Raw genomic sequence first — 55,467 nt, forward strand, 5'->3', positions numbered from 1 at the left:
AGATCGTTGCGCCGTCGAGCTTGGGCAGGCCCGCCTCGAAATAGTCCGGGTTCTTTTCCAGCACGATCGAATCGTTCTCGCGCCAGCTCACGAACCGGAACGGGCCGGTGCCGACCGGATTACGCCCGAAATCCTTGCCGTATTTGTCGACCGCGGCCGGCGACACCATGGTGCCGGCGCGCCCGGTGCTGCCGGTGAACGCCACCGGCAGGAAGGCGTAAGGCTTTTTGAAGACCAGCCGGATCTCGTAGGGGCCGACCACCTCGATCCGGTCCAGCTCCTTGTACTTCCAGGCATGGGGCGAGGCCGGCTCGCCATAGGCTACCCGCTCGACGTTCCACTTCACCACTTCCGCGTCGAACGGGGTGCCGTCGTGGAACACCACGCCCTCGCGCAGCTTGAAGACGTGGATCTTGTCGTCGACGATCTCCCAGCTTTCCGCCAGGTCCGGCACGAAGCTGACCCGCTCGCCGTCATAGTCGATCTTGAGCAGGCCGTTATAGATGTTGTTGTGGACCCGGACCGCACCCAGGAAGGCGGTGAAGTGCGGGTCGAGCGTGTCGACATGGTCGACCCAGGCGAGCTTGATGTGCCCGCCTTCCTGTGCCTGCGCCGGCGCCGGCTTGATCAGGCCGCCCGCGACGGCCATGGCGGCGCCGGCGCCGATCCCCTTGAGGAGGTCGCGACGCCTGAAATCCCGCAGCAGCCTGTTCGCGAGAACCGCCTTGCAATCCACCATGTCGCCACCTTCCGCTGGGTGCCTTGGGAGGGCCGGATCCGAAAACAGCGCAGCGCCGCTTGAGGGCATGAGAAGCATTGGGAAAGTGCGGCGGCTGCCCGGTCCGGCGGGTCGGCCCTGGTGCAGCAAGCCCCGTGCCAGCCGTGAAGCGCGCCGCTGGCGCGCCAGGAAGGCCGCCCAGGCTCCGCCCTGGCCATGGGGGAGGCAGTCGGCGGGCAGGATGCCCATGCACGCTGCATCGGCCGCGACCGTTCGCATCAAGATCAGACAATAACCCGTATCGGAGTTGGGCCACGCTCCGGCGACAAGCCATGAGGCGAGCAAGCCGAAAAGGGAGGCGTTGCCGATATCGAGCCGGCCAACGGCGCCCGCGATGAAGCTCCTGGCCCTGTTGCCTTCCTGCCCGCCAGTCCCTCCCGCCCCAGCTCCGGAACCGATCCATGCCCCTGACCCGCCGCCAGGCCGGCGCGCTCGCGCTGGCGACGATCCCGCTGGGTGGCCGCAGCACCGCCGCCACCGACCGCCAGCCCGAGGCTCTTGCCATGACCGCCGACCTGATCCTCGTGAACGGCCGCTTCACCACCCTGGACCCGGAACATCCGGCACCCGAAGCGGTGGCGATCGCCGAAGGCAGGTTCCAGGCGGTGGGCAGCACCGCCGAGATCCGGGCGCTGGCCGGCCAGGACACCCAGGTCGTCGACCTGGGCGCGCGCCGGGTGATCCCCGGCCTGATCGACAGCCACATGCACATCATCCGCGGCGGGCTGAACTACAACATGGAGCTGCGCTGGGACGGCGTCCGCTCCCTGGCCGACGCCATGGACATGCTCCGGCAGCAGGCCGCGGTGACCCCGCCGCCGCAATGGGTGCGGGTGGTGGGCGGCTTCACCGAGCACCAGTTCGCGGAAAAGCGCCTGCCGACCCTGGAAGAGATCAACGCCGCCGCGCCCGAGACGCCGGTGTTCATCCTGCACCTCTACGACCGCGCGCTCCTGAACCAGGCGGCGCTGCGCGCGGCCGGCTACACCCGCGACACGCAGGATCCGCCAGGCGGCGAGATCCAGCGGGACGCGTCGGGCGAGCCCACCGGCCTGCTGCTGGCCAGCCCCAACGCCACCATCCTCTACGCCACGCTCGCCAAGGGCCCGAAGCTCCCGCCGGAATACCAGCTCAACTCCACCCGCCACTTCATGCGCGAGATGAACCGGCTGGGCGTCACCGGGGTGATCGACGCCGGCGGCGGCTACCAGAACTATCCCGACGACTATGCGGTGATCGAGAAGCTGCACGCGGACGGCCAGCTCACCCTGCGGATCGCCTACAACCTGTTCACCCAGAAGCCCAAGGAGGAGCTGGCCGACTTCCAGAGCTGGTCGACGCAGGTGACGCCCGGCCAGGGCGACGATCTCTACCGTCACAACGGGGCCGGCGAGATGCTGGTCTACAGCGCCGCCGACTTCGAGGACTTCCGGGTCGAGCGCCCGGACCTGCCGGCCTCGATGGAGGCCGAGCTGGAGCCGGTCGTCCGCCTCCTGGCCGAGAACCGCTGGCCCTGGCGGCTGCACGCCACCTATGACCAGACCATCGAGCGGGCGCTCGACGTGTTCGAGAAGGTCGACCGCGACATCCCGCTGCAGGGGTTGAACTGGTTCTTCGACCACGCCGAGACGATCTCGGATCGCAACATCGACCGGATCGCGGCCCTGGGCGGCGGCATCGCCGTGCAGCACCGGATGGCCTTCCAGGGCGAGTATTTCGTGGAGCGCTACGGCGCCGAGGCGGCCAAGGCGACGCCGCCGGTCGCGAAGATGCTGGCCGCCGGCCTGAAGGTCGGCGCCGGCACCGATGCCACCCGGGTCGCCAGCTACAATCCCTGGGTGTCGCTGTCCTGGCTGACCACCGGCAAGACCGTGGGCGGCCTGGCGCTCTATCCCGAGGAGAACCTGCTGGACCGCGAGGCGGCCCTGGCCCTTTGGACCCATGGCAACACCTGGTTCTCCGGCGAGGTCGGCAAGAAGGGCCAGATCGCCCCCGGCCAGCTGGCCGACCTGGCGGTCCTGGACCGCGACTATCTGGCGGTGCCGGACAGCGAGATCGCCGAGATCGAGAGCGTCCTGACCATGCTGGGCGGCGCGATCGTCCACGGCAGCGGCGACTTCACCGGCATGGCGCCGCCCCTGCCCCCGGCCATGCCGGACTGGTCGCCGGTGCGCCGCTTCGGCGGCTACCAGCGCGCCGACGGCCAGCAGGCCACGACCAGGTTCGCCTGCGCCTGCGACAGCGCCTGCGGCGTGCACGGCCACGAGCATGCCAGGGCCTGGCGGGCCTCCGTGCCGACGGGCGACGAGGCCGGCTTCTGGGGCGCGCTCGGCTGCTCCTGCTGGGCGTTCTGAGCGATGGCAACCGTCGCTCCACCGGCACGGTCCCGGGCCCTGGCGGTCCGCCCTGCAATCCACTGGCTGGCCCTGCTGGCGCTGTGCGGCGCCTACCTGCAGGGCGCGCTCGTCAAGCTGGTCGACTTCCCGGGCGCCATGGCCGAGATGGCGCATTTCGGACTGGCGCCCGCCGGCCCGATCGCCGTGCTGGTGATCCTTCTGGAACTGGGCGCCTCGGCGATGATCCTTTCGGGCGTCCTGCGCTGGCTGGGGGCGCTGGCCCTGGCCGTGTTCACCCTGCTGGCGACCTTCCTGGCGTTCCGCTTCTGGGAGTTCGTGCCGCCCGAGCGGATGATGGTGGCCAACGGCTTCTTCGAGCATCTGGGCCTGGTCGGCGGCTTCGTGCTGGTCGCCTGGCACGACCTGCGCGAGCCGCCCGGCCATGGGGACCGCCTGTGATGACCCGCAACGGCGGCAGCGCTCCGGCCACGTCCGGCTTCGCGCCTTTGCGCCACGCCACCTTTGCGGTGCTGTGGATGGCGACCGTGCTGGGCAACACCGGCAGCTTCATGCGCGACGTCGCCAGCTCCTGGCTGGTCACCGACCTGTCCGGCTCGCCGGCGGCGGTGGCGCTGGTCCAGGCGGCCGGCACCCTGCCGGTGTTCCTGCTGGCCATCCCGGCCGGGGTCCTGTCCGACATCCTCGACCGCCGCCGGTTCCTGATCGCGCTCCAGCTGGTCCTGGCCTCGGTCAGCGCCACGCTGATGGTGTTGTCGCACAATGACCTGCTGAGCGTCGGCTCGCTGGTCGGCCTGACCTTCCTGGGCGGCATCGGCGCTGCCCTGGTGGGGCCGACCTGGCAGTCGATCGTCCCGGAACTGGTGCCGAAATCCGAGCTGAAGAGCGCCGTGGCGCTGAACTCGCTGGGCATCAACATCGCCCGCTCGATCGGCCCGGCGGCGGGCGGCCTGCTGCTGGCAGCCTTCGGCGCAGCGCTCACCTATGGCGCCGACGTGCTGAGCTACCTGGTCGTGATCGGCGCCCTGCTCTGGTGGAAGCGGCCGCCCCATGCCGACGACGCTCTGTCCGAGCAGTTCCTGGGCGCGTTCCGGGCCGGCCTGCGCTATGCCCGCGCCAGCCGGCCGCTGCATGTCGTGCTCTGGCGCGCGGCGATGTTCTTCGCCTTTTCCAGCGCGGTCTGGGCCCTCCTGCCGCTGGTCGCCCGCAACGTGCTGGGGGGCGATGCCGGCTTCTACGGCATCCTGCTGGGTGCGGTGGGTGCCGGCGCCATCCTGGGTGCGCTGCTGCTGCCGCGCCTGCGCGCCCTGGCCGGCCAGGACGGGCTGCTGCTGGGCGCCGCCGGCGTGACCGCCCTGGTCATGGTCGCCCTGGCGCTGGGCCCGCCGCAATGGGCGGCGGTGGTGATCCTGCTGCTGCTGGGGGCTGCCTGGATCGTGGCGCTGACCACGCTGAACGGCGCTGCCCAGGCGATCCTGCCGAACTGGGTGCGCGGCCGGGGCCTGGCCGTCTACCTGACCGTGTTCAACGGCGCGATGACCGCCGGCAGCCTGGGCTGGGGGGCGGTCGCCGAGGTCCTGGGCGTGCAGCCGACCCTGGCGGTGGGCGCCGCCTGCCTGGTGGCGGCGGCCCTGGTCGCGCACCGCACCCCGATCCCCGCCGGCGACAGCGACCTCACCCCCTCCAGCCACTGGCCGGAGCCGATCCTGGCGGAACCGGTGCCGCACGACCGCGGCCCGGTGATGGTCCTGATCGAGTACCGGGTCGACCCGGCAAGCCGGCCGGCCTTCCTGCGCGCCATCCATCGCCTGGCCGAGGAGCGCCGCCGCGACGGCGCCTATGGCTGGGGGATCACCGAGGACACCGCCGATCCCGCCCGGCTGGTGGAATGGTTCATGGTGGAATCCTGGGCCGAGCACCTGCGCCAGCACCGGCGCGTTTCCCGCGCCGACGCCGACATCCAGCAGGAGATGCTGGCCCTGCACCAGGGCCCGGAGCCGCCGGTCGTCCGCCATTTCCTGGCGATCCGGCCGGTCCGCGGGTGAGCATCCCCCTTGCCCATGCCAGCCGCCATGCCTCCCTGGTTCTCGGCCTGGCGCTTCTGCTGGCGGGTTCGGCGGCCGCCCAGGAACGACCGGCCCAGAAGCCCATGCGCTACGACGAGAACTGGTCGCCGATGCTCGACCCGGCGCGCCGTTCCGCCCCGCTCGACGCGCTCAAGGCGATCCCGCTGAACGCGGACGGCTCGTGGTACCTGACCCTGGGGGGCGAGCTGCGCGAGCGCTACGAATCCTCGCGCCACCCGGTATTCGGCCTGCGCTCGCCGCCGAAGAACGACTACCTGCTGCACCGCGCCCTCCTGTTCGGCGACCTCCGGCTCGGGCCGCACGGGCGCGCCTTCGTCGAGCTGGTGAACGGGCTGGTGGGCGGCTGGGACGGTACCCCGCCCCCCACCCAGAAGGACCAGCTCGACCTGCTCCAGGGCTTTGGCGAACTGACCCTGCCGGCGGCGGGCGGCGAGGCGATGCTGCGCGCGGGCCGCCAGGAAATCAGCTTCGGCTCGTCACGGCTGGTCTCGGTCCGCGAAGGCCCCAATGTCCGCCGCGCCTTCGACGGCATCCGGACCGCCTGGACCGGCGAGCCGGGACGGGTCGATGTGTTCCTGGTGCGCCCGGTGTCGCCGGAAACCGGCAGCTTCAACGACGGCAGCGACCAGGACCAGGCGTTCTGGGGCAGCTACGCCACCGGCCCGGTGCCGGGCGTGCCGGACCTGAAGGCCGACCTCTATTATCTCGGCCTGGAGCGCGACGGTGCCCGCTATGCCCAGGGTACGGGCACCGAGCACCGCCACACCGTCGGCGCCCGGCTGTTCGGCGAGCGCGCCGGCTTCGACTGGAACGTCGAGGGCGCCTTCCAGTTCGGCTCGTTCGGCCAGGGCTCGATCCGCGCCTGGACCTTGTCGTCCAATGCCGGGTTCACCTTCACGGGCCTGCCCTTCTCACCGCGCCTGGGCCTCAACGCCGATGCGATCAGCGGCGACGGCGACCTTGGCGACGACCGGCTGGAAACCTTCAACCCGCTGTTCCCCAAGCTGCCCTATTTCTCCGAGGCCAACCTGGTGGCCCCGGCCAACCTGCTGGACATCCAGCCCAACCTGACCCTGGCGCTCACCCCGGCGGTCAGCATGAACCTGGGCTGGAACGCCTTGTGGAAGCAGGCCAAGGCCGATGCGTTCTATGCCCCGCCTTTGTCGCCGGTGGCCGGGACCGCCGGCGGCGACAGCCGCTTCATCGGCCAGCAGGCCAGCGTCTCGCTGGAATGGCAGGCGACCGAGCAGCTGGTGTTCGGCGGCAGCTATGTCCAGTTCACCCCGGGCAGCGCTACCAGGGAGGCCGGCGGCCGCTCGGGGAATTTCCTCACTGCCTGGATGCAGTTCCGGTTCTAGCCGCGCCGGCCGGCCCGCGGGCCGGTCGCACGAAGGGTCGCCGGACCGGGGTCAGAAGCTCACGCCGACATTCTCGCCGGCATGCTGCGGGCGCTCGCCGGTGGTCAGCGCCTTCACGTAGCCATAGGCGTGCAGCATGGTGCTGGACGGCGCGTCCCAGTACTCGGCGCGGTGCACGTTGATCTTGAGCAGGGCGATCCGCGGGTCGTCCGGCCCCTTGGGGAACCAGGTGCGCAGGATCTCCGACCAGAGCTGCTTGACCTTGTCGCGGTCGTGCAGGATCTCGGCCTGGCCGGTCACCGAGACGTAGTTCTGCTTGTGCTCGTCGGCATAGGTCACCGCCACGTCCGGGATCTTCTGCAGGTCCTCGACCATCTCCGCATCGTTGTCGGTGAAGAACCAGAGATGGCCGTCGAACTCCGCCTCCACCGTGCCCATCGGCCGGCTGTGCATGGCGCCGTTGGCATGGCGGGTGGTCAGCATCGCGATCTTGGTGTCCTTGATCAGGCTGACCAGCTTCTCCTTGGCGGCCTGGTCGTTGCGGATTTCCATGGGATCCTGCTCCAAAGCTGTCTGCCCGCATGAACGGTGCAGCCGGCGGGCCAGTTCCATCCGCCAGCCTACCATCCAGGCCGCGCCTCCCCTTGTGACCCTCATCACCGCCGCCAGGTGATCGGCAGCACTCGCCCTTGCGGCCGAAGCGGCGATCCTGCCTCGCGCCGGGATGGTTCTCCCGGCATCGAGTCGGGAGCAAGACCATGACCAACCGTACGAGCCTCGTGGCAGGCATCGCCGCCGTGCAACTGCCCAAGGGAGGCGTTCTGGCCGGGATCGCCCGGGGGATCGCTGGCTACTGGGCAGAGCGCAAGCTCCGTCGGGCAGTGATCGACCTGCACAACCAGGACGATTTCGTGCTGCTCGACATGGGGATCCGCCGCGTCGACATCGACGCCGTGGTCCGTCATGGCCGCAGCGCGGTCGAGGCCGTCGAGCGCTATCGCCACCACCGATGAATCGCGTTCCGGGCTTGCTCCGGCGCGCCCGGGCGCCGATCCTGTCCGTTCGCGGCGGGAGGACAAGACGATGTCGGGCGAGGTGGCGATCCTGGATGGCGGCATGGGCCGCGAGCTCCTGCGGATGGGCGCGCCGTTCCGGCAGCCGGAATGGTCCGCCCTGGCCCTGATCGAGGCGCCCGAGTTTGTCGGCCGCGCCCATCGGGCGTTCGTGGAGGCGGGGGCCGGCATCGTCACCACCAACAGCTATGCGCTGGTCCCCTTCCATATCGGCCAGGACCGTTTTGACGCGCAGGCCGAGGAACTGGCCGACCTGGCCGGGCGGATCGCCCGGCGCGAGGCCGACGCCGCCGGCCGCGAGGTGCGGGTGGCGGGCTCGCTGCCGCCGGTGTTCGGCTCCTACCGGCCGGACCTGTTCGACCCCAAGGGCGCGGTCGAACTGCTGCGCCCGCTGGTCCGGGGCCTTTCGCCCCATGTCGATTTCTGGCTGGCCGAGACCCTCGGCTCCGCCGCCGAGGCGGCCGCCGTCCGCCAGGCGCTGGGCGACGACCCGCGCCCGCTCTGGGTCTCCTACACCCTGGCCGACCAGCCGGCCGCCGGTCGCGCCACGCTGCGCTCGGGCGAGAGCGTCGCCAGCGCCGCGGCGGAGGCCCGGGCACTGGGGGCCCAGACCCTCCTGTTCAACTGCAGCCCGCCCGAGGTCATGGACCTGGCGATCGGGGAGGCGGCCGACACGCTGCGCGCCGTCCTGCCGCTCGGCGTGTACGCCAATGCCTTCGAGCCCAAGCCCGAGCGCGACGCCGCCAATGCCGCGCTCAGCCGGCTGCGCGAGGACACCGACCCGGACGGCTATTTGCGCCATGCCCGCCGCTGGGTGGCGGCGGGCGCCTCGGTGGTGGGCGGCTGCTGCGGGATCGGCCCGGAGCACATCGCCAGGCTGTCCCAGGCCTTCGCCCAAGCCCAGGGTCAGGCGTAGCGCGACAGCGCCAGGTCGGCGGTGTCGATGTCCGGGCGGCGCCCGGAGATCTGGTCGGCGACCACCCGGGCCGAGCCGCACGCCATGGTCCAGCCGAGCGTGCCGTGGCCGGTGTTCAGCCACAGATTGTCGTAGCGCGCCCGGCCGATCACCGGCGGCCCGTCCGGGGTCATCGGGCGCAGGCCGCACCAGAACTTGGCGTGGTGGTAGTCGCCGCCGTCCGGGAACATGTCGCCCACCGACTTCACCAGGGTCGCCTGGCGGGCGGGGCGGAGTTCCAGGTCGAAGCCGGCCACCTCGGCGGTGCCGCCCACCCGGATCCGCTCGCCCAGCCGGGTGATCGCCACCTTGTAGGTCTCGTCCATCACCGTGGATTCCGGCGCGCCGCCGGGATCGGCGATCGGCACGGTGATCGAGTAGCCCTTCACCGGGAACACCGGCAGGTCGACGCCGTGGCGGCGCAGGAGCAGGGGCGAGTAGCTGCCCAGCGCCACCAGGTAGGCATCGCCGGACACCCGCTCCGCCGGGGTGCGCACCCCCACTACCCGGCCGTTCTCGGCCTCGATGCCCTCGATCCTGGTGTTGTAGCGGAACTCCACGCCCTTCTCGGCCGCCATGGCGGCGAGCCTGGTGGTGAAGATGTGGCAGTCGCCGGTCTCGTCGCCGGGCAGGCGCAGCCCCCCCACATACCTGCCCTGGACGCGGGCCAGCGCCGGCTCGGCGCCGATGCAGCCCTTGGCGTCCAGCACCTCGAACGGCACGCCGCCCTGGCGCAGCACCTCGACGTCATCGCCGATATCGTCCAGCTGCGCTTGGGTGCGGAACAGCTGCAGCGTGCCCTGGGAACGCTCGTCATAGCTGATGCCGGTATCGACGCGCAGCTGGACCAGCACGTCGCGGCTGTACTCGGCCAGCCGCACCATCCGGCTCTTGTTCAGGACGTAGCGGCGCTCGGTGCAGTTGCGCAGCATCGCCGCGATCCAGCGCCACATCGCCAGGTCGAGCTTCGGGCGCACCACCAGCGGACCGTGCTTCATCATCAGCCACTTGATCGCCTTGAGCGGCACGTGCGGCCCGGCCCAGGGGGTCGAGTAGCCGGGCGAGACCTCGCCGGCATTGGCGAAGCTGGTCTCCAGGGCCGCCCCCTGCTGGCGGTCGAGCACCACGACCTCGTGGCCCGCCTGGGCCAGCCACCAGGCGCTGGTCACCCCGATCACGCCGCCGCCAAGGACAATCACCCGCACTGCCACTGCTCCTCGCACCCATCTGCACCGGCGCAATGTCGGGGTGGCCGGATGGCTCCGCAAGCGGGATCGCGTCGCAGGCGCGCCGTTCCCGCCCAGCCGGGCGCGGCGGCGCGCCACGGGCCATTTGACCCGTCCATGCCCTCGCCCCTAAGGGAATCGCGCCGACGACGGCTCTGCCGGATCGCCGCGACCTCTTCCAGGATGCCCCGCCCTTGACCCAGCGTCCGCTCCGCCTGCTCGTCGTCGAAGGCAACACGCCCGAGACCTGCGACCGCGTCCGCGATCTCACCGGCAAGACCATGTCGGACAACTATGCCGAGGTCCTGCTGCGCGCGGCACCCGAGGCCACCGTCGACATCTGCTACCCGGCCTTCCCCGGCGCCAACCTGCCCGATCCCGCCGGGCTGGAAAGCTATGACGGCGTGGCGATCACCGGCTCGGCGCTCAACATCTACGATCGCGGCCCGGCGATCGACCCGCAGATCGAGCTGGCCCGGGCGGTCTACCGCTCGCGCGTGCCGTTCTTCGGCTCGTGCTGGGGCCTGCAGGTGGCGACCGTCGCCGCCGGCGGCGAGGTGCGCAAGAACCCCAAGGGCCGCGAGCTCGGCATCGCCCGCAAGATCACGCTCACCGAGCTCGGCCAGAACCACAAGATGCATGCCGGCCGCCCGCCGGTGTTCGACGCGCCCTGCGTCCATATGGACGAGGTCGGGCTCAATCCGGAAGGGCTGCGGGTCACCGCCTTCAACCAGGTCTCCGACGTGCAGGCCGGCGAGATCGCCCATGACGGCGGGCTGTTCTGGGGCGTGCAGTACCATCCCGAGTTCAGCCTGCTGGACCTGGCCGCGATCATGGTCCGCTACGGGCGGGTGCTCTGGACCGAAGGCTTCTTTCCGGACGAGCAGGCGACAAAGGCGCACATCGCCGACCTGGAGGCGCTGCACGCCGACCCTGCGGGCCGCTGGGATCTTGCCTGGCGCTACGGCATCGGCCCGGAGATCATCGAGCCGATGCTGCGCCAGAACGAGATCAGCAACTGGATCGAGCATCACGTCCGGCCGACCCGCTCGGCCCGCGGCCGGGTCTGACGCTCAGTCCCTGCTGGCGCCGCGGCCGGCCAGTTCCAGCAGCGCCCGGGCGGCAGGTTCCGAGGAGGCCGGGTTCTGCCCGGTCACCAGCTGCCCGTCCACCTCCACATGGGGCTCGAAGTCGCCCTTCTTGCGGAACACGCCGCCACGCTCCTGCAGCCGGTCCTCGAGCAGGAAGGGCACGACCTTCTCCAGCCCGACCGCCGCCTCCTCGCCATTGGTGAAGCCGGTGACCTTGCGGCCCTGGACCAGCCAGGCGCCGTCGGACCGGCGCGCCTCGGTAAGCGCGGCCGGCCCGTGGCAGATTGCGGCCAGCGGCTTGGACGCGGCCACGAAGTTCTCGATCAGCTTGATCGAGGTGGCGTCGCCGGCCAGGTCCCACATCGGGCCGTGCCCGCCCGGGATGAACAGCGCATCGAACCGGTCCGCCTGCACCTCGGACAGCTTCTCGGTGCTGGCGAGCTGGGCGGAGGCGGTGTCGTCGGCCTCGAAGCGCCGGGTCGCCTCGGTCTGGCTGTCCGGCGCGCTGCTCTTGGGATCCAGCGGCGGCTGCCCGCCCTTGGGCGAGGCCAGGGTGATCTCGGCGCCGGCATCCTTGAACACGTAGTAGGGTGCGGCGAGCTCCTCCAGCCAGAACCCGGTCTTGTGGCCGGTGTCGCCCAGCTGGTCGTGGGAAGTCAGGATCATCAGCACCTTCATGGGGCGTCTCCTTGCCGGGGATGGGCGGAGGATCGGGCCCGTCGCGGCCGGCGACCTTCCAGCACGGCAGATAGATCGCCGCCGCCCAAAACACATGCCGTGCTCTTAAGGGCAGGCCATCGCTGCTCGACAGGAAGCGCCGCCTGCCGTGTAGTGCGATGGAAACGGCCGGCCGCCTTGGTGGGCACGCGCCGGTCCATCAGGGAGGCTTCGATCCATGGCCGCAGGCACGACGGAGACAGCGACGTCCGGACAGTCGCTCCCCGCCATCCCGTTCGACCACGCCCGGCTGGACGCGCTGATGGAGGAAGCCGGGCTGGACGCCCTGCTGGTCACCTCCAAGCACAACATCCAGTATCTCCTGGGCGGCTACCGGTTCTTCTTCTTCGACTACATGGATGCGATCGGCACCAGCCGCTACCTGCCGGTGCTGGTCTATGTCCGCGGCCGCCCGGACCAGGGCGCCTATGTCGGCAACCCGATGGAATCCTGGGAACAGGAGCTCGGCCGGTTCTGGATGTCCGAGGTGCTGCCGGTGAGCTGGGGCACCCTGGACGCGGTCGAGGCCGCCGCCCGCCATGTCGAGCACCTGGGCTCTAGCGTCCGCCGGATTGGGATCGAGCCGCCCTTCCTGCCGGCCGACGCCTATCTGGCCCTGGCCAGGGCGCTGCCGTCCCACGAGCTGGCGGATGCCCATTTCCCGCTGGAGCGGCTGCGCGCGCAGAAGACCCCGGCCGAGCTGGACCTCCTGCGCCAGGCGTCCGAGCGGGTGGTGGACGCGATGCAGGCGGTGTTCGCCAGCCATGGGCCCGGCAGCACCAAGCAGGAGCTGGCCAGCGCGCTGCGCCGCGAGGAGCAGGCCCGCGACCTGACCTTCGAATACTGCCTGATCGCCACCGGCCGGAGCTTCAACCGCGCCCCGGAATCCGGGCAGCGCTGGGAGAAGGGCCAGGTGCTCTCGCTGGATTCCGGCGGCAACTACCAGGGCTATATCGGCGACCTGTGCCGGATGGCGGTGGCGGGCGAGCCGGACCAGGAGCTGCAGGACCTGCTAAGCGAGATCGACGCCATCCAGCAGGCCGCCCGCCGCCCGATCCGCGCGGGCGCCCTCGGCCAGGAACTCTACACCGAGGCCGAGGCCCTGCTCGGCCGCTCGGCGCACCGCGCCTACACCGACTTCGTGGCGCACGGCATGGGCATCGTCTCCCACGAGGCGCCGCGCCTGATCGGCCGCCGGGCCGCCCCCTACCGGGCGGACGAACGCGACCGTCCCCTCGCCCCGGGCATGGTCCTGTCGATCGAGACCACCATGAAGCACCCGACCCGCGGCTTCATCAAGCTGGAGGACACGGTGGCGGTCACCCGGGACGGCTGGGAGGCGTTCGGCGACACGGCCCGCGGCTGGAACCGGGCCGGCGGCAGGTCCTGATCCTTTCGCCATAAAGCTCGCCTTCCTGGGCCTGTCTCAAGTATTCGAGCAAATCGCGGACTATCGCCCACAGCACCGCGATGATCTCGGCAGAACTGCGGGCGGGCGGATCTGGTCCGCATGGCCGGGACAACTTCCCGTGAGTACATGGTAGTGCCGATTCGGCCAGAGCGCTGTGATCTGCCCTATCGCCACCCGGCCCGGCCGCGATATCATGGCGGCCATCCCGAGCCCGGCCGGCGCCGAAGCGGTGCGCCGTCGTCCGGATGCGCGGTCCGACGGCACATGGGAGGGGCGATGGCGGAAGGGCGGCTGGAGCGGCGGCTCGCGGCCATCCTGGCGGTCGACGTGGCGGGCTACAGCCGGCTCATGGAGCAGGACGAGGCCGGCACCTTCGCCCGGATGAAGGAGCTGCGCCTCCATGTGGTCGAGCCGGTGCTGGCCCGGCACCGCGGGCGGTTCGTCGACCTGAAAGGCGACGGCGCGATCATCGAGTTCAGCAGCGCCGTCGAGGCGGTCGAGGCCGCCATCGAGATCCAGCGCCTGATGCAGGCGCGCGACCCCGACCTGCCGGACAGCCAGCGCATTCGGCTGCGGATCGGGATCAATCTCGGCGACGTGATCGTGGAGGGACGCACCATCCATGGCGAGGGCGTCAACGTCGCCGCCCGCATCGAGACCTTATGCGAGCCGGGCGGCGTCTGGCTGTCGCGCAACGTCCACAACGAGGTCCGCGGCAAGCTGGCGCTGACCGCCGAGCCGGCCGGGCTGCACCAGGTCAAGAACATCAAGGAGCCGGTCGAGGCCTGGCGGGTGGTGCTGGGCGTCGGCACCCCGGCCGTGCTCGCCCTGCCCGACAAGCCGTCCATCGCGGTGCTGCCGTTCGACAATCTGAGCGGCGATCCGGCGCAGGACTATTTCGCCGACGGCCTGGTGGAGGACATCACCACGGCGCTCAGCCGGGTGCGCTCGTTCTTCGTGATCGCGCGCAATTCCAGCTTCACCTACAAGAACCGCGCGGTGGACGTGCGCCAGGTCGCCCGCGAACTCGGCGTCCGCTACGTTCTGGAGGGCAGCATCCGCAAGGTCGGCGCGCGGGTGCGCATCGTCGGCCAGCTGGTCGACGCGCCCACCGGCCGCCATGTCTGGGCCGACCGCTTCGACGGCGACATGAGCGACATCTTCGACCTGCAGGACCAGATCACCGAGAGCGTGGTCGGCGCGGTCGAGCCCAGCATCCGGCTGGAGGAGATCCGCCAGGCCCGCTCCAAGCCCACCGAGTACATCACCGCCTACGACCTCTACCTGCGGGCATTGCCCGGCTTCTACAGCATGACCGCCGCAGGGTTCGCCGAGGTCCGCCGGCTGACCAACGAGGCGCTCAGCATCGACCCGGGCTTCACCCTGGCCAAGGCGCTGGGCGCCTATATCCGCAGCGTCTCGGTCAGCCAGTGCTGGCACGGGCCGGACGACGTCCGCGTCGCCGTGCGCATGGCGCGCGAGGTGTTGGCCGAGGCGCGCGACGACCCCACCAGCCTGCGCTTCGCCGCCCAGGTCCTGGCCTACAGCGCCAGGGACTACGACACGGCGCTGGCCGTCATCGAGCGTTCCCTCTACCTCAACGCCAATTCCGCGCAGAGCTACACGGGCGGCGGCTGGGTCAACGCCCATGCCAGCCGGCCGCTGGTCGCCATCGACCATTTCCAGCGCGCCATGCGCCTGAGCCCGATCGATCCGGAAAAGGGCATCGCCATGTCCGGGATCGGCATGAGCTACCTGATGCTGGAGCGCTTCGAGGACGCGCTGCTCTGGGGCGGCAACGCCCTGCGTGAGATGCCCAATTACGGCTCGACCTACCGGGTGCTGATCGGCGCGCTGGTCGGGCTCGGCCGGATGGACGAGGCGCGCGCCGCGGCCGAGCGCCTGATGCAGGAGTTCCCGACCTACTCGCTGGGCCTGCAACGGCAGATCAATCCCTGGCGCGACCCGGTCTTCGCGCAACGCTACCTGGACGCGCTGCGCGTCGCCGGCATCCCGGAATAGCCGGCACCCCTTCCCCACATCCTGGAAGCCGCGAACAGCCTGTCCTGCGGGGCAGCGCCGCTGACGGCCGGCGCGATGTCACACGAACATACCATGAATCACGTTACATATCTCAGGATCGATGTTATGCGCTTGCCGCCCGGCCGGACGAAGCCGTGGACCGGGATCTGGGAGGCAAGACATGCGCATGGCGAAGACGAGCCTGCTCGCAGGGGCGGCGTTGGCGGTGGGGCTGACCTCGTTCGCGGCGGCGGCCAAGGACTACCGGGTGGCGGTGATCCGCTGGGACCCGAACGACATCTATTTCAACGGCGTCCAGCTCGGTCAGGAGATGGAGCGCCAGCGCATCGAGCAGGAAACCGGCGACACCATCGAGTTCTCGGTGTTCGGCGCCAACGACGTCACCAAGCAGCGCAACGCCCTGGACGCTCAGATCGCCCGCGGCGTCGACGGGGTGCTGCTGGTGCCGTGGCGCGGCGAGGCGATGGTCAAGACCGTGGACCAGCTCCACGAGCAGGGCATCCCGGTGGTGGTCAGCAACGCCTTCGTGCCCAAGGCGAAGCAGACCTTTGTCGCGTTCGACAACGAGACCGCCGGGCGCAAGGGCGGCGAGGCGATCGTCGGCTGGCTGGACCAGAACCGCGAGGGCTGGCGCGAAAAGGACGGGGTGATCGTCGAGCTGCGCTGCATCATCACCGCGTCCTTCGACATCGCCCGGCACAATGGCTACCAGTCGGTGTTCGCGCCGCTGGTGGAACAGCACCCGAACCTGCAGGTCGAGGTGCGCGAGGCCGGCTGCGACGGCTCCAAGGCGCGCAAGGCGGTGGACGACCTGATCGCCCGCTACGGCAAGGAGCAGATCCTGGCGGTGGCGTCGATCGACGGCACCATGGGCATCGGCGGCGCCATCCCGGCCTTCGCCGCCCAGGGCATGCTGGCGAAGTCCGACGATCCCAAGCACATCCCGGTCGCCACCATCGACGGCACCAGGCCCGAGCTGGACGCGGTGCTGAAGGGCGACCTCACCCATGTCTCGGTGCAGCCGGCGACCGGCGAGGGCGTGGTCTCGATGCGCCTGCTCTACGAGATGATGTCGTCCGGCGAGCTCAAGGGGAAGTCGGCGGAGAACGGCACCTACGACGTCGGCGCCGAGGAGCTGTGGACTCCCGTCGAGATCATCCCGTCCGAGGAGTTCGACGGCGACTGGTACAAGACCCAGGCCTACTCGATTCCCGAGGACGTGCCGGCCGACGATCCGCGCAACTGGGCGATCCAGATGGAGCAGACCCCGGAGGGCAAGGCGCTCTCCGGCGGCAACTGAACCTCTCCCACCAGCCCCCCGGCCGGCCATCCCGCCGGCCGGGGCCCGTCCCTTGCCCCGCGAGGTGCCCCTTGCCTGCCGACGCCGCCCCGACCTCCTACCGCCTGGAAGGAATCACCAAGACCTTTCCGGGCGTCGTGGCGGCCTCCGACGTGAACATGCATGTGCGCCAGGGCGAGATCCACGGGATCATCGGGCGCAACGGTGCGGGCAAGTCGGTGCTGGTCAGCATGATCGCCGGCATCCTGCAGCCCTCCTCCGGCCGCATCACGGTCGGCGCCGAGACCGTGGACGGCGCCCAGTACGACCCGGTCCGCGCCCATTCCCTGGGCGTCTCGCTGATCCCGCAGGAGCCGCGCTTCGCCAAGCGGATGAGCGTCACCGAGAACCTGTTCATGGGCCGCCCGCTGATGGGGCCATTCGGCTTCCTGAAGCCCAAGGCCATGCGCGACACCGTGCGCCGGGTCGCCGACGAACTGTCCCTGGACGTCGATCCCGAGCAGCCGATCGGCAGCCTGCCGATCGAGACCCAGCAATTGCTGGCGTTCGGCAAGGCCCAGCTGGTCGACCGAGCCCGGGTGATCCTCCTGGACGAGATCACCGCGTCCTTGTCCCGGCAGCGCAAGACCATGCTGCTGGAGCGCCTGCGCGACCTGGTCGGCCGCGAGCCCTCGCGCTCCTACACCCTGATCTCCCACCACGTGAACGAGATCCTGGAGTTCTGCGACCGGGTCACCGTGATGCGCGACGGCCAGGCGGTGGCGACCCTGGATGTCCGGCGCACCTCCAGCCGCGAACTGGCCGACTGGATCGTGGGCGACATCCCCAAGGCCAAGGTGGTGCGCGCCGAAGGGCTGGCCGAAGGCGGGCTGGTCTATGCCGTGCGCAAGCTCGGCAGGCAGGGCGCCTACCAGGATGTCGACCTGGAGCTGCGCGCCGGCCGGGTCACCGGCCTGGCGGGCCTGGACGGCTCCGGCAAGGACGAGCTGGCCGAGACCCTGTTCGGCCTGGTTCATGCCGACCAGGGCGAGATCCAGGGCGAGCATGGTCCCGCCCGGCTCACCGACCCAGCCGCAGCGCTGGCCGACGGCGTCGCCTATCTGGCCAAGCACCGCGAGCAGCACGGCGTCATCCAGAACCGCTCGATCCAGGAGAACATCCTGATCTCCAGCTACCCGGTGGTCACCAACGCGTTTGGGTTCATCCGCGCCGGCCAGGCCCGCGCCCTCTCGGCCGACAAGGTCCGCAGCATGAAGGTCAAGGCCGCGGGGCCGGAGGTCGGCATGAGCACGCTGTCCGGCGGCAACAAGCAGAAGGTGCTGATCAGCCGCCTCAGCCTGACCAGCCCGCGCCTGTTCGTCCTGAACGAGCCGACCCGCGGCGTCGACCTCGCCACCAAGCCCGAGATCCTCAACGCCATCCGCAACGAACTGTCGAGGAACAGCGCGGTGGTGATGCTGTCGGAGAACGAGGACGAGCTGATCGACGTCTGCGACGAGATCCACGTCTTCTTCCGCGGCAGGGTCGTGGAGATCCTGCGCCGGGGCGAGCCCGGCTTCGACATCGGCCACCTTTATCGGGCCATCCAGGGAGTTTGATCATGCCGGGGAGTGTGACGAGGAAGGGCGGCTTCCTGCTCTACGTGTTCGAGCGCCACCTGATCTGGGTGCTGCTGGCGTTCCTGGCGCTGTTCGGCCTGACCATCCCGGGCTTCACCAACCCGCAGAACCTGCTGAACGTCCTGTGGGCCGCGGCCCCGCTCGGCTGCATGGTGCTGGGCCTGTTCCTGGTGCTGCTGATCAAGGAGGTCGACCTTTCCCTGGAATCGACCTTCGCCTTCGGCCCGACCGTGGCGATCGTGGCGATGCAGAGCTGGCTGCCAAGCGTGATCGGCCCGGTCACCGCCGCGATCCTCACCCCGCTGATCGGCATGGCGGTGGGCGCTGCCGCCGGCCTGTTCGCCGTGCAGCTTCGGGTCAACGCCTTTTTGGTGACGCTCGGCACCCTGCTGCTGATGCGCGGCGTGGTGATCTACCTGATCCCGGAAGGCGTCTACTACCTGCCCGACGAATACGTGTTCCTGGGCGAGCAGCGCCTCTGGGGCATCCCGATCGCGATCCTGGTCTGGATCCTGCTCTACCTCGTCGCCTACGCGATGATCGAGCGGCACCGGATCGGCAAGGAGATCTACGCGATCGGCAACAACGAGGAAGCCGCCTTCGTGGCCGGCGTGCGGGTCAGGCGCACCAAGGTCCTGTGCTTCGCGGCGGCCGGCTTTGCCGCGGCGCTGGGCGGGATGCTGGAGGTCGGCCGGCTGTCCTCGGTGGTGGCCGATCTGGGCCAGGGCTCGATCCTGATGGTGTTCGCCGGCACCATCCTGGGCGGCACTTCGCTCTCCGGCGGCGTCGGCCGGCTGTCCGGCGTGTTTGGTGCTGTCATCGTGATCGCGGTGATCGAGAACCTGATGAACCTGATCGGCATCGAGCCGTCGATCCGGCAGATGGTGTTCGGCCTGGTGCTCCTGGTTGCCATCTGGCTGGCCAGCCTGCAGGACCGCATCGCCCTGCGCAGCGCCCGCTGACCCGAACCGGAATCCCGCACCCATGACCAAGTACCTGCTCGGCATCGACAGCGGCCTGACCGTCACCAAGGCGGCGCTGTTCGACCAGGCCGGCCATCTGGCGGGCGTCGGCCGCGCCGAGATCACCCGCCACGAGCCGCACCCCCGCCATGTCGAGCGCGACATGGACGAGCACTGGCAGGCGACCTGCCGGGCGATCACGCTGGCGCTGGAGGATGCCGGCGCCAGCGGCGGCGACGTGGCCGCGATCGGCGTCTCCGGCCATGGCGACGGGCTCTACCCGCTGGACCGGGACGCCCGCCCGCTCGGGCGCGCCATCCTGTCCCTGGACGGCCGCGCCCATGCCATCGTGGCACGCTGGCAGGCCGAGGGCCGCTTCCCGAAGATGCTGGCCGCGATGGGCCAGGAGGTCGCCCCCTCCTCGCCGGCCGCCCTGCTGGCCTGGATCAAGCAACACGAGCCGCAGCGCTACGCGGCCCTGGCCCACCTGCTCTACTGCAAGGACTGGCTGCGCCTGAAGCTGACCGGGGTGATCGCCACCGACCGCACCGAGGCCAGCACCGCCTTTACCGAGGTCCGAAGCCAGGTCTGGGACCAGGACGTGGCCGCCCTGTTCGACCTGCCCGAGATCATGGACCGCCTGCCGCCCGTCCTGGAGCCCACCGCGATTGCCGGCAAGGTCACGCCGGAGGCCGCCGCCGCCACCGGCCTCAGCGCCGGCACCCCGGTCGCCACCGGCCTGCACGACGTCACCGCCACCGCGGTCGGCATGGGCGTGGTCGAGGCCGGGCGCCTGGCGGTGGTGGCCGGCACCTACTGCATCAACGAGGTGATCTCGCCTGAGCCCGCCACCGACCCCGCCTGGTTCTGCCGCAACGGGTTTGCGCCCGGCACCTGGATGAACATGTCGATCTCGCCGGCCTCCTCGGCCAACATCGACTGGTTCGTAAGCCAGTTCTGCCGGGACGCGACCCGCCAGGCCCGGGAGGAAGGCGTCTCGGTGTTCCAGGTCCTGGAGCCGGAACTGGCCCGGGCGTTCGACGAGGCCGACGCCCCGGTCTACCACCCGTTCCTGTACGGCTCCCCGCACGGTCCCATCGCCAGCGCTGCGTTCCTGGGCGTGCTCGGCCGCCACGGGCGCGGCGACCTGATGCGCGCCCTGATCGAGGGCGTGGTGTTCAACCACCGCACCCATGTGGACGCGCTGCGCCGCCGCTTCGCCCTGGATTCGGTGTCGCTGGCCGGCGGCGGCGCCCGCAGCCCCCGGATCGCCCAGCTGTTCGCCGACGCGCTGGCCCTGCCGGTGAGCGTGCCGGAGGCCGAGGAGGTCGGCGCGCTGGGAGCCGCCATGTGCGCCGGCGTGGCCGCCGGCTGGTACCCGGACCTGCCGGCCGCCGCTGGCGCCTGCTGCCGGGTGTCGCGCTCCTACCGGCCCGACGCCGATCGGAATGCGCGGCTGGAGCGTAGCTATCGGCACTATCTCCGCTCGGTCGAGGCGGTGAAGGACCTCTGGCACAGCGGGAGTGACGCTGCGTGAACGATCGTCGCCAGCATCTGGATCGTCTGCGGGCCAGGACAGACTGGCCGGTGGTGATCGTCGGCGCCGGGATCAACGGCATCGCGACCTTCCGCGACCTGTCCCTGCAGGGCGTCGACTGCCTGCTGATCGACACGGGCGACTTCTGCTCCGGCGCCAGCTCCGCACCCTCGCGGATGATCCATGGCGGCCTGAAATACCTGGAGACCGGCGAGTTCCGCCTGGTCGGCGAGGCCACCCACGAGCGCAACCGCCTGCTCAAGAACGCCCCGCATCTGGTCCGCCCGCTGGAGACGGTGGTCCCGCTGCACTCGCGTCTGGGCGGTCTCACCGATGCGGTCGGCCGCTTCTTCGGCAGGAAGGGCGGCGGCGAGGACCGGGGTGCCTGGATCGTCAAGCTGGGCTTCGCCCTCTACGACTTCCTGGGCCGCAAGGAGCGGACCATGCCGACCCACCGGATGATGGACCGCGCACAGGCGCTGGAATCGGTGCCGGGCCTGGACCCGTCGATCGTGGGGGCCGGCATCTACTACGACGCCTGGATCACCCAGCCCGAGCGCTTAGGGGTCGAGCTGGTCCTGGACGGCGAGGCCGCCAATCCCGCCTCGCTCGGCCTGAACCACGTCGCCCTGGACTCCCACGAGGCCGACCGGCTGGTCCTGGTCGACCGGATCGGGGGCGAGCGCTTCGAGGTCCGCCCGACCATCCTGGTCAACGCCGCGGGCGCCTGGATCGACGGCGCCAATCGCGCGGCCGGGATCAGCTCCCGCCATATCGGCGGCACCAAGGGCTCCCATTTGCTGCTCGACCATCCCGGGATGCACCGGGCGCTGGCCGGCCGGATGATCTATTTCGGCCGCAAGGACGGCCGGATCTGCCTGGCCTACCCGTTCCTGGACAAGGTGCTGACCGGCTCCACCGATTTGCGCACCACCAGCCCGGACAGCGTGGTCTGCGAGGATTCCGAGATCGACTACATGCTGGGCGCCCTGCGCGAGGTGTTCCCCAAGCTGCGCATCGAGCGCGACCAGATCGTCTACACCTATTGCGGCGTCCGCCCGCTGCCGGCCAGCGACGCCGCCAACCCCGGCGCGGTCAGCCGCGACCACTCGATGCCGGTCCACGAGCCGCGCGACGGCCGGCCCTTCCCGGTGCTGTGCCTGGTCGGCGGCAAGTGGACGACCTTCCGCGCGTTCGGCGCCGAGGTGGCCGACGCGGTGCTGGCCCGTCTCGGGCGGCCGCGCCGGACCGGCACCGAGAACCTGCCGATCGGCGGCGGCCGCCCGAACGGCAGAGCGGGCGACGATCCCCGCCTGGCGCAGCTGCACGCCCGCTACGGCAGCCGCGCCCACGACTTCCTGGCGACGCTGGAAGGCGTGAACGACCCGGACCGCCCGCTGGCCTACCTGCCGGAATTCGGCACCCGCGAGATCGCCTGGCTGTGCCTGGCCGAGCGCGCGCCGACCCTGGCCGACCTCGTGCTGCGCCGCACCACCATCGCGATCACCGGGCGGGCCTCCCTGCCCGCCATCGAGGAGATGGCCGGGATCGCCGCGCGCACGCTTGGCTGGGATGAGGCCCGCAGCACTCGGGAGATCCAGGACCTGCTGGACGAGCTGGCAAGCCGCCACCGCACCGAGGCCACCGCCACAGGGCAGCGCCTTTGCCCATGAGCGACCCGCACGGCCAGGGCGGCGAGCGCCGCCGCCAGAAGATCCTGGACCTCCTGATGGAGCGGGGCTCGGTCACGGTCGACGATCTGGCCGCGAGCTTTCGGATCAGCCGGATGACGGTGCATCGCGACCTGGACCAGCTGGCCCTGGACCAGCTGGTGCGCAAGGTGCGCGGCGGCGCCACCATCGAATCCTCGACCCTGATGGAAAGCGACTTTCGCTGGCGCACCAAGGTGGCATTGGACGAGAAGGCCGCGATCGCCAGGGCTGCCCTGGAGTTCGTCGAGCCCGGCCAGTCGGTGATCATCGACGCCGGCACCACGGTGGGGGGCTTGGCCGAGCTGTTGGTCGAGCGCCGCCCGCTCACCGTGATCACCAACAACCTGGCGGTGATCCAGGCCCTGGCGCTGGTCGACCGGATCACCCTGATCACGCTGGGCGGCCAGTACAGCCGCCGCTTCCACGGCTTCTTCGGCATGGCCACCGAGGAGATGCTGGCTGGCCTGCGCGCCGACGTGGCGTTTCTCGGCACCTCCTCGGTCTCGGGCACGCTGGCCTTCCACCAGGACCAGGACATCGTGAAGACCAAGCGCGGCATGATCGCGTCCGCCACCCGCTCCTATCTCCTGGTCGACCGCTCCAAGTTCGGCCGCACCGCCCTGCACGTGCTGACCGACCTCGCCAAGTTCGCCGCGATCGTCACCGGGCCGGGCGGCCTGCCCGAGACCACCACCCGGCCGCTGCAAGAAGCGGAGATCCGCCTGGTCGAGGCGCCGGGCTGAGGCGCCATCCGCCTGGTTGAAAATTCCCGACAGAACGGCCAGATTATGGTTCATCGTTCCGGCATGCCACGACATGGTCTCTTCTGGTGGGGAATGTGCTTCCCTGCCCGATCACTGCGCGCAGCCGGCAATCCTCTGGTCCATAATCTCGGCGATCCGGTGCTCGGGACCAGGACGACTTTGGTGGGAGGTAAGCCGTCATGATCCGCACCGGCCTGATCCTGGCCGCCTGTCTCGCCTGCGTCGCCTGCGAAGGCCGCGCCGATGGCCCGTCCATGCCCGGCCAGCCGGCCGCCTATGTCGGCGACGTGGTCGGCAACGGCCATTGCGTGCCGTTCGTGCAGGAGGTGGCGGGCGTGCCGCGCACCGCGGAATGGTCGCCCGGCGCTGTGGTGCGCGGCAACCACGACCTGCCCCCCGGCACCCCCATCGCCACCTTCGAGGCGGACGGCACCTACGCGTCGCGCACCGGCAGCCACGCCGCCATCTATATCGGCCAGGACCAGAACGGCCTGTGGGTCTACGACCAGTGGAAGGGCCAGCCGGTCCACAAGCGCCTGATCCGCTTCAAGGGCGGCCTCGGCGCGAAAAGCGGCAGCAAGAGCAACGACGGCACCCGCTACCGGGTGATCGAGTTCCGCGGCGCCTGATCCAGGCGCTCCGGCCAGATTGCCGTCCCCGGTTCTACCTGGGCCGCGAACGCTCTAGGAACGACGCAACGACGTCGGCAGGGAGCGGACCATGACGGAACCAGCGCAGGGTATCTTGGGGGCGGGCACCGCCAGCTACGACCTGTCAGGACGGGTCGCCGTGGTGACCGGCGGCTCCCGCGGGATCGGCGCCGCCATCGCGGCGGCCCTGCGCACCGCCGGCGCCGTCGTCACCGTCTGGGACCGCGACCCGCTGCCGGAGCAGGCGGACCACGCCATCGCGGTCGACGTCACCGACAGGGCCTCCCTGGACGCCGCGATGCAGGCGACGCTCGGCCGCCACGGTCGCCTGGACATCCTGGTCAACAATGCCGGCTTCGCCGGCCCGGCCATGCCGCTGGTCGACTACCCGCACGAGCAGTGGCGCCGGATCGTCGACGTCAACCTGATCGGCACCTACCTCGCCTGCCAGGTGGCGGTGCCGGCCCTGGTCGCGAACGGCTGGGGCCGGGTCGTGAACATCGCCTCGCTCGCCGGCAAGGAAGGCACGCCCAACGCCAGCGCCTACAGCGCCGCCAAGGCCGGGGTCCTGGCGCTCACCAAGTCGCTGGGCAAGGAACTGGCCGGCAGCGGCGTGCTGGTCAACGCCATCGCCCCGGCGGCGGTGCGCACCACGCTGCTGGAGCAGATGAGCCCGCAGCACGTCCAGATCATGATCGACAAGAGCCCGCTCAAGCGCCTGGGCGAGCCGGAGGAGGTGGCGGAGCTGGCCATGTGGCTGTGCTCGGCCAGCTGCAGCTTCAACACCGGCGCGGTGTTCGACCTGTCCGGCGGACGCGCCACCTACTGAGCCGGCCCATTGCCAGGGCGGCCCTTGCCTGGGATACTGAACTTTGTGGTTATGTATCCCAGGAAGGCTTCCCGATGAGCAGCACGCCCGCCGCCGACCGCCGCCTGATCGCCGGAACCCCGTCGGACCGGGAGATCCTGATCCGCCGGGTGTTCGCCGCACCGCCCGAGCGGGTCTATGATGCCCTGCTCACGCCCGAGCTCGTGCGGCGCTGGCTCCTGGGCCCGCCCGGCGGCTCGATGCCGGTCTGCGAGATCGACCCGCGCGAGGGCGGCAGCTACCGCTATGTCTGGCGCAACCAGGACGGCAGCGAGATGAGCGTGGCCGGCACCTTCCGCGAGCTGGACCGGCCCAGGCGGGTGGTCCACACCGAGCGGTTCGACCCGCCCTGGTATCCAGGCGATGCGCTGGTGACCACGGAGCTGACCGCAACGGACGGCGGCACCCTGATGACCGTCACCGTGCGCTACGACACGCAGGAAGCCCGCGACCAGGTCCTGGCCTCGCCCATGGAGCAGGGCCTGGGCGCCAGCTACGACCGGCTGGACGCCCTGCTGGCCTGACCGGGCCGGCTCTGCCGCTTACTGACCAGTAGGGCCTGCTACTGGAACGCCCAGCGCAGCGTGCGCGCCACGCCCAGCGTGCCGGCGCGCACGAAGGCGCGGCTGAACGAGCGGGCATGCATCCGGTGCATCGCCACCGCCCAGGCCGGCAGGAGGTCGACGCCCGCCTCCATGGTCAGCGCCTGGATCGGCTCGGCCATGGCGTTGTGCGCCGGCTGGGTCAGGATCAGGCGCGCCACCTCGCGGGTGCGCCGGTCGCAGCGCAATTGCGGCCGCATCGCCTGGATGATCGCCTCCGCTTCCGCCCGCGTGCGCGGCACCGGGCTGGCGCCCAGCGCCTCGCCGACCACCGCCATCTCGGCGAAGTAGCGGTCCTGGTCGGCGGTCGACATGCGCGGCTCGGCATAGCGGATCCAGCCGGCCAGAAAGCTGGTGGTCTCGGTGACATGCACCCAGGCCAGCAGGGCCGGGTCGTTGGCGAGATAGGGCGTGCCGTCCGGCAGGGTGCCGCGCACCTGGTCGTGGATGCGGCGCACCCGCTCGATCGCCGCCAGCGCCTCGCTGCGCTCGCCATAGGTGGTCTGGGCGATGAACCGGGCGGTGCGCCGCAGCCGGCCGTGCATGTCGGCGCGGAAGTTGGAATGGTCCCACACCCCGGCCAGCACCGCCGGATGCAGCATCTGCAGAAGCAGCCCGGCCACGCCGCCCACCATCATCGAGGCGACGTCGCCATGGACCCGCCAGGCCACCGAATCCTTGCCGAACAGCCCGTCGGGATGGCGCGGCACCGGCTTCTCGCCGCGGCCGCGGTCGTTGAACAGGGCCACCACCTGGGCGGCGATCGCCGCCTTCACCGGCCGCGCCAGGCTGGAGGACAGGCGCGGGGCCGGCTTGCGGGCGGCATCCTTGGAGGTCGGCGGCGGAACTCGTCTCATGATCATGACATAGCGCCAGGGCGCCTCGCCTCAAGATCTTGAAAAACGCCGCTCAAGCCCCCTGCCGCCCAGGATTTCAGCCGGCCTCGTCCACCACGGCGACCAGCTTGGACAGCATCGCGTCCCAGCCTTCCTGGCGCATCTCCGGCGTGTCGGAGCCATCCAGGAACGTCCCCTGCTCGGTGAAGATCAGCCTGGTCCCGCTGCCGCTTTGGAGCAGTTCGACGCTGGCCAGCGACACCGAGCCCAGCCCGCCGCCTTCGGCAAGGCCGTGCATCTCGTAGGAGAACAGGATGCGCCGCTCCGGCCGGATCTCGTGGTAGCGGGTGCGCGCCTCGAACATGGGCCCGCCCTTCGGCCCGAACCGGGCGACCTCCTCGCCGCCGACCCGGAAGTCGCGCGGCAGGTCCTCCATGGTCCAGTCCTCGCCCGGCGATTCCCACCGGGCGCGCGCCGCCGGATCGGCCCAGGCATGGAACACCCGAGCCGGCGAGGCCTTGAAGCGCCGCTCGATCACGAAGGTGGCATGCTGCACGGAACGCTCATCCATCATCCGCTCTCCTTGTCCGGCGATCCCTCGCCCAGATGCTCGGCCAGCCGGTCGAAACGGCGCTCCCAGAGCGCCCGTCGCTGCGCGAACCAGGCCTCGGCGGCCTGCAGGGCCGCCGGCTCGATCCGGCAGGTCCGCACCCGCCCGGCCTTCTCCGACCGCACCAGCCCGCTCGCCTCCAGCACCTGCAGGTGCTGGACCACCGCCGAGAGCGACATCGCCAGCGGCCGGGCCAGTTCCTTGACCGGCACCGGCCCCTGGCACAGACGCTCCACCATGGCCCGCCGGGTCGGATCGGCCAGGGCCTGGAACATGCGGTCGAGCGTGGGCTGTTGCTGAAGCATCTACTTAACTATTCTTCTCCGGATCGGGTGGCAAGCGTCCGGCGCGCGAAATCGTTTCGGCCGGGCCTGTGTCCTGGGGTAGTGTTTCCATGTTCCGGGACGGTGAAGCCCGGCGGTCGACCACAGGCAGGAAGGCCAGGGCGCCACCGGCACAGAACAGCAGCGTCCAGGCCAAGTGCCGGCTCGCCCTGTTCCTGGCGTTTCCGCGAAGCGTTGCTGACGAGGCCGATGGCGAACCGACAGACCTTGCTCGACATGGCGGCCGGCGCGGCGCTGGGGGTCTTTGTCGGCTGCCTGGCCGGCCTGTCCGCCTCTCCGGTGGTGGGCAGCGTGCTGACCGCGCTCCTGGCCCTGCTCGGCGCCTATTTCGGCTTGGCCGGCGGCAGGCGTCCGGCCGAGGCAGCACCGCAAGCCCACCCCCGCAGCATCCGGATGATCGCGTTCAGCATGGGCGCGGTGCTGGCGACCCTGGGGGGCCTCTATTTGCGCACCGGCGACCGGCTCTCCCCGTCCCTGAAGGAGCGCCAGGCGGCCTGGCGGGAGCTGGCGTTCAGCGAGCGCGAGGCCGCCCAGCTGGTCGCCCTGGAAACGGTCGGCCTGAACCTGTTCCAGGACGCGACCGTCGCCGCCGTGCCGAACCCCGCCCGCCAGAGCAGCCTGTTCGGCGACCGGCTGGAGGCCTGCACCTCTCTGCCGCCCAGGCGGTTTGCCGACGAGCAGGCCTGGGTCGCGGCGCTCAGCGCCAGTTCCGCCGCCTGGCGCCAGGTGGCCCAGGCGCTGGCCCCGCTCGATCCGGCAAGGCAGGCAGCCGCCATGCAGGCGGTCTGGCGGCTGCAATGTCCCGATACCTGAGCGCCTGCCTGGTCCTGGCGCTGCTGGCCCTGCCAGGCGCCGCCCGCGCGCAGGCCGACGCCCTGGAGAAGCTGTCCGCCGCGGTGCTGCAGATCCAGGCGCGCGACTGCGATGGCGGCCAGGACAAGGTGGCCAGCGGCTTTCTCTGGCAGTCTCCCGGCCAGGCGGTCAGTGCCCTTCATGCGGTAGCCGGCTGCGCCGCCCTCACCGCCTATTCCGAGCGCGCCCGGGAGATCCGCCCGGCCCGGGTGGCGAAGGTGCTGCGCGCGGCCGACCTGGTCCTGCTGAAGCTCGACCAGCCGTTCGACCTGGAGCCGGCGACACCCTCGGCGCGGCCGCCCGGGGTCGGCGACGCGCTCAAGGCCGTTGGCTACAGCTACGACGCGCCGACCCTGACCGACCGCGACCTGAAGATCGCGGCCGGTACCTCGCAGCTGCGCGACATGCTGCCGAGCCGGGTCGCCGACGAGATCCGCGCCGCCGGCGCCCCCGACCTGGACCTGGTGATCCTGCGCCTGAACGGCACGCTGGTGCCGGGCTTTTCCGGCGCGCCGATCGTCGACGCGCAGAACCTGGTGGTCGGCGTCGGCAGCGGCGGGATCGAGGGCGGGGCGGCGGCGATCAGCTGGGGCATCCCGATCGCCCAGGTCGCCGTCCTGGAGCGTTCCGACGAGCCCGTCGACGCCGGCTTCCAGCAGGCCGCCAGCCTGTTCGGCGCCGACCTGCCGACCGGCTCCGGGCGCAGCGTCCGCTGCGGCGAGCTGACCTTCCGGCTGATGCGGACCCGCCCGTTCGAGCGGCTGGCCGCCACCGCCGACGACCCGGTCGCCCTGCAGCAGGTGGCGGCCCACCTGCAGGTCCCGCCCGGCCAGCTGGCCGCCTGGAGCTTCGACATCTGGGTCCACGCGGACAGCGGTGCCGCCATCGCCCTGCCCGAGGGCGCCAGCCCGGAGGAGGAGGACGGGTACTGCAGCGTCGAGAACCTGGCCGGCCTGGTGGTCGGCTTTGCCGGCAGCGAGGTGGACGGCCCGCTCGATGCCCAGGCCAGTTCGGTCGCCTTCGAGACCGGGATCGCCGAGGCCTTCCCGCAGTTCTTCTGGCAGGTCGACCCGGCCTGGACCTATCCGTTCCCCCACGTCAACGGCAAGGACGGCATGGTGGTCCACCGCAAGAGCTTCTACGGGATCTCGCAGTTCACCGGCCAGCCCGCCGCCTACGCCACCGAGGCCCTGGCCAGCCGCGGCCAGGCCTTCATCGGCATCGCCGTGATCGCGCCGGAGGTCGACTACCAGCTGTTGGCCGCCTGCCAGTTCGACCCGGTCCAGCCCGCCTGCCAGGAGCTGCGCGCCCAGGCGCTGGCCAGGGCGCCGTTCGTGCTGGGCGCCCTGCTCACCACCTTCCCGCCCCAGTAGGGGCGGGGGATGGCGCTTCCCGTCAGCGCCTGGGCTTGAGCAGGACCTTGATGGAATCCAGCCCGTACGCCATCCCGATCGCCTCGTCCCAGGCTTCCAGCGGGTACTCGTGGGTGACGATCCCCTTCGACGTCACCAGCCCGCGCATGAGCAGGTCGATCGCGATCGGGTAGCAGTAGGGACCCAGGTGCGCGCCGCGGATGTCCAGTTCCTTGCGGTCGCCGATGATCGACCAGTCCGCCGTGGTGGGGGCGCCGAACACCGAGAACTCCACGAACCGGCCGAGCTTGCGGATCAGCTCCAGCCCCTGGGTCACCCCGGCCGGCGCGCCGGTCGCCTCGATATAGACGTCGCAGCCATAGCCGCCGGTCAGCCCCTTCACGATCGCCGCCGCGTCCTCGTTGGCGGGGTCGATCGCCACGTCCGCGCCGAACTTGAGCGCCAGCTCGCGCCGCTCGGCCACCATGTCGATCACCACCAGCTTCCTGGGCGTCTTCAGCTTCGCGACCTGGACCATCATCAGCCCGATCGGCCCCGCCCCGGCGATCACCACCACGTCGTCCAGCTGCACGTCGCCGCGCTGCACGGTGTGGATCGCGCAGGCGAGCGGCTCGATGATCCCGGCATCGTCCGCCGGCATCTCCGCCGGGATCTTGTGCAGCCGGGCGGTCTCGCCGATCCGCATGTACTCGGCCATCCCGCCATCGGCGACCTCGCGCTGGAAGCCGTAGATGTTGTGGACCTCGCACATCCAGTACTGGCCGGAGCGGCAGTAGCGGCACTTGTCGCAGGGCACGATCTGCTCGGCGATCACCATGTCGCCGACGCCCACCCCGAAATGCGCGTCCGCCCCCTCGCCCAGCTCGTCGACATAGCCGAAGAACTCGTGGCCGGGGATCACCGGCGGCTTCACGTAAGGCTGCTTGCCCTCCCAGAACATCGGCGCGCCCGACCAGCACTTGCAGTCGCTGGCGCAGATCCCGCAGGCCCCGATCCGGATCACGATCTCCCGTGGCCCCGGCACCGGCCGGGCCACCTGCTCGACCCGGTAGTCCTTGGGCGCATGACAGACGATCGCGGTCATGCGGGAGTTCGGGTTCTTCATGGCTCGGGCTTCCCTGCTGTTCGGCATCGCGCGGCCCCGCCAACGGCCGGGCCGGCCCCTGGTTAGGCCAGGACGTCCGCCCGGGCCAGCGCACACGGCGCCCTCCCGGATGCTCCAGCCGCGCCAGCGGCAGCCGGGGCCAAGGAAGGGCTGACGCGCGCCAAAGCGTCATGATAGGACCGGACAGGCTTTGGGGAATGCGGCGCGTCGTGGCTGGGCGATCGGGCAGAATGGGTTCGTGGGTCGCGCTGGTCGCGATCTACCTGCTCGTTGCCCAGGCCCTGCTCGGCGCCACCGCCTTTGGCGAGCGCGCGTCGGCCAGCGCCGCCGGCGTCCTGCCCAGCATCCTGTGCGGCTCCGGCCAGCAGCAGCACGGCCCCCTCCCCGCCGAGCAGGCGCCCGGCAAGGCGCATCTGCCGGACTGTTGCACCACCGCCTGCCCGATGCTGGGCCCGCTGCCGCCGCCGGTCACGACCGCCCTCGACCTTCCGCCGCGCTCCGCCAGCGGGCTGGTCGCCCCGTTCGCCGCCGACAGCCCGCCTGGCCGGTCGACCGCTTACAGCCCCGGCAACCCCCGGGCCCCTCCCCGCATGGCGTGATCCTTCTCCGTCTCCCGTAAGCAGCCGCTCTGGAGATCGGAGCCCCCTGCCCGGCTCCCGCCGCCGGAGATGCCTCGACCTGAGGCAGCCGGCCGGTCAGGCCGTGGCGTTCCACGACCCGGTTCCGGTGGAACGCGCGGTCGAGGCCGTCGGCGCCGGAGGAACCGGCCCAGCCGACCATGGAACGCCGCCCTGACCGGGTAGCCATCCGACACTTTTCTAGGGCCGCGCATCCCGGCGCCCTGCGCCCGGCCGGCCCTGCTGAATGGATCGACCCATGCTGAAGCATTTTCTTGCCGCCGCCGCCCTCGTCGCCGGCGCCGCGCCCGCCCTCGCCCACGTCACCCTGGAGACCCAGGAAGCGCAGGTGCCCTCCACCTACAAGGCGGTGTTCCGGGTGGGACATGGCTGCGAGGGCAAGCCGACGATCCGGCTGCGCGTGCAGGTGCCGGAGGGCGTGATCTCGGTGCGGCCGCAGCCCAAGCCCGGCTGGACCATCGAGCTGGTCAAAGGCCCCTACGAGCAGACCTACGACTATTACGGCACCCCCCTCGCCGAGGGCGTGAAGGAGGTGGTCTGGTCCGGCGGCAGCCTGCCCGACGAATATTACGACGAGTTCGTGATGCGCACCTACCTGACGCCCGGCCTGCCGGTGGGCTCGGTGCTCTACTTCCCGGTGGTCCAGGAATGCCCGGACGGTGCCGCCGAGCGCTGGATCGAGATCCCCGAATCCGGCAAGTCGCTGGACGACTACGAGACCCCGGCAGCCGCGCTGAAGCTCCTGCCCAAGGAGTGAACCTGGGCGGACGCGCTCGTTGCGGCGCGTCCGCATCCTCCCGTCCTTCAACTCCCCCCAAGCTGTGGCGACCGCCTCGTGACCAACCGACCGGCCCTGCTCTGGCCCGGCCTGCGAATGGCATGGCTGGTCCTGGCTATGTTGACGACGATGTCCGGTGCGGCGTTCGCCCATGCCGGCCTGGTGCGGAGCGAACCGGCTGACGGCGCTGTCCTGGAGCAGGCGCCGGCCGAGCTGGCGCTGACCTTCAGCGAGACGGTGGTCCCGCTGGCCCTGCGCCTGATCCGACCGGACGGCAGCGGGATCGAGCTGCCCGACCCCGCGATCGCCGGCAACCGGCTGCGCATCGCCCTGCCCGGCGGCCTCGGCGCCGGCAGCCACGTGCTGAGCTGGCGCGTGGTCTCGCAGGACGGCCATCCGGTCGCCGGCTCGGTGCTGTTCTCGATCGGCGCCGCCAGCGCGCCGCCCGCTGCCGCCGAGGCCGCCGACCGGCCGGTGCAGGCCGCCATCTGGCTCTCGCGCGTGCTGGTCTATCTCGGCCTGTTCTTTGGCGTGGGCGGCAGCTTCGCTTTGGCCTGGCTGGCGGCCGATCCGGCCGGGGGCCGCGGCTTCGTCGGCTGGCTTCTGGCGCTCGGCCTCTGCCTGGTCCCCTTGGCCGTGGGCCTGCAGGGGCTGGACGCGCTGGGCCTGCCGCTGGCCGGCCTGCTGGTCGCAACGCCCTGGCAGGCGGGCTTTGCGACCAGCTACGGCGCCAGCGCCCTCCTGGCCGCTGCGGCGCTGCTCCTGGCAGCCGGCGCGCTGCGGGCCGGACCCCGACCGGCCCGGCTCCTGTCGGTCATGGCCCTGGCCGGGCTTGGCCTGGCGCTGGCCTGCACCGGCCATGCCAGCGCCGCCGGGCCCGGCTGGCTGACCCGCTCCGTGGTGTTCCTGCACGGCGTCGGCATCGCCTTCTGGCTGGGGGCCCTGGTGCCGCTCGGGGCGGCGCTGCGCCAGGGCGGGAATGCCGGCGCCGTCCTGCTGCGGCGCTTCTCGCGCTTTGCTCCCGTGGCGGTCCTGCCGCTGGTGGCGGCCGGCCTCTTCCTGGCGGTGGTGCAGCTGGACAGCCCGGCCGACCTGCTCGCCACCGCCTACGGGCAGGTGCTCACCGTCAAGCTCGGGCTCCTTGTCCTGCTGTTCGGCCTTGCCTGCCTGAACCGCTGGCGGCTGACACCTGCCCTGCTGGGCCCCGGCAGATCCGAAACCCGGCCCATGCTGCGCTCGATCCGCGCCGAGCTGGTGCTGGCGGTCCTGGTCCTGGCCACGGTGGCGATCTGGCGCTTCACCCCGCCGCCCAGGATGCTAGCCAGCCTCGCCGCCGAGCCCGCGCAGGTGCATGTCCACGGCGAGAAGGCCATGGCCGAGCTGGTGGTCACGCCCGGGCGCGCCGGCACGGTCTCCGCCGCCATGACGATCATGACCGGCGATTTCGGGCCGCTCGACCCCAAGGGCGTGACGCTGGTGCTGGCCCAGCCCGAGGCCGGGATCGAGCCGTTCCGGCGGGAGGCCACCCGCTCGGCCGACGGCATCTGGCGGATCGACCGGTTCACCCTGCCGGTGCCCGGCCGCTGGTCCGCCCGGATCGACATCCTGGTGTCCGACTTCGAGCTGGTGAAGATCGAAGACACCATCGGGATCCGGCCATGACCGGCAGCCTGGCCAAGGCACGGCTTTCCTCACCTCGGACTGGAGCAGACATGCGCAGCCACGTCGTGGAGTTTTTGGACGGCTATCTGAACGCGCGCGGCAACGCAGGCTCGGAGCTGGTCCTGCAGGACGATTTCGCCTTGGTCCGCTACCGGGTGCCGATGGGCCGCCGGGCGGAGCTGTTCTACTGGGGCAGCGGTCGCCGGGCGCTGCCGCTGGAGCCCGGCATGTGGCTGACCGTGCTGGGGGAGAAGGCGGCAGCCAGCCTGCCGCCGCTGCCCGCCACCATGAGTCTCCTCGTCGAGGAAACGCTGATGGAAGCCGACCTGCCGCTCCAGGCCCGCACCGCCGGCGATGCCGGCGTCACCGAGATCCAGGGCCCGGATGCCGCGGCTTCATTCAACGAGGCCGGCCTGTTCGCCCTGATCCCGGCCGAGGAGGCCGACCGGAACCAGGCCCGCTTCTTCCAGGCCGACTGGCAGGGCGAGCCCGCGGCGGCCTCCCGCTACGGCCGCTCCGGAACGGATCTGGTCGTGGTCGACCAGGTGCTGACCCTGCCGGCCCACCGGCGGCGCGGCCTGGCCGAGACGCTGATGGCGGCCATGGCCGACCGGGCGGCCCGGAACGGGGCCAGCCGGATGATGCTGATCTCCTCGCAGCAGGGCCGCCGCCTCTACGAGCGGGTGGGCTTCCGGGTGCTGGCGCCGGTGCTGGTGTACCAGGACGACGGGACACCCGGAGGTGGCTGACGCGAGTGTGCCCGCCGCCCCGTTCGCGTCACCGCACCGCGAAGCCCATGGCGGACCTGGTGCCGCGATCCTTCAGGACCTCGCGGGCGGCGTTGTAGCCGTTGATGCCGGACACGCCGCCGCCCGGATGGGTCGAGGCGCCGCACAGATAGAGGCCGTGGATGGGGGTGCGGTAGTCGGCGTAGTGCGGGATCGGCCGCTTGAAGAACAGCTGGTCGGCGCTGAGCTCGCCCTGGAAGATGTGGCCCTGGGGCAGGTGCACGATGTTCTCGATGTCCTGGGCGACCAGGAACTGCCCGCCGATGATGTCGCTGGAAAAGCCCGGCGCGAACCGGTCCATCGTGTCCAGGACGTTCTTCTGGAACTTGTCCTTCTCCACCGCCCAGTCGCCGCCCTTCAGCTCGTAGGGCGCGTGCCCGCCGAACAGGTTCACGACATGCTTGCCCTTCGGCGCCAGCGTGTCGTCGACGATGGTGGGCACCACGGGCGTGATGAACGGCGCCGACGAGTACCAGCCATGCTTGGCGTCGTCATAGGCGCGCTCCAGGTAGTCGATGTCCGGCGCGATGTGCACGTAGGTCGGGTAGGTCCAGTCGCCCAGGGCCCCGTCCTTCAGCGCCCGGTCCATGCAGCTGTACTGCGGCGGCCGCTCCACCGCGAGGTTGGCCTTGAACGCGGTGGAGAAGCTCCGGTAGCCCTTGATCTCGCGCACCACCTCCTCGGGCAGGTGCTTCTCGCCCACCAGGTTCAGGTAGAGCAGCTTGGCATGGGCATTGGAGATCACCAGCGGCGCCTCGTACTCGCGCCCGTCGCTGGTCACCACGCCGCGGACCCGCCCGTCCACCACCCGGACCTCGCGCACCGCGCTGTCGGTGAGGATCTTCGCCCCGCTCTCGACCGCCGCAGACGCGATCGCGTCCGAGATGGCGCCCTGCCCGCCGCGGATGAAGCCCCAGCCTCCCGCCCCGGCATTCTCGCCCATCACGTGGTGCATGATGACGTAGGCGCTGCCCGGCGTCTTCGGCCCGGCAAACGTGCCGATCGAGGCGTAATAGGCCAGGATCGCCTTGATCCGGTCGTCCTCGAACCATTCCGACAGGAAGTCGTAGGCGCTCATGGTGAGCATGTCGTAGACGCGGAAGAACTTGTCCGCGTACTTCCGGTTGCGGCGCGCGAAGCCGAACATTTGCTTGACGGTCTTCCAGTCGCGCCTGGTCGGGTCGAACGGCGTCTCCCAGAGCAGCTTGCGGAAGACCTCGGCGTTCTCGGTGAGGAACCGGTCGAACTCGGGATAGACCGCCGCGTCCTTCGGGCTGAACCGCGCGAAGCTCTCCTGGGTGCGCTTCACCTGGTCGGAAAAGACGATGTAGTCGCCATCGTCCAGGGGAGCCAGCATGTCGCTGCACGGCATGATCTCCAGCCCGTGCCGCTTGAGCTCCAAATCGGCCTGGATGCGCGGATGCAGGATGCTCATCAGGTAGGAGAAGATCGACGCCCGGAACCCGGGTGCGATTTCCTCGGTCACCGCGGCCCCGCCATGGACCGGCCGGCGCTCCAGCACCAGCGGCTTCAGCCCGGCCTTGGCCAGGTAGGCGGCGCAGACCAGTCCATTATGTCCACCGCCGATGATGATGGCGTCGTAGCGTTCGGCCAAGGTCGAATTCCTCGGAGGATGGGGAGCGCGACGCCAGGCCGGGCAGTCCCGCCCGGCCTGGCTCGGGGGCTTCTAGCCGCGCAGGCGTTCGGTCGCCGCCTGGTCGACGGTCATGGCCACCGGGTCGATCGCGACCCCGTAGACGTCGCGGGCGGCCTCGATCGACACATAGTCGTCGAGCACGTCCTCCAGGACCTTGGCCGCCGGCCGCTGCTTCGGGTCGCCCCAGCCGCCGCCGCCGGTGCTCTCGAACTTGAACTGCTCGTCATAGCCGAAATGATGCCCGGCGAGCAGCGGGTTGGTCCAGTCGCCGTTCCGGGAAAGGCCGCCGATCACGACCTCGCGCCCGTCCGGGTAGATGTGGCTGGAGCGCTGCACGGCGCTGCGGCCGCCGCCGTTCACGCCGGGGCTGCCTTCGCGGGTCCGCGCGGTCTCCATGCCGAGCTCGCCGTCGCACAGGTAGCGGACCTTGAAGATGCTGCCGAGCCCGCCGCGGAACTTGCCCGCACCGGCCGAATCCCGGCGCAGCTCGAACGCCTCGTACTCGATCGGGAAGAACAGCTCGGCCGTCTCGGCCGCCATGTTCATGCAGTTGCCGAGCGGGTCCATGGTGACGTTCATGCCGTCGTTAAACGGCGTGCCGCCCCAGCCGCCCGCGGGCAGATCGGAGAACACGTCGCTGCGGCCGTCCTTGTCCATGGTCGAGGACACGAACCAGTTGCACTCCGAGCAGGTCGAGCCGGTGACCCGTTCCGGGATCGCCTGGGCCAGGGCCTGCCAGATGGCGCTGGTGATCTTGGAGGAGGTCAGCGTGGTGCAGCCGATGGTCGGCGACGGCCACTTGGCGTTCAGCCAGCAATTGTCCGGCAGCACGATCTTGATCGGCGCGAACATCCCGGCATTGGAGGGCGCGTTCGGCGCCAGGAAGAACTGCAGGGAGTAGTAGGCGGCCGAGACGGTGTTGGCGTAGGGCGAGTTGATGGCGCCCTTGCAGACCGGGTCGGAGCCGGTGAAGTCGACGGTGATGTCGGAGCCGCGGACCTGCAGCGTCACCTTGACCTTGACCGGCTCGGGGGAGAACCCGTCCGTGTCGGCGAAGTCCTCGGCGGTGTAGTCGCCGTCCGGGATCTCCTCGACGCTCTTGCGGACGATGCGCTCGGTATAGCCGATCAGGTCCGACATCGCGGCCTTGATCGTCTCGGTGCCGTAGCGGGTGGCCGCGCGCTGCAGCTCGGTCTCGGCACTCTTCAGGGCGCCCAGATGGGCCTGCAGGTCGCCCTTCACGAAATGCGGCGTGCGGGTGTTGTTCATGATGATCGCGAGATAGTCGCGATGGATCTCGTAGTTCTCGTACAGCTTGATCGGCGGCAGGCGTAGGCCCTCGGCGGCCACGTGGGTGCCGAACGACTGCCCGCCGGCAGCGCCGCCGCCCAGGTCCATCCAGTGGCCGCGGCTGACCGCGAAGCCCAGGATCTCGCCGTCGTGGAAGATCGGCATGGTGAAGGTGATGTCGTTGATGTGCGTGCCGCCCTGGTAGGGGTCGTTCAGCGCGATCACGTCGCCGGGCTTCAGCGTGTCGATCGGGAAGCGCGCCATCGCCGCGTCGGCGCTGAACTGCATGGCCGCCAGATGCACCGGGCAGTTGGCGGCCTGGGACAGCAGGCGCAGCTGCGGATCGTAGATGGCGTTGGAGTAGTCCAGGATGTCCGCCAGGATCGGCGAGAACGAGGTGCGTTGCATGATCGTCGACATGCGGTCGCAGGCATACTGGAAGGTGTTGCGAAGAACTTCGAAAGTGATCGGGTCGATCTTGGAATCGACCTTGGTCGTGCCGTTCGTCATCGGATCTTCTCCCCGGATCAGTTCGCGATCTCGACCATCAGGTTGCCGCTCTCGTCGACCTCGCCCCGGCAGCGCGGCGGGATCACGGCGATCGAATCCGGGTATTCCACGATCCCGGGTCCGGACAGGACGAAGCCCGGCGTGAGCTGGCCGCTGTCGTAGACTGCAGTCTCCAGCCACTCGCCGTTGAAATAGACCTTGCGCGCGGCAGGTGCGCTAGTGCCGCCGCTAGCGGCGAACGCGAAGCTCGGCGCCTCGACCAGCTTGCCGATCGCGGTGATGCCCAGCGCCACGAAGGCGATCGGGAAGTCGTCGGAGCTGACCCCGTACTCGCGTTTGTGCGCCTCGTGGAAGGTTTGGGCGATGCCGGGCAGATGCTCCTGGGTGATCGTGCCGGCCGGGATCTCGGCGTCGACCTCGTAGGTCTGCCCGACATAACGCATCTGGGCGGTGCGCTGCAGGATCATCCGGTCGTAGGGGATGCCGTCGGCAGCCAGCCGGCGGCGGCCCTCCGCCTCCAGCTCGTCGAACAGCCCGTTGAGCTGGCCAAGATCGACCTCCTCCAGGGAGGCGTAGAGGAACGCCTCCACGTCGTGGCGGATGTCCATGGTGGTGGCGCCGAACGCGGAGGCGACGCCGGCCTGGACCGGGATGATCACCCTGGGCACGTTCATCGCCTGGGCGACGAAGCAGGCATGCATCGGCCCCGCCCCGCCGAAGCTGGCCAGGACGAAGTCGCGCGGGTCGCGAGCGCGCGCCAAGAGCACACCCTTGACCGCCTGGGCCATGGTCTCGCAGGAGATCCGGATCATGCCCTCGGCGGTCTCCAGCCTGGAGAGACCGATCTTTGCCGCCAGCGCGTCCATCGCGGTCTCGGCCGCAGCCACGTCCAGCTCGAACTTGTTGCCGAGCGAGGGATGCAGCCGGCCCAGGATCAGGTTGGCGTCGGTGATGGTGGGCTCGGTGCCGCCCCGGCGGTAGCAGGCCGGGCCAGGCTCGGAGCCGGCGCTGCGCGGCCCCACCCGGAGCGAGCCGCCATCGTCCACCCAGCCGATCGAGCCGCCGCCGGCGCCGACGCTGTGGATGTCCAGCATCGGCACGCTGACCGGGACCTCCCATTCCAGCTCGTAGGAACGGGTGATCAGGCCCTTGCCGTCCTCCACGATCGACGCGTCGAAGCTGGTGCCGCCGACATCGGTGTGGATGATGTTCTTGGAGCTGGTGGTCTGGGTGAGGTAGGCGGCGTAGGAGACGCCGCCGGCCGGGCCCGATTCGATCAGTTCCTCCGGGCGTTCCTTGGCATTCTGCGCACCCATCACCCCGCCATTGCTCTTGAGGATCAGGAGCGCGCCGCCAAAGTCCCGCTCCTTCAGCGCCTCGGCCAGCCGGTCGAAATAGCTGGTCATGACCGGCATCATGCAGGCCCGGATCGCCGTGGTGGTGAAGCGGGGATGCTCGCGGAAGATCGGCCGGGTCTCCGCCGAGATCACCACATGCACGTCCGGGTTGCGGGCGCGGATGATCTCGCGCACCCGCTGCTCGTGTGCCGGGTTGGCGTAGGAATTGATGAAGCCGATGCCGACTGCCTGGATGCCGCGCTCGGCGATGATCCCGGCGATCTCCTCGGCCTGCTGCTCGTCGAGCGGCCGGCGCACCTCGCCTTTGGCGGAGATGCGCTCGTTGATCGCGAAGCGGTTGCGCCGCTTGATCAGCGGTTCCGGCTTGACCTGGTAGGGGTCGTAGAGATGCCGGCGGTGCTGCCGGCCGATCTCCAGCGTGTCGCGGAAGCCCTCGGTGGTGATGAAGGCGGCGTCGGGGTAGTTGCGCTCGATCAGGGAGTTCGTGGCGGTCGTGGTGCCGTGCATCAGGAACTCGATCTTCGCGAACGGGATCCCGGCGGCCTCGATCGCCTGCAGCACCCCGACCGCGCGGTCCCATTTGGTGGTCAGGACCTTGGCGGTGCGGTGGTCGCCGCTGCCGTCCTCCCAGGCGAACAGGTCCGTGAAGGTACCCCCGACGTCCACACCGACACGCCACATGGCTCTGCTCCTCCCTGGTTATGATTTGACCCTACAATTTTATAGATATCTTCAGGTGTCAACGCCCTTGCGCTGATGCCACCAAGCTGACGATCTGGCGTCTGTCGACGTCGAGACATGAGCCGACCCAGGCTGCTGCAGCTTGCTGGCCGGCAGCTCATCCCATAGAAATCTTCATCTTACAGATTTCTGACTGGTGCCCCGACCCGTGCGAGGTGTTGCGTGATCCGTGCAAGGTCTGCTGTCCGCCCCGGGAATGGGATGGAGGCCGACATGCCAGGCGAGCTGGAATGAAGATCTCCGACGTGGCCCGCCTGGCCGGGGTCTCCGTCTCGACGCTGCGCGTCTGGGAGGCCCAGGGCATGCTCGCCCCCGCCTACACACCCGCGGGAACGCGGATCTATGCCGAGGCCGACGTGGAGACCGCGCGCGGCATCCAGCGGATGCGCACCGTCCAGGGCATGAAGATCGCCGAGATCAAGGCGGCGCTGGCGGGGTCCGGGGACAAGGCGGCGCCCGGCGTCCCGGCCGCGCCGGATGCCGGGATCGGGCCGAAGCTGCGCGTGCTGCGGCAGTCCCGGAACCTGAAGATCGCGGAGGTGGCCCGGGAACTCGGCATCAAGCCGTCCCTGCTGGCGTCCCTGGAGCGCACCTCGCTCGGCCTCGACATCCCGCTGCTCAAGCAGATCGCCGGGTTCTACGGGATCACCCTGAACGAGATCATGGGGTTCGAGCCGGACAGGCCGGCCCACGAGACGGTGATGCGCGGCAGCGGCGTGGTGCTGCCGCGCCTAGGGCTGGGCGTCCGGATCGAGCGGCTCGGGTCGGGCAAGGAGATCCTGGACTGCCAGCGCTGGGTGATCGAGCCGGGCGTGCACAGCCGCGGCTCCTATCGCCACGAGGGCGAGGAGTTCCTGGTGGTGGTGCGCGGCCAGTTCGAGATCACGCTGGAGGAGCAGCGGGTCCATCTGCTGACGGCGGGCGACAGCATCTATTTCCGCAGCGACTTCCACCATGCCTGGCGCAACCCGGGCAGCGAGGAAACCGAGCTGATCTGGGTCTGCGTGGGCGACACCTTCTGACGGGCCTGCCCTCCGCTTGGGGGATCAGGCCTTCTCGACCGGCCCGCCGCCTTCCGCCCAGTCCTTGAACCCGCCGATGTTGCGGACGTCGCGGTAGCCCATCTCCTGCAGGGTCTTGCCGGCCAGGGCCGAGCGGCCGCCCGAGGCGCAGTAGACCAGCACGGTCCGGTCGCGGTTGAAGGCGGCGTCGTGATAGGGCGAATCCGGGTCGGCGCGGAACTCCAGCATGCCGCGCGGCACGTTGGTCGCCCCGGGGATCTTGCCGCTCGCCTGCAGTTCCGCCGGGTCGCGCACGTCCAGCACCAGCACGTCGCCGCTCTGCAGCAGCTTCTCCGCTTCCGCGCGGTCGATCCTGGGCACCGCCTGGTTCGCCGCCGCCAGCATCTCCTTGACCGAACTCGCCATCGCCTTGTCTCCAGCCTGGTCGGGAAGCCTGATCGCGCGCAGGCTGCGCCGGTCCAGGCGGCGGGTCAACGGGCATGGCGGGAGGGGCTCAGGCCTGCATCGCGGCCTTGGCGCGGACCGCCCGCACCCGGCTCTGGTCCAGCATCCAGGCCAGCCGGTCGAACAGGACGATGCCCAGCAGGATGAACGCCAGGTCGAACCCGGCATTGGTGTTCCAGGAGCGCATCGCGATCTGGCCGATCACGGTCAGGATGCAGCCGGCGGCGAACACCGCCAGGCCATGGCGGCCCATCCGCGCCAGCGGCGCATAGACGGCTGTACCGCGCAGCCGCTCGGCGACCCGGCCCAGGTAGAGGAGGTAGGCCAGCGCCAGGAAGGCCAGCAGGCGGACGATGCCCAGATCGGTCTTGTACTTGAACGGGTCCAGCCAGGTCATCGAGGCCAGCAGGCCCGGCCGGGCGCCAAACAGGTCGGACACCAGCAGCGCCCCCAGGAGGGTCGCGGCCAGCGCCGACCAGCCCAGGGCCTGGCCCTGCGGCACCGGCTTGCCGGTACGGATCAGGTAGCCGGCGGCGATGCCGATCGCGAACAGGAACTGCCAGGCCAGCGGGTTGAAGAACCAGACGCCCTCCACCGGCCAGGTCGGCAGGTTCACCCCGCCGGCAGCCCCCAGCAGGTAGACGGCGCCGGACACGGCCAGCATCGCGGGCAGCGAGCGGACCGCCAGCCAGAGCAGCACCGGCGCCCACAGCAGCAGCACGAAATAGAGCGGCAGGATGTTGAAATAGCCCAGCTGGTGGCCCAGCCCCAGCACGCCCAGCACGCCCTGGACCGGCTCCGCGACCAGCAGGTCGCGGCCATGCTCGGCCAGAAAGCCGCTCTGCTCGATCAGGCGGTCGGCCAGGGCGAACAGGAGGAAGCCCGCGAGCGTCAGGCCCAGATGATAGAGGTAGAGCAGCCGCGCCCGCCTACCCAGCCCGCCCACCATGCCGCGCAGATCGCCGCGCAGGGTCCGCCCGGCATAGGCCAGCGCCACCGCGACCCCGGACAGGAACACGAACGCCTCGGCCGAATCGGAGAAGCCGTAATTGCGCGGCGTCCAGGCCTCGAAATAATTGCCAGGCAGGTGGTTGACGAAAATGACGATCAGCACGAGGCCGCGCCAAAAATCGACCCCGTCGATGCGCTGGTTGTTCATGGACTCGGGCGTTTCTCTATCAAGTTGCAAAAGCATCGAGCCGGATCATGACAATCCGGTGCTTTCCGGACGACAACAGAACTGATCCGGTTCTTGCCCCATCCGGCGTTCTACGGCCGACCAGGGGGCAACGATGCTTTTGCCAGGGGGTGGCCGGGAAGTGCAAGCGCCAAGCACGCAGGACGCGCAGGCGTGAACGGATCTGGTCAGCGCTCCGACACGAACAGGGTCCAGTCCAGCCGCGCCTGCCAGCCCTGCCGCGCCAGTTCCGGCACGTCGTCCTGCGCCTGCGGGTAGCCCACGCAGAGCAGGCCGACCAGCCGCCAGGACGGCTCCACCCGCAGCAGCGCCGCCACCGTCGCCGGGTCCAGGATCGACACCCAGCCGATCCCGATCCCGCGCGCCCGGGCCGCCAGCCACAACGTGTGGATCGCCAGCACGGTGGAATAGCACAGGGTCTCGGGCATGGTCCGCCGGCCGAGGCCCCGGCCGGCCTCGGGATGCTCGTCGGCGAACACCGCCAGCAGTTCCGGCGCCTCGCGCAGCCCGTGCAGCTTCAGGGCGGCGTAGGCGGCCGCCGCCTCGTCGTCATAGGCGGCGGCCGCCAGCTGGTTCTCCAGGTCGACATGGCGGGCCAGGCTCGCGCGCAGCTCGGCCGAGCGCACCCGCACGAACCGCCAGGGCTGCGCGTTGCCGACCGAGGGGGCCAGGCACGCCAGGCGCAGCAGGTCCAGCATGTCCGCCTCGGCCACCGGGTCGGTGCGGAACCGGCGCACGTCGCGCCGCCAGGCCAGCAGCTCCTCCAGTTCCTGCCGGAACGCTTCGCCGAATGCCGGCGGGTCCTTCCTGCCATCCGCCTGTGTCATGCCGCCTTCCCTGACCCCGTCCAGCGGCCATTCTGGCACGGGCGCTCAGCGCTGTCGCGACGACCTGGTGTTGGGCCGGTCGGTCAGCACCTCGACGCCGGCCTCGCCGAACGCTTTGGTGAACAGGTCCGGGGGCGGCCGGTTGGTGACCAGGGTGAGCTGGGTGCCCAGCTCGAAGGTGCGCACCGAGGCCCGCCTGCCGAACTTGCTGTCGTCGCAGATCAGCACGTTCTGGCGGGCCTGCTGGTAGAGGATCCGGCGCAGGTCGGATTCCTCCTCGCCATAGTCCATCCAGCCGAACTGGGCGTCGCAGGCGGCGATCCCCATCACCGCGATGTCGAACACGAACCGGCGCACGAAGGCGATGGTGTCGCCGCCCAAGAGCGCGTTGTCGTTGGCGCGCAGCCAGCCGGGCGTCACCTTGATGCGCAGGCCGGGCTCCTGGGCCAGCAGCTGGGCGATGTCCAGGGAGTTGGTGATCAGCTGCACGTCGCGCTTGCCGATCAGCGCCCGGGCGAACGCCAGCGGCGTCGAGCCGGTGTCCACGAACACGGTCATCCCGTCGGCGACCAGGCCCGCCGCGATCTGGCCGATCTTGGCCTTCTCCTTGGGCTTGATCCGGGAGCGCTCGCCGAGCGGCTGCTCCTCGTCCGGGCGGAACGGCACCGCCCCGCCATGCACCCGGCGCAGCCGGCCGCGCACCTCCAGCTCGTCCAGGTCGCGGCGGATGGTTTCCTCGCTCACCGCCAGCTCGCTGGCCAAGCCCGACACCCGCACGCGCGGCTCGCGCTCCAGGCGGCGCAGGATGACCTCGTGGCGGTGCCGGGTGAGCGGAGACGAGGTCATCGGAGCAGGTGTTCCCGAACGGCGGCGCCAGAGGACCGCGATGTTCCCAAGCCAGGCGTCCGGGTCAAGCCGCCAGATGGCATGCCGCGAACTCGTGCTGGCCGACCACCCGCAGCCCCGGCTCGTCTCTGGCGCAGCGGCCGATCGCCAAGGGGCAGCGCGGCCGGAAGGAGCAGCCGGCCGGGATGTCGATCGGGCTGGGCGGCTCGCCCTCCAACAGGCAGTCCTCGGCCCGGTAGGGCTTGTCCTCCAGCACCGGCACCGCCGAGAGCATCGCCTTGGTGTAGGGATGCGCCGGGTTGAAGAACACGGTCTGGTTGTCGGCGAGCTCCACCACCTTGCCCAGATACATCACCGCGATCCGGGTGCAGACCTTGCGGACCATGGCGAGGTCGTGGCTGATGAACAGGTAGGTCAGGCCGTGGCTGGCCTGCAGCTTCTCGAACAGGTCGAGCAGGCGCGCCTGCTCCATCGGGTCCAGCGCCGAGAGGGTCTCGTCCAGGATCATCAGCCGCGGCTCCAGGATCAATGCCCGGGCGATGTTGATCCGCTGGCGCTGCCCGGCGGACAGGCCGATCGGCAGCCGCTCCAGGAGGTCACGCGGCAGCCCCACCTCGGCCATCACCGCCTCGACTTTGTCGCGGATCTCCTTGCGCCCGGCGCCATGGACCTGCAGCGAGAAGCCGATGGTGCGGCCCACCGGCAGGTTCGGCGGGATGCAGTTGTAGGGGTCCTGGAGCAGGAGCTGGAAGCCCTTGCGCATGGTCAGGCGCTCGCGCGCCGACATCGCGGCGATGTCCTGGCCGTCGAACATGATCCGCCCCTGGTCGGGCGGCTCCACCCAGGACAGGAGCCGGGACAGGGTGGACTTGCCGCAGCCGCTCTCGCCGACCAGCCCGAAATTGTCGCCGGGGAACACGTCGAAGGTGACGCCGCGCACCGCCTGCACGGTCTGCTTGCCGAAGAAGCGCTCCCGGTCGGGCACGGTGTAGTGCTTGGTGACGTCCTGGACCGACAGGATCGGGTGGGTCCGGTCGCCGGCCTGCTCGCGCGCGGCCTGGGCATCCGCGGTGGAGCGCAGCGGCGGCTCGTTGGTCCAGATCCTGGGCATCCGCGCCAAAAGCTCGCGCGAGTACGGGTCCTCCGGTGCGGCCACCAGGCGCTTGGGCGTGGTGCGCTCGACGATCCGGCCGCGCGACAGCACCAGCAGGTCGTCGGCGATCTCGGACACCACCGGCACCGAGGTCGCGATGAACAGGATGCCGGCCTTGATGTCCTCGCGCAGGTCGCGCAGCAGGCGGACGATCTGGGCGGCGACCGTGACGTCCAGCGGCTGGGTGACGTTGTCGCAGACCAGCAGGGTCGGCTCCGCCACCAGCGCGTCGACGATCATCGCGCGCTGCAGCATGCCGCCGGAATACTGGCTGGGATATTCCCGGTAGCGCCGGGCCGCCGAGGGGATTCGCACCCGGTCCAGCAGGTCGATGGTGCGCCGTTGCGCGTCCTTCTGGCCGATCTCCGGGCGGACCGCGCGCAGCTTCTCGGCGATCTGCACGCCCACCGGAAGGGTCGGGTCGAACGAGCTGCCCGGATCGGCGCCGATATAGCCGATATGCCGGCCGCGCAGCGCCCGGGTCTCGCTCTCCGACATCCCGAACAGGTCGCGGCCGCGATAGCGCACCGCCCCCTTGACCCGGTGCAGGGGCGGGGCGATCCAGCCGCTGAGCGCCTTGGCCAGGATGGTCTTGCCCGAGCCGCTCTCGCCCAGCACGCCCAGCACGCTGCGCTCGGCGAGATGGAAGGAGACGCCGTCCAGCACGGTGCGGCGCTCGTGCTCGCGGCGAAGCTCGATCGACAGGCCGTCGACCTCGAGCAGGGTGGCGGCGGCATCCATCAGATCGTCCCCCGCAGGAGCATGTTGCGGGCGCGCTCCAGGGAAGCGCCCATCAGGTTCAGGGAGACCAGCGACAGGAACAAAAACGCGCCCGGCATGGTCGCGATCCACCAGGCGTTGATCAGGTACTTGCGGCCATCGGAGATGATCGTGCCGAAGGTGGGGGTCGGCGGCTGCACGCCGATGCCGATGAAGCCCAGGATCGCCTCGAAGATCATCATCCGCGCCACGTCCAGCACCGCCACGAACGCGATCGGCGGCAGGATGTTGGGGGCGATCAGCACCAGCATGATCCGCAGGTCCGAGGCGCCCAGGATCTTGGCGCCGCGCACATATTCCCGCCGCCGCTCGCCCAGCGTCACGCTGCGGGTCACCCGGGCGTAGGTCGGCCAGCTGGCCAGGGCCAGCACCAGGATGATGGTGAGCGGGGTCGGCCTCGTGATGGTCAGGATCACGATCGCCAGGATGATCAGCGGGATCGAGAGCTGCGCGTCGGTCAGCCGCATCAGGATCGTGTCGACCCAGCCGCCCTTGTAGCCGGCGACCAGCCCCACCGCCGCGCCGATCACGAACATCAGGATCACGGTGGAGAAGCTGATCAGCAGCGCGTTCTGCAAGCCGATCAGCGAGCGGATGAACAGGTCGCGGCCGAGCTGGTCGGTGCCCAGCGGATGGGCGAAGGTGCCGCCTTCCAGGAAGAACGGCGGCAGGAACTTGTCCTTCACCGAGATCTTGGTGGGCGACAGCGTGCTGACATAGGGGAACACCACCGCCAGCGCGATCAGGATCACGAAGATGATCAGGCCGACCTTGAATTCCGGCCGCTGCCAGGCCGCCTGCCACAGCCGCCGGGTCGGGCCGACCGGCCGGCGCGCGGGAACGGAGGTGTCGGCGCTCATGATCTCGGTTGCCATCGGCTCTTAGCTTTCCAGCCTGGGGTCGATCTGCGCGGCGACGAGGTCGACCAGAATGTTCACCACCACGAAGATGACGCTGGAAAGGATCGCCACCCCCTGGATGATCGGGAAGTCGCGCTGGGTGACCGCCTGCACGGTGAGCAGGCCGATCCCCGGATAGTCGAAGATGTATTCCACGATCAGCACGCCGCCGAGCAGCGCGCCGACCTGCACCCCGAACAGGTTGAGGATCGGCACCGCGGAGTTGCGCAGCACATGGCCATACAGGATCCGCTGCGGCCCCAGGCCACGCACGGCGGCCACCTCGACGAAGGTCTGGCGCAGCGTGTCGGCCACCGCGACGGAGAGCGAGCGGATGAAGATCGGCGACATCTCCACCGCGATCACGATCGCCGGCAGGATGGTGTAGGCGAAGCCGTTATAGCCGATCGAGGGGATCCAGCCGAGCTTGGCGGTCACCACCAGGGCCAGCACGATCGCGAACCAGAAGTTCGGCAGGGAGACGAACACCGAGGAGGCGTAGATCGCGAACTTGTCCGGCCATCGCCCGGCATGGACGCCGGCGGCGATGCCGAGCGGCACCGAGATCACGAAGGCGATCACCAGCGCCAGGCCGGCGAGCTGCAGGGTATAGGGCAGCGCCTTGAGGATCAGGCTGGTCACGCTGGCGCGCGAGCTGACCGTCTGGTCCTGGTTGCCCATGGCGGCGCCGCCGCTCTCGGTCTTGATGTAGGAGGTGCCGAGGTCGCCCTGGACCAGGCCGGCGAGATAGCGGCCGTACTGGACCAGGATCGGGTCGCGCAGCCCCATCTCCTTGGCGGTGGCCTCGACCATCTCGTCGGAGGCCATGCCGCCCAGGATGGTGCGGGCCGGGTCGCCCGGCGCCAGGCGGACCAGCGCGAAGATCGCGAACGAGACCACCAGGACGATGAGCAGACCCTGAGCCAGCCGACGGGCGAGAAAGGTCAGAATGAAACCCATGAAGACGTTTTCCCGCCCGCTGGAAGATCAGGCCGCCTTGGCCTGGGATGGTGCGATCAGCTGGTGAAATGCGCCTTGGTCGCGTCGATCGGGCCGTTCGGGTAGAACACCAGCCCCTCCAGGCCATTGCGGTAGCCGTGCAGGAGCACCGAGGTGAACAGGGAGAGCGACGGCGTCTTGGCCGCGATCACCCCGGTCGCCTTGGCGATCAGCTCGGCGCGCTTGGCCGGATCCGGCTCGGCCTGCTCGGCGTCCAGGGCGGCGTCGATCTCCGGGTCCTGGATGCCGTTGATCAGCCCGCCCTTGGGACCGGCCTTGCCGTAGAACATCGAGCGCAGCACCAGGTCCGGCTCCGGCGAGCCGGTCGACCAGCCGCAGTCGATCATGTCGCCGAAGCTCGGCTGGCCGGCCTGCTGGTAGAGGCGCGCGCCCCAGGCGGCGGTCTCCATCACCGTGAACTTCACCGGGAAGCCGGCTTCCTGGAGCATCGCGGCGATCACCTCGCCATACTCCTTGGTCTTGGGATAGAAGCCGGTGGAGGTGACGTATTCCATCTCCGGCAGGCCCTGGCCGCCCGGGAAGCCCGCCTGCTCCAGCAGTTCCTGGCACTTGGCCGGGTCGTAGACCGGGTAGTTCGGCAGGTCGACATAGCCGAACTTCACCGGCGAGATGTAGTTGCTGGAATCGTGGCCGGCGACACCCATCACGCCCAGGATCTGCTCGCGGTCGATCGCGTAGGACGCGGCCTGGCGCAAGAGCGGGTTGTCGAACGGCGGCTTGTCGCAGCGGAAATGCAGGTACTTGTTCTCGGTCGCGATGGTGCGGCTGAGCTTGACCTTGGGCTCGCTGGAGAGCGATTCGTACTGTTCCGGCTCCAGCCGCTCGGTGACGTCGATCTCGCCGGCCATCAGCGCCAGCACCCGGGTGGTGGCGTCGCCGATATAGGCGAAATGCACCTCCTCCAGCAGCGGCTTGCCGTTCATGTAGCCGTCGAAGGCCTTGAGGATGGTGGTGTTGCCTTCCTGCTTGGCGAACTTGAACGGGCCGGTGCCGTTCGGGCGGGCCTGCAGGGTCGCCGGGTCGGCGATGTCCTTGGCCGACATGATCGGCAGGAACCCGGCCAGGAAGTAGAAGGCGGCCGCGGGGTAGTTGCCGTTCTTGGTGTGCACCCGCACGGTCAGGTCGTCGACGATCTCGACCTCGCAGCGGCCGGGATACCAGGCCGCCGGCCGGGTCGGCTGCGAGGCGTATTCGAAGGTCGCCTTGACGTCCTCGGCGCTGAACTTCTTGCCGTCGTGGAAGGTCACGCCGTCGCGCAGCGTGTACTCGATCGTGTAGAGGTCGAGGATCTTCTGCCCGGTCGCCAGCTCCCAGACGATCTGGGTCGGGTCGTCGCTGCCCATCGGCGTGCGGAACAGCTGGCCGAACACGTAGCCTTCCAGGTTGATCTGGGCGAGCACGGTGTGGGAGGTCGGGTCCCAGTTGCCGGTGACCGGCTCGCCGGACGCGAACACCATGGTGTTGCGGCCCTGGGCGTAGGCCCGCTTGATGAACGGTGCCGGCATCGTCAGGGCCGCGGCTCCGGCGGCACTGGTCTTCAGGAAGCTGCGGCGCGAACCCGCGACGATCGACGACAACGTCATACCCACCCCTCCGGTGCTGGCGCCGGTGCGAGATCCGCCCGGTCGCCGACTTGCGTGCCCTTGCGCACAGACGCTGCGCCGGGCCTTCGTGATGCAGCCCGAATGTTATCGGACATCTTGGAAAAGCCTAGGCGCGCCTTGCGGCCAGCGTCAACGACGCATACCAAGAAAGCCAACTAATCCCACATAGTGGAAGCTCCCGTGGATCGTCCGACCAACTCGACCTGCCCCGAGGGCTTTCTCGACCGCCTGGACGCCTTCTCGCAGATCGGCACCACCGACGACGGCGGCGTGGACCGGGTCGAGGCCAGCCCCGCCAACGGCCTGGCGCGGCGGGAACTGGCGAGGCGCATGGAAGCGGCCGGGTATCGGGTGCTGGTGGACGGCATCGGCAACATGTTCGGGCTCCTGGAGCTGGCGGAGCAATTCGCGGGCCAGGAGGCGCCTTGGGTTTTTGCCGGTTCCCACATCGACAGCCAGCCGAAGGGCGGCCGGCTGGACGGCGCCTATGGCGTGCTGGCCGCGCTGGAGGCGGGCCAGGCGCTGAAGGAGCGGCTGGCCGGCCGCCCGGCCAAGGCCAATCTCGCGGTGGTCGCCTGGACCGGCGAGGAGGGTGCACGCTTCCAGCCGAGCCTCCTGGGCTCCTCGGTCCATGCCGGGATCCTGCCCCTGGAGCAGGCACTTGCCCGCAAGGACGGCAACGGCGTCAGCGTCGCCGACGCCCTGGACGCGATCGGCTTTCGCGGCCGGGACCAGGCGCCGAAGCCCTCGGCCTATGTCGAGCTGCACGTGGAATGCGCCCCGGCACTGGAGAACAGCAACACCCGGCTCGGCGTGTTCGACCGCTGGTGGGGTGCCCACAAGCTGGAGCTGCTGTTCACCGGCGCCACCGCCCATACCGGCCCGACCCCGATGGCCAAGCGCAAGGACGCGCTGCTGGCGGCGGCGGAAGTGATCACCGGCCTGCGCCGCCTGGCCGACGCCGCCCCGGCCGGCGCCCTGCACACCTCGGTGGGCCGGCTGGAAGTGCTGCCGAACTCGCCGAACGTGGTCCCCGACAGCGCCAAGCTGTTCATCGAGATCCGCTCGGTCGACGCCAAGGTGATGGCCGACACCCATGCCAGGCTGATGGAGCTGATCCCCTACGCCGCCACGCTGGCCAGGGTCGCGCACCGGATCGTGCGCGACGAGTACCGGGCACCCGGCGCCTTCGAGATCGGCCTGCGCACTCTGGCGCGCGAGGAGGCCGACCATCTGGGCATCCTGCCGATGAGCCTGGAGACCATTGCCGCCCATGACGCCATGCCGGTCGCGAAACTCTGCCCGTCCGTGGTGATCGCGGTGCCCAGCCGCGACGGCTTGTGCCACTCCCCGCGCGAATGGACCGACCCGCGCGACCTGGAACTGGGCGTGGCCTGGCTCGGCGGGATCCTGGAGCGGCTGGTGGTGGACGGGCCGGAAAGCGTCTGAGCCCGGCGGTCTCTCCCCCGTTTCCGGTAATGCCCCAATTGACACCGCAGGATTCGTCCACGACGAACGTGTGAAATCGTCGATGCGAAATCCTGGAGGACGTCCGTTGCGCCATTGTTCAAGGCTGGCCGCCCTGGCCCTGGGGGCGGCCAGCCTGCTGGCTCCCCTGGCCGGTCCCGCCTCCGCCTGCACCCGGGCCCTTTATGTCGGCGACGACCAGACCGTGATCACCGGGCGCAACATGGACTGGAAGGAGGACATGGCCTCCAACCTGTGGGTGTTCCCCGCCGGGATGGAGCGCGACGGCGCCGCCGGGCCGCAATCGCTGCGCTGGACCTCCCGCTTCGGCAGCGTCGTCACCTCGGGCTACGAGGCCGGCTCCACCGACGGGATGAACGAGAAGGGCCTGGTGGCGAACATGCTCTATCTCGCCGAATCCGAGTACGGGAAGAGCGACGGCTCGCGCCCCTATCTGTCGATCGCCGCCTGGCTGCAATATGTCCTGGACAGCTATGCCAGCGTCGCCGAGGCGGTGGAGGCCCTGGAGCAGCAGCCCTTCGACCTCCTGGCGCCCACCCTGCCGAACGGCGCGGCGGCCAGCCTGCACTTGGCGATCTCCGATTCGAGCGGGGATTCGGCGATCTTCGAGTATATCGACGGCGAGCTCGTGATCCATCACGGCAAGCAATATGTCGTGATGACCAACTCGCCCTCCTACGACCAGCAATTGTCCTTGAACGCCTACTGGCAGGAGATCGGCGGGCTGACCTTCCTGCCCGGCACCAACCGCGCCGCCGACCGGTTCGCCCGCGCCTCGTTCCTGATCGACGCCGTGCCCAAGAGTGTCGCGCCCAACTACATCAAGGGCGTGCCCGGCCAGTCGTTCACCTACCAGGCGGTGGCCGAGGTGCTGAGCGTGATGCGGGCGGTGAGCGTGCCGCTCGGCATCACCACCCCCGACCAGCCGAACATCTCCTCGACCCTGTGGCGCTCGGTCTCCGACCAGAAGAACCTGGTCTACTACTTCGATTCCGCCACCCGGCCGAACACGTTCTGGGTGTCGATGGACAAGCTCGACCTGAAGCCCGGCGCTCCGGTCAGGAAGCTGACCATCCAGGACGGCGAGGTGTTCGCCGGCGAGGTCGCCGGCAGGTTCCAGGACGCAGAGCCGTTCGCCTTCCTGCCGGCCGATCCCGCCAAGGACTGAGCCCTCGCCCGGTCAGGGAAACCGGATCGCCTGCGGCCGCTTGACCTCGATCTCCACGAACGCCATCGGGCGGCTGCCGCCGTTCATGACGTCGTGGGAGATCCCGGACGTGCGGTCATAGGCCTGCCCGGCCACCAGCTCGATCTCGCGCACCTCGCTGCCGTCATGCACCCGCATGGTCGCATCGGTCAGCATCACCACGAAATAGGGCCAGCCATGGGTGTGCCAGCCGGTGGCCGCGCCCGGCGCGAAGTCCCAGCGGGTGATCCGCAGGTCCTGGTCGTCGCGCTGGACGGTCGGCACCGCCGGGATCGTGCATTGGAAGGCCATGGGCGCGCTCTCCTGGTGGGCTCTAGCGGTAATACCAGCGATGCCAGCGCGGCGACCAGATCCAGCCATAGCGCCATCCCCGGTACCAGCCGGCATAGGCGGCATCGCGCCAGTAGCCATAGCGGTCCTGGTAATAGGTTTCGTCGGCCAGAGCGTCCTGGACCTCGGCCTGCAGTTCCTTGGCCTCTGGGTCGCCCGCCGCCGCCGCCAGCGACAGCCAGGTGTCGGCCTCCTTCAGGTCCGGCCCCATCTCCTCCAGCCCGCCCATGTAGACCCGGCCCAGCGCCAGCTGCGCCCGCACGTCGCCGCGCTCGGCGGCACGGCGCATCCACTGCAGCGCCTTGTAGCTGTCGCGCGGGAAGCCGTCGCCGCGGAACAGGCGCAGGGCGAGGTCGTAGGCGGCGCTCGGATCGGTGGCGGCCAGTTCCTCCAGCGCGGCGATCCGGCCGTCCGGGTCGCGGTCGGGCACGGCCTCGGACGGGTCGAACGTGGTCAGGTCGCGAGGCTGCTCGGCACAGCCGCTGCCCTCGCGGCAGACGGTCACCGTCGGGCTTCGCTCCGGCGGAGCCGGCTGGCAGGCCGCGACCGACAATAAGCAGGGAATGATCAGCCACCGCATTCCATCGTCCCTTCAAGCCAATCCGAAAATCCCAGCCACGAAATCGCGTGACGTTCCGTCTATACATGAATGCGTTAGTATGGATACTCGGTAGTGGAATAGTAGGCGCTTTCGGAAGCGCTAGGAATAAATGTAAAGCTCTCACGCTCTTCAATGACCTATTCAGCACACACTGGCGAGCAGCCGGATTTGGGAGCGAATGAATGGACTGGAAAGATCTTCGCATCGCCGCCGCCCTGACCTGCAGCCTGGGTCTGGCCGGCTGTCTTGGTGGAACCGTCACCGGGGGCAGCGGCGGCACCGACATCTCGGGCAGCGCCGCCGGCAGCTCCAGCGCCGATGCCGGCAACCTGGAGCGCTGCGAGCAGACGCTCGGCACCCTCGCCATGGATGACGGCCGCCAGTCGAGCTGGTGGGGGCCGTTCTCGCAGAACACCGGGGTGACCACGATCGAGCCGCTGCTGCGCATGGTGGCGCAGCAGTCCAACTGCTTCGTGGTGACCTCGGTGGGCAATCTGCGCCTGGACGACCGGATGACCCAGATCACCCAGAAGCAGCGCGATTCCGGCGAGTTCCGCGCCGGCTCCAAGCAGGAGAAGGGCCAGCGGGTCGCGGCCGACTATTTCCTGGAGCCGGCGATCATCATCAACGATGCCAGCATGGGCTCGGTGGGCGGCGCGCTGGGCGGCCTCCTGCCCGGCGTGTTCGGCGCGGTCGCCGGCGGCATGGAGCAGAAGGCCTCGGTGGTCACCATGTCGCTGTTCGACATCCGCTCCCAGGTCCAGGTCGCAGCCTCCGAGGGCAGCGCCACCGCCACCAATTACGGCGCGGCCGCGGTGACGCTGACCGGGGCCGGCGGCGGCGCGCTGGGCGGCCTGTCGCAGACGCCCGAGGGCAAGGCCACCATCGCCGCCTTCCTGGACGCCTATAACGGCATGGTGGTGGCCCTGCGCAGCTACGAGGCCCAGGACGTCGAGGGCGGCCTCGGCCGGGGCGGCACGCTCAAGGTCAACTGAGCCGGCCGGGTCGGGTGGCCGATCCGGCGGCCACCCGGCCTTTTCGGGGATCGCACGCCCCCAAGGAGTCGTCCCGATGAGCGACAGCACGCCCCGCAGGCCCCTGGCCGTCCTGGCCGCCTCCGCCCCGCCCCGCACCCGGCCCTCGACCTATCCCGAGCCGTTTTTCAGCCGCATGGCGAAGCGGGAGAAGCGGCCGCTGGGCGACCTGTTCGGCCTCGTCCATTTCGGGGTGAACCTGACCCGGTTGGCGCCCGGCGGGGAGTCCGCCCTCCTGCACCGCCACAGCCGCCAGGACGAGTTCGTCTTTATCCTGGAGGGAGAACCCACCCTGGTCACCGACACCGACGAGATGGAGCTTGCCCCCGGCATGTGCGCAGGCTTCCCGGCCAACGGCATCGCCCACCAGCTGGTGAACCGGACCGAGCGGGACGTGGTCTATCTGGAGATCGGCGACCGCACCCCCGGCGACGAGGGCAGCTATCCCCGGGACGACCTGAAGGCCGCCCTCGGCCCGGACGGCAGCTGGACCTACACCCACAAGGACGGCCGGCCCTACTGAAGCTGCCAGGGCCGGCGGGTGGTCGGAGCTGCCGTCGGCGGGACAGTCAGCTGGCGCCGGTGCGGCCGCCCCCGAGCCGGCTAGCCTTCGCCCCCTGCCCTGGGCATCGCCTGCGGCCCGCCCTTGACCTGGCGGATGGCGACCAGGGTGCGGAAGGCCCGCACGTTGCGGTTGTCGTGGAACACCTCGCGCACGAAGCCCTCATAGGCTTCCATGCCGGCCAGCTGCAGGCGGAGGATGAAGTCCGCCTCGCCGGTGACGTACCAGGCCTGCCGCACCTCGGGCCGGGCGCGCAGCTCGCGGGTGAAGCTGTCGAGCTCCGCCAGTCCCTCCCATTCCAGCGAGACCAGCACATGCACTGTCAGCGGCAGCCCCAGGACCGAGGGGTGCACGATCGACACGTCCGAAACGATCACCCCCTCCTGGCGCAGGCGGCGCAGACGGCGCAGCACCGCGCTCTCGGAAAGGCCCACCCGTTCGGCCAGACGGCGGGCGGGCATCTGGTTGTCGAACTGGACCTGCTCCAGCAGGGCATGGTCGAACCGGTCCAGCTTGACGGAATCTGGCATCAGCAGCCCCATGATCGGCGAAAGCAGGCGCGTCCTAGCATGTTTTCGGCGCCAAGCATCCGCCGGCGCGGGCACACTGCCGGCATGAGCAACGATCCGGTTCCCGCGCCCGGCGCGGACGGCATAGCGGCGGAACTGCTCCGTCTTTCGCCCAGCTATGCCCCCACCCCCCTTCTCGACCTCCCGCGGCTCGCGCAACGCTGCGGCGTGGCGCAGGTCCTGGCCAAGGACGAAGGCCGGCGCATGCTGGGCAGCTTCAAGTCCCTGGGCGGC

Annotated in this window: 52 protein-coding genes (2 of these 52 running past the window's edge); 30 read left to right on the forward strand and 22 right to left on the reverse strand. The window is 70.1% G+C overall.

Annotated elements, in window-relative coordinates; translation table 11 throughout:
• Nucleotides 1-739, reverse strand: the 5' end (the start) of a protein-coding gene (locus tag GEMRO_RS0103485) for an ABC transporter substrate-binding protein (RefSeq protein WP_027132900.1). It extends 866 nt beyond the left edge of the window; the window shows 739 of its 1,605 coding nt (coding positions 1-739); it begins with the start codon at nt 737-739; its stop codon lies off the left edge, out of view.
• Nucleotides 740-1,179: 440 nt separating this feature from the next.
• On the opposite strand from GEMRO_RS0103485, the gene GEMRO_RS0103490 reads away from it, so the two are divergent.
• The 4 genes from GEMRO_RS0103490 to GEMRO_RS0103505 are packed head-to-tail and all read left to right on the forward strand — an operon-like array spanning nt 1,180 to nt 6,577.
• Nucleotides 1,180-3,132 (forward strand): amidohydrolase, encoded by a 1,953-nt coding sequence (locus GEMRO_RS0103490; RefSeq protein WP_035484678.1) that lies wholly within the window; start codon nt 1,180-1,182, stop codon nt 3,130-3,132.
• Nucleotides 3,133-3,135: 3 nt separating this feature from the next.
• Nucleotides 3,136-3,573: a DoxX family protein gene (locus tag GEMRO_RS0103495; protein WP_051328645.1), complete on the forward strand. Its 438-nt coding sequence runs from the start codon at nt 3,136-3,138 to the stop codon at nt 3,571-3,573.
• Nucleotides 3,573-5,177 carry an MFS transporter gene (locus GEMRO_RS0103500; protein ID WP_035484680.1) on the forward strand — a complete coding sequence of 535 codons (1,605 nt, stop codon included), beginning with the start codon at nt 3,573-3,575 and terminating at the stop codon, nt 5,175-5,177. Before GEMRO_RS0103495 ends, GEMRO_RS0103500 begins: the two co-directional genes overlap by 1 nt.
• Nucleotides 5,174-6,577 carry an alginate export family protein gene (locus GEMRO_RS0103505; RefSeq protein WP_027132904.1) on the forward strand — a complete coding sequence of 468 codons (1,404 nt, stop codon included), beginning with the start codon at nt 5,174-5,176 and terminating at the stop codon, nt 6,575-6,577. Before GEMRO_RS0103500 ends, GEMRO_RS0103505 begins: the two co-directional genes overlap by 4 nt.
• 51 nt (nt 6,578-6,628) lie before the next feature.
• Here the strand turns inward: GEMRO_RS0103505 and GEMRO_RS0103510 are convergent, their stop codons facing one another.
• The gene (locus tag GEMRO_RS0103510) at nt 6,629-7,129 is read right to left on the reverse strand and encodes a pyridoxamine 5'-phosphate oxidase family protein (RefSeq protein WP_027132905.1); all 501 of its coding nucleotides are present in this window, start codon (nt 7,127-7,129) and stop codon (nt 6,629-6,631) included.
• A 206-nt stretch (nt 7,130-7,335) separates the two neighbouring features.
• Between GEMRO_RS0103510 and GEMRO_RS0103515 the strand changes: the two genes are divergently transcribed.
• The gene (locus GEMRO_RS0103515; RefSeq protein WP_027132906.1) at nt 7,336-7,590 is read left to right on the forward strand and encodes a hypothetical protein; all 255 of its coding nucleotides are present in this window, start codon (nt 7,336-7,338) and stop codon (nt 7,588-7,590) included.
• A gap of 70 nt (nt 7,591-7,660) precedes the next feature.
• Nucleotides 7,661-8,566 carry a homocysteine S-methyltransferase family protein gene (locus GEMRO_RS0103520; RefSeq protein WP_027132907.1) on the forward strand — a complete coding sequence of 302 codons (906 nt, stop codon included), beginning with the start codon at nt 7,661-7,663 and terminating at the stop codon, nt 8,564-8,566.
• Here GEMRO_RS0103520 and GEMRO_RS0103525 read toward each other — a convergent pair.
• A complete protein-coding gene (locus tag GEMRO_RS0103525; RefSeq protein ID WP_027132908.1) occupies nt 8,557-9,810 on the reverse strand; it encodes a D-amino acid dehydrogenase in 1,254 nt (417 codons plus the stop codon). The two genes, GEMRO_RS0103520 and GEMRO_RS0103525, sit on opposite strands and share 10 nt — an antisense overlap.
• A gap of 215 nt (nt 9,811-10,025) precedes the next feature.
• Between GEMRO_RS0103525 and GEMRO_RS0103530 the strand changes: the two genes are divergently transcribed.
• Nucleotides 10,026-10,901 carry a type 1 glutamine amidotransferase gene (locus tag GEMRO_RS0103530; protein ID WP_027132909.1) on the forward strand — a complete coding sequence of 292 codons (876 nt, stop codon included), beginning with the start codon at nt 10,026-10,028 and terminating at the stop codon, nt 10,899-10,901.
• A 3-nt stretch (nt 10,902-10,904) separates the two neighbouring features.
• Here GEMRO_RS0103530 and GEMRO_RS0103535 read toward each other — a convergent pair whose 3' ends face one another.
• Nucleotides 10,905-11,600 carry a type 1 glutamine amidotransferase domain-containing protein gene (locus tag GEMRO_RS0103535; RefSeq protein ID WP_027132910.1) on the reverse strand — a complete coding sequence of 232 codons (696 nt, stop codon included), beginning with the start codon at nt 11,598-11,600 and terminating at the stop codon, nt 10,905-10,907.
• A gap of 217 nt (nt 11,601-11,817) precedes the next feature.
• Here GEMRO_RS0103535 and GEMRO_RS0103540 point away from each other — a divergent pair, with 217 nt between their 5' ends.
• The 11 genes from GEMRO_RS0103540 to GEMRO_RS0103590 all read left to right on the forward strand — a co-directional run bounded on the left by GEMRO_RS0103540 (nt 11,818) and on the right by GEMRO_RS0103590 (nt 25,029).
• A complete protein-coding gene (locus GEMRO_RS0103540) occupies nt 11,818-13,029 on the forward strand; it encodes a M24 family metallopeptidase (protein ID WP_027132911.1) in 1,212 nt (403 codons plus the stop codon).
• Nucleotides 13,030-13,326: 297 nt separating this feature from the next.
• Nucleotides 13,327-15,072: an adenylate/guanylate cyclase domain-containing protein gene (locus GEMRO_RS0103545; RefSeq protein ID WP_035484682.1), complete on the forward strand. Its 1,746-nt coding sequence runs from the start codon at nt 13,327-13,329 to the stop codon at nt 15,070-15,072.
• Nucleotides 15,073-15,253: 181 nt separating this feature from the next.
• Nucleotides 15,254-16,393 (forward strand): sugar ABC transporter substrate-binding protein, encoded by a 1,140-nt coding sequence (locus tag GEMRO_RS0103550; protein ID WP_027132913.1) that lies wholly within the window; start codon nt 15,254-15,256, stop codon nt 16,391-16,393.
• A gap of 71 nt (nt 16,394-16,464) precedes the next feature.
• Nucleotides 16,465-17,991, forward strand: a complete 1,527-nt coding sequence (locus GEMRO_RS0103555; RefSeq protein WP_027132914.1) for a sugar ABC transporter ATP-binding protein — start codon at nt 16,465-16,467, stop codon at nt 17,989-17,991.
• A 2-nt stretch (nt 17,992-17,993) separates the two neighbouring features.
• Complete coding sequence (locus tag GEMRO_RS0103560; RefSeq protein ID WP_035484685.1) at nt 17,994-18,974, forward strand: ABC transporter permease; 981 nt, start codon at nt 17,994-17,996, stop codon at nt 18,972-18,974.
• Between the two features lie 22 nt (nt 18,975-18,996).
• On the forward strand, nt 18,997-20,511 hold the full coding sequence (locus tag GEMRO_RS0103565) for an FGGY-family carbohydrate kinase (protein ID WP_027132916.1): 1,515 nt from the start codon (nt 18,997-18,999) through the stop codon (nt 20,509-20,511).
• Nucleotides 20,508-22,184 (forward strand): glycerol-3-phosphate dehydrogenase/oxidase, encoded by a 1,677-nt coding sequence (locus GEMRO_RS27350; protein WP_157505439.1) that lies wholly within the window; start codon nt 20,508-20,510, stop codon nt 22,182-22,184. Before GEMRO_RS0103565 ends, GEMRO_RS27350 begins: the two co-directional genes overlap by 4 nt.
• Nucleotides 22,181-22,966, forward strand: coding sequence for a DeoR/GlpR family DNA-binding transcription regulator (locus GEMRO_RS0103575; protein ID WP_035484687.1), 786 nt, complete (start codon nt 22,181-22,183; stop codon nt 22,964-22,966). Before GEMRO_RS27350 ends, GEMRO_RS0103575 begins: the two co-directional genes overlap by 4 nt.
• Before the next feature lie 200 nt (nt 22,967-23,166).
• Nucleotides 23,167-23,616, forward strand: coding sequence for a BPSL0067 family protein (locus tag GEMRO_RS27355; RefSeq protein WP_051328647.1), 450 nt, complete (start codon nt 23,167-23,169; stop codon nt 23,614-23,616).
• Nucleotides 23,617-23,707: 91 nt separating this feature from the next.
• Nucleotides 23,708-24,466 (forward strand): SDR family NAD(P)-dependent oxidoreductase, encoded by a 759-nt coding sequence (locus tag GEMRO_RS0103585; RefSeq protein WP_051328648.1) that lies wholly within the window; start codon nt 23,708-23,710, stop codon nt 24,464-24,466.
• 74 nt (nt 24,467-24,540) lie between these two features.
• Nucleotides 24,541-25,029, forward strand: a complete 489-nt coding sequence (locus GEMRO_RS0103590; RefSeq protein WP_051328649.1) for an SRPBCC family protein — start codon at nt 24,541-24,543, stop codon at nt 25,027-25,029.
• Nucleotides 25,030-25,067: 38 nt separating this feature from the next.
• On the opposite strand, the gene GEMRO_RS0103595 is transcribed toward GEMRO_RS0103590, so the two are convergent.
• The 3 genes from GEMRO_RS0103595 to GEMRO_RS0103605 form a co-directional block, all read right to left on the reverse strand.
• The gene (locus GEMRO_RS0103595; protein WP_051329542.1) at nt 25,068-25,964 is read right to left on the reverse strand and encodes an oxygenase MpaB family protein; all 897 of its coding nucleotides are present in this window, start codon (nt 25,962-25,964) and stop codon (nt 25,068-25,070) included.
• A 76-nt stretch (nt 25,965-26,040) separates the two neighbouring features.
• On the reverse strand, nt 26,041-26,514 hold the full coding sequence (locus GEMRO_RS0103600; RefSeq protein ID WP_027132921.1) for an SRPBCC family protein: 474 nt from the start codon (nt 26,512-26,514) through the stop codon (nt 26,041-26,043).
• Nucleotides 26,514-26,858, reverse strand: coding sequence for an ArsR/SmtB family transcription factor (locus GEMRO_RS0103605; RefSeq protein ID WP_027132922.1), 345 nt, complete (start codon nt 26,856-26,858; stop codon nt 26,514-26,516). Before GEMRO_RS0103605 ends, GEMRO_RS0103600 begins: the two co-directional genes overlap by 1 nt.
• Before the next feature lie 228 nt (nt 26,859-27,086).
• Between GEMRO_RS0103605 and GEMRO_RS33990 the strand changes: the two genes are divergently transcribed.
• Nucleotides 27,087-27,710, forward strand: a complete 624-nt coding sequence (locus GEMRO_RS33990; protein WP_027132923.1) for a hypothetical protein — start codon at nt 27,087-27,089, stop codon at nt 27,708-27,710.
• Nucleotides 27,695-29,122, forward strand: a complete 1,428-nt coding sequence (locus tag GEMRO_RS0103615; protein ID WP_027132924.1) for a S1 family peptidase — start codon at nt 27,695-27,697, stop codon at nt 29,120-29,122. The genes GEMRO_RS33990 and GEMRO_RS0103615 overlap by 16 nt, the downstream gene beginning before the upstream one ends.
• Nucleotides 29,123-29,144: 22 nt before the next feature.
• Here the strand turns inward: GEMRO_RS0103615 and GEMRO_RS0103620 are convergent, their stop codons facing one another.
• The gene (locus tag GEMRO_RS0103620) at nt 29,145-30,227 is read right to left on the reverse strand and encodes an alcohol dehydrogenase catalytic domain-containing protein (RefSeq protein ID WP_027132925.1); all 1,083 of its coding nucleotides are present in this window, start codon (nt 30,225-30,227) and stop codon (nt 29,145-29,147) included.
• 230 nt (nt 30,228-30,457) lie between these two features.
• On the opposite strand from GEMRO_RS0103620, the gene GEMRO_RS32295 reads away from it, so the two are divergent.
• From GEMRO_RS32295 to GEMRO_RS32300, 4 genes are all read left to right on the forward strand, one after another.
• Nucleotides 30,458-30,826, forward strand: a complete 369-nt coding sequence (locus tag GEMRO_RS32295; protein WP_051328652.1) for a DUF2946 domain-containing protein — start codon at nt 30,458-30,460, stop codon at nt 30,824-30,826.
• A 277-nt stretch (nt 30,827-31,103) separates the two neighbouring features.
• Nucleotides 31,104-31,622: a YcnI family copper-binding membrane protein gene (locus GEMRO_RS0103630; protein WP_027132926.1), complete on the forward strand. Its 519-nt coding sequence runs from the start codon at nt 31,104-31,106 to the stop codon at nt 31,620-31,622.
• A gap of 138 nt (nt 31,623-31,760) precedes the next feature.
• A complete protein-coding gene (locus tag GEMRO_RS0103635; protein WP_205624886.1) occupies nt 31,761-33,305 on the forward strand; it encodes a copper resistance CopC/CopD family protein in 1,545 nt (514 codons plus the stop codon).
• Between the two features lie 50 nt (nt 33,306-33,355).
• Nucleotides 33,356-34,054, forward strand: coding sequence for a GNAT family N-acetyltransferase (locus GEMRO_RS32300; RefSeq protein WP_051328653.1), 699 nt, complete (start codon nt 33,356-33,358; stop codon nt 34,052-34,054).
• A 28-nt stretch (nt 34,055-34,082) separates the two neighbouring features.
• Here the strand turns inward: GEMRO_RS32300 and GEMRO_RS0103645 are convergent, their stop codons facing one another.
• The 3 genes from GEMRO_RS0103645 to GEMRO_RS0103655 all read right to left on the reverse strand — a co-directional run bounded on the left by GEMRO_RS0103645 (nt 34,083) and on the right by GEMRO_RS0103655 (nt 39,589).
• Nucleotides 34,083-35,708, reverse strand: coding sequence for a phytoene desaturase family protein (locus GEMRO_RS0103645; RefSeq protein WP_027132928.1), 1,626 nt, complete (start codon nt 35,706-35,708; stop codon nt 34,083-34,085).
• Nucleotides 35,709-35,780: 72 nt separating this feature from the next.
• Nucleotides 35,781-37,550, reverse strand: a complete 1,770-nt coding sequence (locus GEMRO_RS27370; protein ID WP_035484692.1) for a hydantoinase B/oxoprolinase family protein — start codon at nt 37,548-37,550, stop codon at nt 35,781-35,783.
• Between the two features lie 17 nt (nt 37,551-37,567).
• Nucleotides 37,568-39,589, reverse strand: a complete 2,022-nt coding sequence (locus GEMRO_RS0103655) for a hydantoinase/oxoprolinase family protein (RefSeq protein ID WP_035484693.1) — start codon at nt 39,587-39,589, stop codon at nt 37,568-37,570.
• 290 nt (nt 39,590-39,879) lie between these two features.
• Here GEMRO_RS0103655 and GEMRO_RS0103660 point away from each other — a divergent pair, with 290 nt between their 5' ends.
• Entirely contained in the window at nt 39,880-40,671 is a 792-nt protein-coding gene (locus tag GEMRO_RS0103660; protein WP_027132930.1) for a MerR family transcriptional regulator, read from the forward strand.
• Between the two features lie 24 nt (nt 40,672-40,695).
• On the opposite strand, the gene GEMRO_RS0103665 is transcribed toward GEMRO_RS0103660, so the two are convergent.
• The 8 genes from GEMRO_RS0103665 to GEMRO_RS0103700 form a co-directional block, all read right to left on the reverse strand.
• Complete coding sequence (locus GEMRO_RS0103665) at nt 40,696-41,076, reverse strand: rhodanese-like domain-containing protein (RefSeq protein WP_027132931.1); 381 nt, start codon at nt 41,074-41,076, stop codon at nt 40,696-40,698.
• 88 nt (nt 41,077-41,164) lie between these two features.
• Nucleotides 41,165-42,274 carry an OpgC family protein gene (locus GEMRO_RS0103670; protein ID WP_027132932.1) on the reverse strand — a complete coding sequence of 370 codons (1,110 nt, stop codon included), beginning with the start codon at nt 42,272-42,274 and terminating at the stop codon, nt 41,165-41,167.
• A gap of 206 nt (nt 42,275-42,480) precedes the next feature.
• Entirely contained in the window at nt 42,481-43,140 is a 660-nt protein-coding gene (gene bluB, locus GEMRO_RS0103675) for a 5,6-dimethylbenzimidazole synthase (RefSeq protein ID WP_027132933.1), read from the reverse strand.
• Between the two features lie 45 nt (nt 43,141-43,185).
• Nucleotides 43,186-43,986: a DeoR/GlpR family DNA-binding transcription regulator gene (locus GEMRO_RS27375; protein ID WP_051328654.1), complete on the reverse strand. Its 801-nt coding sequence runs from the start codon at nt 43,984-43,986 to the stop codon at nt 43,186-43,188.
• Between the two features lie 64 nt (nt 43,987-44,050).
• Nucleotides 44,051-45,880, reverse strand: a complete 1,830-nt coding sequence (locus tag GEMRO_RS0103685) for a dipeptide ABC transporter ATP-binding protein (protein WP_035484694.1) — start codon at nt 45,878-45,880, stop codon at nt 44,051-44,053.
• The gene (locus tag GEMRO_RS0103690) at nt 45,880-46,794 is read right to left on the reverse strand and encodes an ABC transporter permease (RefSeq protein ID WP_027132935.1); all 915 of its coding nucleotides are present in this window, start codon (nt 46,792-46,794) and stop codon (nt 45,880-45,882) included. The genes GEMRO_RS0103685 and GEMRO_RS0103690 overlap by 1 nt, the downstream gene beginning before the upstream one ends.
• Nucleotides 46,795-46,800: 6 nt before the next feature.
• The gene (locus GEMRO_RS0103695; RefSeq protein WP_027132936.1) at nt 46,801-47,778 is read right to left on the reverse strand and encodes an ABC transporter permease; all 978 of its coding nucleotides are present in this window, start codon (nt 47,776-47,778) and stop codon (nt 46,801-46,803) included.
• A gap of 56 nt (nt 47,779-47,834) precedes the next feature.
• A complete protein-coding gene (locus GEMRO_RS0103700) occupies nt 47,835-49,421 on the reverse strand; it encodes an ABC transporter substrate-binding protein (RefSeq protein ID WP_035484696.1) in 1,587 nt (528 codons plus the stop codon).
• 201 nt (nt 49,422-49,622) lie between these two features.
• Between GEMRO_RS0103700 and GEMRO_RS27380 the strand changes: the two genes are divergently transcribed.
• Nucleotides 49,623-50,891, forward strand: a complete 1,269-nt coding sequence (locus GEMRO_RS27380) for a Zn-dependent hydrolase (protein ID WP_051328655.1) — start codon at nt 49,623-49,625, stop codon at nt 50,889-50,891.
• A gap of 82 nt (nt 50,892-50,973) precedes the next feature.
• Nucleotides 50,974-52,098 (forward strand): linear amide C-N hydrolase, encoded by a 1,125-nt coding sequence (locus GEMRO_RS0103710; RefSeq protein ID WP_035484697.1) that lies wholly within the window; start codon nt 50,974-50,976, stop codon nt 52,096-52,098.
• 12 nt (nt 52,099-52,110) lie between these two features.
• Here GEMRO_RS0103710 and GEMRO_RS0103715 read toward each other — a convergent pair whose 3' ends face one another.
• Nucleotides 52,111-52,428 (reverse strand): cupin domain-containing protein, encoded by a 318-nt coding sequence (locus GEMRO_RS0103715; RefSeq protein WP_027132939.1) that lies wholly within the window; start codon nt 52,426-52,428, stop codon nt 52,111-52,113.
• 22 nt (nt 52,429-52,450) lie between these two features.
• Complete coding sequence (locus GEMRO_RS27385) at nt 52,451-52,972, reverse strand: tetratricopeptide repeat protein (RefSeq protein WP_205624888.1); 522 nt, start codon at nt 52,970-52,972, stop codon at nt 52,451-52,453.
• 278 nt (nt 52,973-53,250) lie between these two features.
• On the opposite strand from GEMRO_RS27385, the gene GEMRO_RS0103725 reads away from it, so the two are divergent.
• Together GEMRO_RS0103725 and GEMRO_RS0103730 are read left to right on the forward strand one after the other, a co-directional pair.
• A complete protein-coding gene (locus GEMRO_RS0103725) occupies nt 53,251-54,063 on the forward strand; it encodes a hypothetical protein (RefSeq protein WP_035484699.1) in 813 nt (270 codons plus the stop codon).
• A gap of 76 nt (nt 54,064-54,139) precedes the next feature.
• Complete coding sequence (locus GEMRO_RS0103730) at nt 54,140-54,625, forward strand: cupin domain-containing protein (protein WP_027132941.1); 486 nt, start codon at nt 54,140-54,142, stop codon at nt 54,623-54,625.
• A gap of 80 nt (nt 54,626-54,705) precedes the next feature.
• Here the strand turns inward: GEMRO_RS0103730 and GEMRO_RS0103735 are convergent, their stop codons facing one another.
• Nucleotides 54,706-55,194 carry an Lrp/AsnC family transcriptional regulator gene (locus GEMRO_RS0103735; protein ID WP_027132942.1) on the reverse strand — a complete coding sequence of 163 codons (489 nt, stop codon included), beginning with the start codon at nt 55,192-55,194 and terminating at the stop codon, nt 54,706-54,708.
• Nucleotides 55,195-55,278: 84 nt separating this feature from the next.
• Here GEMRO_RS0103735 and GEMRO_RS0103740 point away from each other — a divergent pair, with 84 nt between their 5' ends.
• A protein-coding gene (locus GEMRO_RS0103740; protein WP_027132943.1) for a pyridoxal-phosphate dependent enzyme crosses the window boundary here: on the forward strand, nt 55,279-55,467 show its beginning. 885 nt of this gene lie beyond the right edge of the window; only the first 189 of its 1,074 coding nucleotides appear in the window; it begins with the start codon at nt 55,279-55,281; its stop codon lies off the right edge, out of view.

The organism is Geminicoccus roseus DSM 18922, assembly GCF_000427665.1.
GTDB classification, from domain to species: Bacteria; Pseudomonadota; Alphaproteobacteria; order Geminicoccales; family Geminicoccaceae; genus Geminicoccus; species Geminicoccus roseus.

What these genes read in the sequence shown, in the direction of transcription:
- GEMRO_RS0103490 (WP_035484678.1), top strand. Translation starts at nt 1,180, where the DNA reads ATGCCCCTGACCCGCCGCCAGGCCGGCGCGCTCGCGCTGGCGACGATC.
- GEMRO_RS0103495 (WP_051328645.1), top strand. Translation starts at nt 3,136, where the DNA reads ATGGCAACCGTCGCTCCACCGGCACGGTCCCGGGCCCTGGCGGTCCGC.
- GEMRO_RS0103500 (WP_035484680.1), top strand. Translation starts at nt 3,573, where the DNA reads ATGACCCGCAACGGCGGCAGCGCTCCGGCCACGTCCGGCTTCGCGCCT.
- GEMRO_RS0103510 (WP_027132905.1), bottom strand. Translation starts at nt 7,129, where the DNA reads ATGGAAATCCGCAACGACCAGGCCGCCAAGGAGAAGCTGGTCAGCCTG.
- GEMRO_RS0103515 (WP_027132906.1), top strand. Translation starts at nt 7,336, where the DNA reads ATGACCAACCGTACGAGCCTCGTGGCAGGCATCGCCGCCGTGCAACTG.
- GEMRO_RS0103520 (WP_027132907.1), top strand. Translation starts at nt 7,661, where the DNA reads ATGTCGGGCGAGGTGGCGATCCTGGATGGCGGCATGGGCCGCGAGCTC.
- GEMRO_RS0103535 (WP_027132910.1), bottom strand. Translation starts at nt 11,600, where the DNA reads ATGAAGGTGCTGATGATCCTGACTTCCCACGACCAGCTGGGCGACACC.
- GEMRO_RS0103540 (WP_027132911.1), top strand. Translation starts at nt 11,818, where the DNA reads ATGGCCGCAGGCACGACGGAGACAGCGACGTCCGGACAGTCGCTCCCC.
- GEMRO_RS0103545 (WP_035484682.1), top strand. Translation starts at nt 13,327, where the DNA reads ATGGCGGAAGGGCGGCTGGAGCGGCGGCTCGCGGCCATCCTGGCGGTC.
- GEMRO_RS0103550 (WP_027132913.1), top strand. Translation starts at nt 15,254, where the DNA reads ATGCGCATGGCGAAGACGAGCCTGCTCGCAGGGGCGGCGTTGGCGGTG.
- GEMRO_RS0103560 (WP_035484685.1), top strand. Translation starts at nt 17,994, where the DNA reads ATGCCGGGGAGTGTGACGAGGAAGGGCGGCTTCCTGCTCTACGTGTTC.
- GEMRO_RS0103565 (WP_027132916.1), top strand. Translation starts at nt 18,997, where the DNA reads ATGACCAAGTACCTGCTCGGCATCGACAGCGGCCTGACCGTCACCAAG.
- GEMRO_RS0103575 (WP_035484687.1), top strand. Translation starts at nt 22,181, where the DNA reads ATGAGCGACCCGCACGGCCAGGGCGGCGAGCGCCGCCGCCAGAAGATC.
- GEMRO_RS27355 (WP_051328647.1), top strand. Translation starts at nt 23,167, where the DNA reads ATGATCCGCACCGGCCTGATCCTGGCCGCCTGTCTCGCCTGCGTCGCC.
- GEMRO_RS0103585 (WP_051328648.1), top strand. Translation starts at nt 23,708, where the DNA reads ATGACGGAACCAGCGCAGGGTATCTTGGGGGCGGGCACCGCCAGCTAC.
- GEMRO_RS0103590 (WP_051328649.1), top strand. Translation starts at nt 24,541, where the DNA reads ATGAGCAGCACGCCCGCCGCCGACCGCCGCCTGATCGCCGGAACCCCG.
- GEMRO_RS0103595 (WP_051329542.1), bottom strand. Translation starts at nt 25,964, where the DNA reads ATGAGACGAGTTCCGCCGCCGACCTCCAAGGATGCCGCCCGCAAGCCG.
- GEMRO_RS0103600 (WP_027132921.1), bottom strand. Translation starts at nt 26,514, where the DNA reads ATGGATGAGCGTTCCGTGCAGCATGCCACCTTCGTGATCGAGCGGCGC.
- GEMRO_RS0103605 (WP_027132922.1), bottom strand. Translation starts at nt 26,858, where the DNA reads ATGCTTCAGCAACAGCCCACGCTCGACCGCATGTTCCAGGCCCTGGCC.
- GEMRO_RS33990 (WP_027132923.1), top strand. Translation starts at nt 27,087, where the DNA reads ATGGCGAACCGACAGACCTTGCTCGACATGGCGGCCGGCGCGGCGCTG.
- GEMRO_RS0103615 (WP_027132924.1), top strand. Translation starts at nt 27,695, where the DNA reads ATGTCCCGATACCTGAGCGCCTGCCTGGTCCTGGCGCTGCTGGCCCTG.
- GEMRO_RS0103620 (WP_027132925.1), bottom strand. Translation starts at nt 30,227, where the DNA reads ATGAAGAACCCGAACTCCCGCATGACCGCGATCGTCTGTCATGCGCCC.
- GEMRO_RS32295 (WP_051328652.1), top strand. Translation starts at nt 30,458, where the DNA reads ATGGGTTCGTGGGTCGCGCTGGTCGCGATCTACCTGCTCGTTGCCCAG.
- GEMRO_RS0103630 (WP_027132926.1), top strand. Translation starts at nt 31,104, where the DNA reads ATGCTGAAGCATTTTCTTGCCGCCGCCGCCCTCGTCGCCGGCGCCGCG.
- GEMRO_RS0103635 (WP_205624886.1), top strand. Translation starts at nt 31,761, where the DNA reads ATGTTGACGACGATGTCCGGTGCGGCGTTCGCCCATGCCGGCCTGGTG.
- GEMRO_RS32300 (WP_051328653.1), top strand. Translation starts at nt 33,356, where the DNA reads ATGCGCAGCCACGTCGTGGAGTTTTTGGACGGCTATCTGAACGCGCGC.
- GEMRO_RS27370 (WP_035484692.1), bottom strand. Translation starts at nt 37,550, where the DNA reads ATGACGAACGGCACGACCAAGGTCGATTCCAAGATCGACCCGATCACT.
- GEMRO_RS0103655 (WP_035484693.1), bottom strand. Translation starts at nt 39,589, where the DNA reads ATGTGGCGTGTCGGTGTGGACGTCGGGGGTACCTTCACGGACCTGTTC.
- GEMRO_RS0103660 (WP_027132930.1), top strand. Translation starts at nt 39,880, where the DNA reads ATGAAGATCTCCGACGTGGCCCGCCTGGCCGGGGTCTCCGTCTCGACG.
- GEMRO_RS0103665 (WP_027132931.1), bottom strand. Translation starts at nt 41,076, where the DNA reads ATGGCGAGTTCGGTCAAGGAGATGCTGGCGGCGGCGAACCAGGCGGTG.
- GEMRO_RS0103670 (WP_027132932.1), bottom strand. Translation starts at nt 42,274, where the DNA reads ATGAACAACCAGCGCATCGACGGGGTCGATTTTTGGCGCGGCCTCGTG.
- bluB (WP_027132933.1), bottom strand. Translation starts at nt 43,140, where the DNA reads ATGACACAGGCGGATGGCAGGAAGGACCCGCCGGCATTCGGCGAAGCG.
- GEMRO_RS27375 (WP_051328654.1), bottom strand. Translation starts at nt 43,986, where the DNA reads ATGACCTCGTCTCCGCTCACCCGGCACCGCCACGAGGTCATCCTGCGC.
- GEMRO_RS0103685 (WP_035484694.1), bottom strand. Translation starts at nt 45,880, where the DNA reads ATGGATGCCGCCGCCACCCTGCTCGAGGTCGACGGCCTGTCGATCGAG.
- GEMRO_RS0103690 (WP_027132935.1), bottom strand. Translation starts at nt 46,794, where the DNA reads ATGGCAACCGAGATCATGAGCGCCGACACCTCCGTTCCCGCGCGCCGG.
- GEMRO_RS0103695 (WP_027132936.1), bottom strand. Translation starts at nt 47,778, where the DNA reads ATGGGTTTCATTCTGACCTTTCTCGCCCGTCGGCTGGCTCAGGGTCTG.
- GEMRO_RS0103700 (WP_035484696.1), bottom strand. Translation starts at nt 49,421, where the DNA reads ATGACGTTGTCGTCGATCGTCGCGGGTTCGCGCCGCAGCTTCCTGAAG.
- GEMRO_RS0103710 (WP_035484697.1), top strand. Translation starts at nt 50,974, where the DNA reads ATGCGAAATCCTGGAGGACGTCCGTTGCGCCATTGTTCAAGGCTGGCC.
- GEMRO_RS0103715 (WP_027132939.1), bottom strand. Translation starts at nt 52,428, where the DNA reads ATGGCCTTCCAATGCACGATCCCGGCGGTGCCGACCGTCCAGCGCGAC.
- GEMRO_RS0103725 (WP_035484699.1), top strand. Translation starts at nt 53,251, where the DNA reads ATGGACTGGAAAGATCTTCGCATCGCCGCCGCCCTGACCTGCAGCCTG.
- GEMRO_RS0103730 (WP_027132941.1), top strand. Translation starts at nt 54,140, where the DNA reads ATGAGCGACAGCACGCCCCGCAGGCCCCTGGCCGTCCTGGCCGCCTCC.
- GEMRO_RS0103735 (WP_027132942.1), bottom strand. Translation starts at nt 55,194, where the DNA reads ATGCCAGATTCCGTCAAGCTGGACCGGTTCGACCATGCCCTGCTGGAG.